The sequence below is a fragment of the Polaromonas sp. P3_B4 genome (assembly GCF_056402835.1).
This window is the reverse complement of record NZ_JBFUGQ010000004.1, coordinates 110039-167422: the sequence shown is the minus strand read 5'-3', so window position 1 is coordinate 167422 and position 57384 is coordinate 110039. Positions and strand designations below refer to the sequence as shown.

Here is a 57384-nt window from a genome sequence, read left to right as displayed (position 1 = left end):
CCACGAGTTATCGAAAAGCTCATTGAAAGTGCAGTGATGCTCGACTCTGATGATGTAGCTGTCGAGCATCTGGCGCGTTACAAGGCCGCTTTCCCGACGGAATACGCACAATGGACGCGGCAAAACAGCAAATTTGTACCGGGGCAGGCGCCACCGACGGGAGCGGCGGCCGCCAGATGAGGACGGTACTACAAGGGCTCGTGGACGAAACTGCCTGATTTACCGCCGTGTTTCTCAAGCACATGCACGTCGGTGATGGTCATGCTTCGATCTACGGCCTTGCACATGTCATAGATCGTCAAGAGAGAAATTTGCACCGCAGTCAGTGCTTCCATTTCGACGCCCGTTGGACCAACGGTCTCTACTGTTGCGGAACAGGCGATGCAGGAGACTTTCTCATCCGGGGTGAATTTGATGGTTACCCGTGTCAGAGCCAAAGGATGACATAGCGGTATCAGGTCGCTGGTTCTTTTGGCCGCCATGATCCCGGCGACGCGAGCAATGCCCAGCACATCCCCTTTTTTTGCGCTACCGGCAAGGATGATGGACAGCGTCGCTGAATTCATTACTATACGGCCCTGCGCGATGGCCACACGGTGCGTGGCAGTTTTGCCGGATACATCCACCATATGGGCCTGGCCCTGAGCGTCAAAATGAGTGAGTGTTGGGTCGGACATCTTGCGGCAAGAACCTTTACATGTATCCATCATCATAAGACCATGTTCAAAAATCCAAAGTTTTGGAGGAGCCGGCTTAAGGCTTCCGGTATTCATCTAGGTGTTAGCCTGGCAATAGCCTTGTGCGCGGCTTTGCTGGTTTTTATCATTTGGTATCCCTATCCCTATCGCGAGATATCCGGGGGGCGCGAGCTCTTCCTGTTGGTCATTGTGGTGGATGTGATCATGGGCCCGCTGATGACCCTTGCCGTGTTCAACACCGCCAAGCCGCGTAAGGAGTTGTGTCTGGATTTGTGTGTGATCGGGCTGTTGCAGTTGGCCGCGCTTGCTTACGGTCTCTGGACGGTTGCAGTGGCCCGTCCTGTGCATCTGGTTTTTGAATTCGACCGTTTTCGGTTGGTTCATGCCATTGAAGTTGACCCGGGGCTTCTTTCTCTTGCGCCTGAAGGGCTGCGGCAACTGCCGTTGACCGGGCCGACACTGTTGTCAGTGCGGGAGTTCAAGGACGCCAAGGAAAGTTTCGACGCAACCATGGCGGCGCTGGACGGCGCGCCTCTGGGTGCTCGTCCCGATCTATGGCAAAACTATGAAATGGCCAAGCCCCAGATCCTGAGACAGGCCAAGCCTCTTGCAGAACTCAAAACCCGTTTTCCTGCGGACATTGTTGGTATCGATAACGCATTGGCATCAGCGTTGGCATCGGGTCGCAAGATTAGCGATATTGGCTATATTCCAATGATCGGGCGCAAGACTTTTTGGACTGTCCTCATCGATACCAAAACCGCAGAGGTAATTGCATTTGTACCCATTGACTCCTTCTAGGCGAACTGTGTCCGTGAAGCCGCGTCCGGCCCTGAACCGCCTTGCTCTGGCCTGCATTGTTTTCATGGCTTTGGGCGGTTCCTCGCTGGCTCAGGCGCCCGTCGGTACGACCGGAGGCTCAACGGGTTCATTGCCATCGCTGGGTGAAACTTCCGACCTCGCAGCGGCAGCAGAGCGCCGTATTGGAGACCGCATCGCCGTCAGCATCTACCGCGACCCTGACTACATTGATGATCCGGTGCTCGGCGATTACCTCCAGAGTATCTGGTTGCCGCTGGTAGCCGCCGCAAGGACCCGGGGCGAGCTCAATGCCGAACTTGAAGAGCGTTTTGCCTGGCAGGTTTTTCTGATCCGGGACCGCAGCATCAATGCCTTTGCATTGCCCGGGGGCTACTTTGGCGTACACTTGGGCCTGCTGGCCGCGGTGAGCAGTTCCGATGAGGTGGCCGCAGTGATGGGCCATGAACTCAGCCATGTGACCCAGCGGCACATTGCGCGCATGCTGACGCAACAGTCGCGCCAGACCCCCTGGATGATTGCCGCCATGATTCTTGGCGTGCTGGCTGCCGGGAAGAGCAGCAATGCCGGCAGCGCCGCCGTGGTCGGCGGGCAGGCGGTCGCGATGCAGAACCAGCTCAACTTTTCCAGGGACATGGAGCGGGAGGCCGACCGCGTGGGTTTCGGGGTCATGACCGATGCGGGTTTTGAAAGCCGCGGTGTTTCGGCCATGTTCGAAAAGCTGCAGCAGGCCTCGCGCCTGAACGACAACGGCTCCTTTCCCTATTTGAGATCCCATCCGTTGACGACCGAGCGAATTGCCGAAGCGCGGGCGCGCGTGCAACTGTCTTCAACGGACGCGGCAAAACCCTCGCGCGAAAAAGAAACCGAGGCCGGCAGAGCCCGCGTGTTACACGCCATGATGGCATCGCGGGCGCGTATCCTGGCAGCCCCGGGGGTTGATGTTCTGCGCTCCATGGTGGCGGAGGCCCAGCGCCAGACAGGCCCTGTTGCCGCACTGCAACCGCTTCCCACGGCCGACAATGTGCGTGATGCTGGAGTTGTGTATGGTGGCGCTTTTGCGGCGGCCCGGCTGCGCGATTTCACCACGGCGAAAAGCTTGCTGGAACGGTTGAAACCGCTTGCTGTGGGTGCGCCGCATGCCGCCAATGCGGTGGATCTGCTGGCCGTTGAAATTGACTTGATGGCCGGCTTGGTTCCCCCGACAGCGGCATCTGCCGACATTTCCAGGGCGACATCTCGCGCTGAGGTACTGCTGCAGTCCCAGTCGTTGATGGCCGCGAACCGTGCGCAGGACGTTTCGGGCCGGCTACAAAGCTGGGTGACGCTGCATCCCAAGGACGCGATGGCCTGGCAGCTGCTTGCGGTCGCGTACGGCAAGCAAAACAAGCAGGTTCAGGCGATTCGCGCTGATGCGGAAAGCCGCGCCGCCCAGCTGGACTACCCGGCGGCGCTGGACCGCTTCAAGGCGGCGCAGGGCTTGATGCGCAGCAACCCCGGCAACGCAGATTACGTGGAGGGTTCGATCATCGACACACGAACCCGTCAGACCGAACTACTTGTTAAAGAGCAGGCGCTCCAGGACAAAGTCGATCGCTAGCTGCAGCACCGAATAAATCAGTGAGCCTATCAGCGCTGCGGCAAAACCCGTGACGTTCAGACTGCTGATCAGGCTGGCCGCGGCCCAGAACATCAGCGCGTTGATGACAAACAGGAACAAGCCCAGCGTCACCAGCGTGACGGGCAGCGTCAGCAGAACCAGGATCGGGCGCACCACCATGTTGAGCGCACCGAGCACCGCCGCGGCAATCAGCGCGCCGGTGAAGCTGGTCACCACGACCCCGGGGTAGAGATAGGCAACGGCCAGCAAGGCCGCTGCGCTTAAAAGCCATTTGAGGATAAGTTTCATGGGCAAAGAATACCACCGGCCTGCCCGATTCGGCCCCCATCCCTCTGGCAAGCAGAAGCCGCGTGCCCGGGGTTGTACACGGTCTTTTGTGTCCGTGTGCAACCCGATTCAGCGGATCAAGCCGGGGAGGTGGCCCTCCCGACTTCAGCACGAAGTGAAAGCCGTCAGTCGCTTGCGACCAGCAGCCCGGCACCTGCCAGTGCCGTGGCATAACCCAGGATGCCGTGGCTTTCCTGGGCCTGCGTTGCCGTGACCGGTTGCATGTCCTGGCCGAATTTCGGCCGCCGGGCATCCAGCACGCGTGCAACGCCATACTGCTTGATGAGGCCCTCGGTCTGGGTGATCAGGGTGGCCTGCGCCAGCTGGGTCAACACGGTGTTGCCTTCTTTTTGAAGAAGAGGCGTCAACTGTGCGAACACCTTTTCGGCCCACTTGCCGCGCCAGCTTTCCCGCGCACTGTGTGTTACCCATTTGCTGACGCGGTGCGTCACGCGGGGTGCGCAGCCGACCACGATCCAGCGAGTAGGGCTGTGGGCCTCGCCGGCCGGCAGCATGGGTTGCAGCATCTGCAGGGCATATGCGGCATCGTCAATGTACACAATGATGTTGTCCATAAAGTTCTCCTTGAGTTGTCGTCGTTTTAGAAGCTTGCTGGCTGAAAGAGGGGCATACGCCCCCCACGGGTTGCTGGTTTCAATGTGGAATCAGGTCGGCATCCTGCGCGGACCGTGAGCGTCGTGTGGCCCACCACCCTGCGCCCAGCACGCCCGCCACCGCAAGGGCGTAGGTTGCCCACTGCGCTGCAAGGTGCAGGGTTTCAGCCGAAGGCATGGTGCCCGGGCCGCCGTAGATCGGGTCGAGCAGCTGCTCGCTCACAATCATCTTCGCGGCGGTAAAGGCCAGAACGGCGGCGCCGATATTGATGATGATGGGGAAACGCTCCACCAGCTTGAGCACCATGGTGCTGCCAAACACCACGATCGGGATGCTGACCAGCAGGCCGATGACCACCAGGTCAAACGAGCCGTGCGCAGCACCGGCCACGCCCAGCACGTTGTCGATGCCCATCAGGGCGTCGGCCACCACGATGGTTTTCATGGCGCCCCAGAAGGTGTGGGCAACCGGGCCGTCGTGCTCCTTGTCGCCCTGGTCGGCCAGCAGCTTGTAGGCAATCCACAGCAGCCCCAGGCCGCCCACCAGCATCAGGCCGGGAATTTTCAGCAGCCACACTACGCCAACCGTCATGGCAGAGCGGACCACAATGGCGCCGACCGTACCCCAGACGATGGCTTTTTTCTGCAGGTGGGATGGCAGGTTGCGCGCGGCCAGTGCGATCACGATGGCGTTGTCGCCGGCGAGCACCAGGTCAATGAGGATGATCGCCAGCAGGGCGGACCACCAGGGGGTAGTAAATAGTTCCACGTCACACTCCATGTCAAGTTTCGACTTGGAAATCCGCGCGACGGCGCACGACGGATTCCCGGCTTCGTGAAACCGGAACGGGTGTGATGGGTGGCTGGGGTCGGCGCCAATGGACGCCGCAGATACCTCGATCAAACCTGTTCAGGTTTCAATCGAAGGTCTGGCTCGACATGCAGTGTCGCTGCATGCCCAACAAGCCGGAAGTGTCAACTTCGTAATGACGACTTGTTGTTAGCGATTTTGCTGTGGTGTCTGTTTTCGTATATTGCAGCAAAACGAGGGAGTTACTCCCCTTCGTCTGGGTATTTGACAATAAAAAAAGATTTTTTGCAACCCGGTCTTTGCCGCGCAGCGGCGCGATGCGGGGACATGCCCCAATTTCCCCCATAGGCGGCTGGCCCGCCCGTCTGGCCGATAATGAACGGCCCGGCGCTGCCTCTTTGCTTCCTCGCCTTTCTTCGCCTCCTTGCGCTCGCTCCATCCGCTCAGCGGCAGCCCCTTAGACCCACCGTTCCATGCCCGGCATCCACATCACCGATATTGAAGCCGCCATCAATTACTGGCGTGACAAAAAACCTTCGCCCGACGGGGTGACGCTGGCGCCCGAGTTGCGTGCGCTCGCCGAGGTCTACGCGCTCCTGGTTTTTTACCATGAGGACGAGGCCGACGAAAAAAGCTTTCCGCCCAAGGCACTGGCGGCGTGGCGGACCTGGTATGACACAACCGCCGACACGCCCTGCATTGCCATTTGTTCAACCAGCCAGGGAGATGCCCTGTGCAAGGGTTGCGGCCGCACGTTTGACGAAGTACAGCACTGGCCCGAGATGACGCCCGCCGAGAAACGCGGTACCTGGCGGCGCATCACGCAGGAAGCAACTGCCTGGCGGTTTGGCCGCTACGCTGACCGCGCCCTTGAAAACAAGGACAAGGACGCACAGAAAGATGCCACCGCGGAGGCGCCGGCAGTCGCGCCAAAAAAATAAGCCTTTTTGGCTCCTGGCCCATACACAGCAAGCGCAAGCAGCTATGAATTTGATAGTGATCCCGCTACACTGACGGCATGCTCCGACTGACGCGCGCCCCTAATATCGCCATCGCCGCGCTGTGGGTCGACGTGTTGCAACAGGCCGGTATTGCCGCCAGCGTGCAGCGCTATTTTTTGGGCAGCGTCGCCGGGGAGCTTCCACCCGACCAATGCCAGCCCGAAGTCTGGCTCACCCACCACGAAGAAGAACCCCGCGCGCGCGAGTTGCTCGACCACCTGCAAAATATGCCGCAGCGGCGCTGGCTGTGCGTCTGCGGTGAAGTCGTTGAAGGTGGCTTTGAGCAGTGCTGGAATTGTGGATTAGCCCCCACGGTGGGGTAAGCACCCCCACGCTCCCCCACTTCGTGTGGGTCGCTGCCCCCGGAGGGGGCCGCCCGCCTGTGGCCCGGCAAAGCCGAACAATGGGCACACCCCTATCGGGCTCACTGCGTGTAGCCCTTTTCCCCTTGCAGGGGACGGTGCCTGCGGCCCGGCAAAGCCGGTTCCGCGGCCCCTGCTTGCTCGAAGAGTTCTGTGGGCACAACCAGTGGTGCCGCGGGACTGGCTTTGCCAGACCGCAGGCGCCGCCCCCTTGCAAGGGGGGAACAGGCTACACGCAGTGAGCCTGGACGGGGGTTAGACCCTCTTGGCCAGTTCGGCAGCCATGCCGACATAGCTGCCGGGCGTCATCTTCAGCAGGCGTTCCTTCTCCGCTGCAGGAATTTCCAGCGAACGGATCAACGCGTGCAGGTCTTCGGCCTTCACGGTTTTGCCGCGCGTGACTTCCTTCAACTTCTCGTAAGCGCCCTGCACGCCGTAACGGCGCATCACCGTCTGGATCGGTTCGGCCAGCACTTCCCAGGAGGCGTTCAGGTCGTCGCCCAGCGCTTCGCGGTTGAGTTCGAGCTTGTTCAGCCCCACACCCATTGAGTTGTAGGCCAGCACGGCGTAGCCCAGCGCCACGCCCATGTTGCGCAGCACGGTCGAGTCGGTCAGGTCGCGCTGCCAGCGGGAAATCGGCAGCTTTTCGCTCAGGTGGCGCAGCAGCGCATTGGCCAGGCCCAGGTTGCCTTCGGCGTTTTCGAAGTCAATCGGGTTGACCTTGTGCGGCATGGTCGAGGAACCGATCTCGCCGTCTTTCAGGCGCTGCTTGAAGTAGCCCACGCTCACGTAGCCCCAGATGTCGCGGGCCAGGTCGATCAGGATGGTGTTGGTGCGGGCTACCGCGTCAAACAGCTCGGCCATGTAGTCGTGCGGCTCGATCTGGATGCTGTAGGGCTGGAAGGTCAGGCCCAGGCCCAGTGGTTCCGGCGTTTCGATCACGTTGCGGCTGAAGGCCTCCCAGTCGAAGTCGGGCCAGGCCGAGAGATGCGCGTTGTAGTTGCCCACCGCGCCGTTCATCTTGGCCATCAGCTTGATGCCGGCGATCTTGTCGCGTGCATTGGCCAGGCGCACCACCACGTTGGCGATTTCCTTGCCGACCGTGGTCGGGCTGGCCGTCTGGCCGTGCGTGCGGCTCAGCATGGGTTCTTTGGCATAGATGTGGGCCATTTCGCGCAGCTGCGCAATGACCTTGTCCAGCGCCGGCAACACCACCAGGTCGCGGCTGCTTTTAAGCTGCAGCGCGTGGCTGGTGTTGTTGATGTCTTCGCTGGTGCAGGCAAAGTGCACAAATTCGCTGGCGCCCTGCAGCTCCGGCCGGGCTTCGAATTTCGACTTGATCCAGTACTCGACGGCTTTCACGTCATGGTTGGTGGTTTTTTCGATTTCCTTGATGGCCGACGCATCGGCCTCCGAGAAGTTTTTGACCAGACCCAGCAAATAAGTGCGGGCGCCCGGGCTCAGCGGCTTGAATTCGGCGAATTTGGCATCGGAAAGCGCGATGAACCACGCCACTTCGACCTGAACGCGGCGGTGCATATAGCCCTGTTCGGACATCAGGGGACGTAACTGGTTCAGTTTGTTCGCATAGCGGCCGTCCAGCGGGGACAGGGCGTTGATCGTGGAAAAGGGGGGGGAAGAGCTCATGGCCCAATTGTAGGCCGGGTGCCTGCCGCGCCAGCCGTGCCGGGAGCCGCTGCCGCGAGCCCGAAAAGATGTGCATATTTGCGAATCTTCTTGCCCGGCGCGTTACACCCCCGTCAGCCCGGCTGCCGGCTTACTCGATAGAATGCTCTTCCCCCGGACCACGATCTCACACCATCATGAAACTCATCGGATCCGCTACCAGCCCCTATGTGCGCAAAGTGCGCATAGTGATGGCCGAGAAAAAGCTCGACTACCAGTTTGTCCTGGAAGATGTCTGGGCAGCCAACACCACCATCCAGGCCTCCAACCCGCTCGGCAAGGTGCCCTGCCTGGTCATGGAAGGCGGCGAAGCCGTATTTGATTCCCGCGTGATCGTCGAATACCTCGACACCCTGTCACCTGTCGGCAAGCTCATCCCCAGCCAGGGCCGCGAGCGCGCTGAAGTCAAAACCTGGGAAGCCCTGGCCGACGGCCTGATCGACGCCGCCATCCTGGCGCGCCTCGAAGCCACCTGGGCCGGCCGCAGCGTCAAGCAACGCAGCGACGCCTGGATCGACCGCCAGATGGGCAAGATCGAAGCCACCCTCAAGGCCATGAGCACCGGCCTGGGCGACAAGTCGTTCTGCAGCGGCATTCACTTCAGCCTGTCCGACGTCGCGGTCGGCTGCGCGCTCGGCTACCTCGACCTGCGGTTTGCGCAAATCAACTGGCGTGAGATGTATCCGAACCTGACCAAGCTGCAGGACAAGCTGATGCAACGGCCCAGCTTTGCGGAAAGCATTCCGCCGGGCTGATGCGGTGCTGAATGGTGGAGGCGACAACATTTCTCGCTGACGCCAAATCACCAAATCGCATACAAACTCCAGACGCCGCCGGATATTGCTATGTATTTAATAGCTGCTTGCGCCCATCTTTATTGGGCTCTGGCTACTATTGGCGTTTGAAAGCAGTTCAAAAACAGGCTCAAGGCCTCTTTCAACGCCTCTTTGGGCGGTCCTTTTCAGGTGTTTTGAGGTCGAGACAGCCTGATTTCAGGCATCAAAATGGCTCCTGACCCAATCAGAACAAGCGCAAGCAGCTATCAAAATAATAGCTCTTGCGGGGGCTTCACGGGTTTCACGCTCATCACGGTGAAAGTCCACCAGGCCATCGGCGGTGAACTTCAGGCGGGCGCAACGCATGCGTTGGCCCTGGCCCGGCAAGGGGGCCGGAATATAAAAATGCTGCGAAGCGCCCCGGCGCGAACGACGGAGGGAGGGAGGAGGAGGAGCGCCCCGGGATTGCAGCTGAACCTGGACGGCTCAGAAGGCTTCGCAACAATGAAACTGTTCTCTTGCCAGCGCTACCGGTGAAGGCAAATCGCGCTTGCAGAAGTATGAGAGCACAAGTGCGGGGTAGTTCCCGCAAATAAAAGATCCCTCAGGTAAATTTTTGTTAACGGGCCGCGGGCTTGATGGCCAGCTGTTTTTCGATTTCTTTGACCAGCGCGCCGCCGGCCGGGTCAGCCATGGAGTTGAAGCTGGTGACGCCGACACCATCGCGTGCAATGACGTATTTGTAAAAATTCCAGCGCGGTGTGGTGCCTGTTGTGGCCGCCAGCTTCTGGAACAGGGGGTTGGCGTCCTTCCCGGTCACGCTGGTCTTGGTGAACATGGGGAACTTCACGCCGAAGGTGTTTTCGCAGAAGTCCGCGATCTCCTTGTTGCTGCCCGTTTCCTGCGAAAAATCATTGGACGGAAAACCCAGCACCACCAGGCCCTGGTCCTTGTATTTGGCATAGAGCGCTTCAAGCCCCTGGTACTGCGGGGTAAAGCCGCAAAAGCTGGCGGTGTTGACCACGACCACCACTTTTCCACTGTATTGGCAAAGCGTCTGGGGCTTTTCATCCTGCAGCCGAAAAAACGTCTGCTGCAGCAGCGCGGGGCAGGTTGCCGGTGCGGAGCCGGCGGGCGCTACGGCAGGTGCCGGTGGCGCTGCCAGCGCGCCGCGGGAGGCCAGCAGCGCAGGGGCAGCCAGCATGATCAGCAAAAGGAACTGGGCCGCCTGACGAGGGGCGCAAAAAGAGGCAGTGGCAGTCATTGGCTAAACTCGCGGGCTGGTGATCGGGCCGATTCAGGTTTATTTGGCGCTGTCATACATGTTTCACAACATGCCCTGACGATACGCCCGTATCGCGGTGAATGGATTCAGCGGGAATTCAGCCCCGGACTATCCGGGGTCTGCATGGCTTTATTTGGCACAATGCAGTCCGAAAAAGAGCACTTGTGTGGTCCAACACGCCGGAATGGGGTCCGAATTACCCTGATTTGCCGGTAAATAGCGCATAAGTCGCCCGTTGTCACATTAGCCGCCTAAAATCGTTACAAGTACCCAGGATGCTCCCGCAGGACATCCGAGGCAGATATATCTGCATATCCCTTGCGAAGGAGTTCTCATGCTTTATCCCGAACTGTTCAAACAACTTGAATCCGTCCGCTGGGACATGGACAAGGACATTCCATGGGCAAGTTTTGACGCGTCCAAGCTGACCGACGAGCAGGCCCAGACCATCAAGATGAATGCCATCACGGAATGGTCTGCGCTGCCCGCCACGGAAATGTTCCTGCGCGACAACAAGGACGACAGCGATTTCTCGGCCTTCATGTCCATCTGGTTCTTTGAAGAGCAAAAACACTCGCTGGTGTTGATGGAATACCTCAAGCGCTTCCGCCCGGACCTCGCTCCCACGGAAAAAGAATTGCACGAAGTGCGTTTCGAGTTCGAACCCGCACCCGCGCTGGAAACGCTGATGCTGCATTTCTGCGGCGAGATCCGCCTGAACCACTGGTACCGCCGCGCCAGCGAATGGCATACCGAACCCGTCATCAAGCAGATCTATACCCAGCTGAGCCAGGACGAAGCCCGCCATGGTGGCGCTTACCTGCGCTACATGAAGCGCGCCATCAACAACTTCGGCAATGAAGCCAAGTCCGCCTTCACCAAGGTGGGCGTGCTGATGGCCAGCGCACGGCGTACCGCCCAGGCGCTGCACCCGACCAACCTGCATGTGAACAAAAGCCTTTTTCCGCGCGACACCATCCAGAGCCGCCTGCCCAACCCCGAGTGGCTGGAGCACTGGCTCGACACGCAGATCAAGTTTGACGCGGTGTGGGAGGGCAAGGTGGTCGAACGCATCCTGCACAACCTGAGCCTGCTGCTGAACCAGAGCTTCAAGACCGTGCAGGAACTGAACCGCTACCGCAAGGAAGTCGCCAAGGAACTGGCGGAGTCCATCGCCGCCAAGCCGGCACCTGCCGGCGCCTGATGCACGACGTCCGCTGGCCGGGTGCCTCGGGCGGCAGAAGCCGGGTGGTGGTCCAGGCCTTCCGTTAAAGTGGCGGGATGCCCAGCGAGCCCCCTACCCCCTCCTCTACCCACTTCCTGCAAAAAATAGTCCCCCGCGAAGAAGCGCGGCAGCGGCTTGCTTCAATGCCGCATCCCGTTGTCTTTACCAATGGGGTGTTTGATGTCTTGCACCGCGGGCATGTCACCTACCTGGCCGACGCACGCGCGCTGGGCGCAAGCCTGGTGGTGGCGCTGAACACCGATGCCTCGGCGCGGCGGCTGGGCAAGGGCCCTGACCGGCCGCTCAACAACGAACACGACCGCGCCGCCATGATGGCTGCGCTGGAGTCGGTGAGCCTGGTCACCTGGTTTGACGAAGACACGCCGCTTGAACTGATCCGTGAGCTCCAGCCGGATCTGCTGGTGAAGGGCGGAGACTACGACATGGACAAACTGGCAGAGACCGCGGTGGTCAAGGCGTATGGCGGCAGCGCCCGGGCGATCCCGTTTGTGGATGGCTATTCGACGACGGCCCTGGTGAAAAAAATCCGCGCCACGCGCTGATCCGCTGATATCAGCCGGTATCTGGGAGAGCCCGGCCGGCTCTTCTTCGGAGGGTGATGATCGCCCTCAGGCGGACTTCGCCACCAGCACGGCGTTGGAGCCGCCAAAGGCAAACGAGTTGGACATCACCGCGCGCAGGCCGTTCGCATCGCGCGCTTCCAGCGGTATGTAGTCCAGGTCACAACGCGGATCGGGGTTCACCAGGAATGCTGTTGGCGGCAGCTGCCCCGCGCGCAGTGCCATCACACTCGCAATGAATTCCATGGCGCCCGCAGCGCCCATGGCGTGGCCGTGCACCCCTTTGCTGGAGCTGATGGGCAGGCGCCCGGCCAGGTCCTTGAAGGCCAGCTTGATGGCGCTGGTTTCGATGACATCACCGACATCGGTGGCGGTTCCGTGGGCATTGAGGTAACCGATGTCGGCGGCCTGCAGTCCCGCGTCTTTCAGCGCCAGCGTCATGGCGAGTGATTGCCCCTGGGCGTCGGGCTGCGTCAGGTGATGGGCGTCGGTGGTGGATGCGTAGCCGCAAAGTTCGGCCAGGATATTGGCGCCGCGCCGTTTGGCGCTTTCCCATTCTTCCAGGACCAGCATGGCGGCGCCTTCGGCCAGCACCAGACCGGAGCGGTCAACCGAAAATGGACGGCACGAGGTTTCGGCGCCTTCGGCATGGGGCTTGGCCAGCGTGTGCATGGCTTGCCAGGCCTTGATGGTGCCGCGGTTCAGCAATGCCTCGGAACCTCCGGCCAGCATGGCGTCGGCATAACCGTGGCGGATCTGCCGGAAAGCTTCGCCAATGGAGGTGGCCGACGATGCGCAGGCATTGGAAACTGTGCTGCTGGGGCCCTTCAACCCGAACTCCATGGACACATGGGCGGCAATGGCGTTGTGCATGGCCAGCACGACCGTCATGGGGCGCAGCCGCGCCACTTTTTGCTCCAGCAATGCCGTGTAAGCCACATCCGTCGATCCTGCGCCGCCGCTGCCTGTGCCCAGCGAGACGCCGAAACGCTCGGGTGCGAAGCCGCCCTCAGGGCCCCATCCAGCCTGCGCCATGGCTTCGCGGCCAGCCACCACTGCGAGCTGGCTGACCCGGTCCATGGTCAGGAGACGGGCGCGAGGGAAATGCTGGTCCGGGTCGAACTGGACGGCGCCGGCCAGCACGCTTTCGCTGCCGGTGGGAAAGCCAATGTCAATGCCCCGGATGCCGGAGCGGGCGGAAAGCAGGGACCCGAAGAATGCGGGAGTGCCGGTTCCAACGGCGGAAACAACGCCAAGACCCGTGATGGCTACGCGACGCATGGGCGGTCTGGCGGGCCCGGCAGGGCTCAGGCGGCAGGCTTGCCTGATGGCAGCAGGGGCTCAATCAGCTGGACCATTTCGGCGAGGGTGCGCGGCGGGCTGGCCTGGTCCGGAATCTGGATGCCAAACTGGTCTTCAATCTGGAACAGAAATTCGATGACGGCGAGGGAGTCAAGACCCAGGCTCTCCAGCGTGGCATCCGGCAGCAGTTTTTCTTCGCTGATGCCAAATGTCTCGGCAAAAAGATTAATCAAATCAGAATTCATCACGAACCAGTAAATATGTAATGCGAACCGCCATTGTCCCACCATCGATATGACGGCCGGCCTCTTCGGGCCTGTAGGGGCATTTTACAAAAGCAGCCGCGTTGTTTTCGTACCTCAGGGCGTGTACATCTGCCTGACGGCGTCCGACAGGCTGAAGGTCCCCAACAATTCACCCAGATAACTAATGGGCGCAGGCGCGACAGCTGCCGCGCCAATTTCCGCCCGCAGGCGCGCATTGCTGAACACCGCATCTGCCGTAAGGAAAGGCAAATACGGCTGCAATGCTTCAAACATCCAGCGTTGGCGGGCAAACTTCGGCGTGGGCACGAAATCCCTGCCGCGCATCACCATCTTGCCGATGCCGGGCATGCTGGCTTTCAATTCTTCGGCCAGCGCTGCGAAGGTCATGGAGTCTTCGCCCGTGGACACGTGGTAGCAATCGTGCCGGAGCTCGTCCTTGAGCAGCATTTCGGCAAAGGCGCCCGCGATGAAATCCACCGGCGCGAAATCGAGTTTGCCCAGGGAATCCAGCGGCACATCACCGAGTTCGGCCATGACCGGGATGGACCACAACATGTTGCGGGCCAGTTTGGCGTCGTCAATCCCGCGCGACAGCACAATGCCCGGGCGCAAACTTACAAAAGGATGGCCTTTGCCGCGCAGCAGTGTTTCGGCATCGCGTTTGGAGCGGATGTAGTCGTTGGCATAGCCGGCAAACGGCATGTCTTCGGTAATGACGCCGCGCGGCTCGGTGGTCACTGCCGCCGTCCCGACAAAAAAACCGCGTTGTGAGGGCCGCAGGTCTTTCAGGATGCCGGAAAAATGCTCGGCGGCCCTGAGATTGATGGGATAAACCCCGGCACCGGGCTTGAACGAGGTACTGGCCGCCGAATGCAGGATGACATCGGCCGATTGGAGAACTGCCGCGCTGAGGCCAAAACCGGGCTCGACCACATCGCCGGCCTCGGCAGACACCATGTCGGCAAATTCGGGCTTCCAGAGGATGCTCTTTTTCAGGCGATCCAGCAGACGGTCACGGGCCTGGTTCGAATCGGCAGCGCGCACCACAGCAGTGCTGTAAACGCCGCGCGCAGCCAAAAGAAGCATTAATTCGCCGCCAATCAGGCCTGTTGCGCCCGAAAGCAGTACGCGTTTTGACATGTTAAGAAATGTAAAGCTGAACCTGCAAGTATAAGCGAGGGGTATTGGACGGTCAGCCCTAATTCACTCGGACGGACCTGTCCAAATCAGCAAAATTACACGTCTGATCCGCCTTTTACAAAGCGGTACGCGGCTGTATGTGCATTACTTTGCAGCTTATGGGGCGCCTGATTCAGCGGCGGGCTGGCCGTTTTCAGGCTTTTCACTGCCGTGGCCGCGCAATCTTGCCGCCATGCGCTTGATCAGCCGCTCCAGGTCGTCGATATAGGTAAACACGGCAGGCACCACCAGCAGGCTGAGCACGGTGGAGGTGATCAGGCCGCCGATCACCGCGATCGACATCGGTGAGCGAAAGCTGGAGTCGGCCGCGCCGAAGCCCAGGGCAATCGGCATCATGCCCGCCCCCATGGCCAGCGTGGTCATGATGATGGGCCGCGCCCGCTTGTGGCAGGCGTCCAGCAGGGCGTCCCAGCGCGACAGGTTGTGGTCGCGCCGCGCGACGATGGCGTATTCCACCAGCAGGATGGAATTCTTGGTCGCGATCCCCATCAGCATGATCAGCCCGATCAGCGAGGGCATGGAAAAACTCTTCTGCGCGATCAGCAGGCCGACAAAGGCGCCGCCCAGGGAAAGGGGTAGAGCGGCAAGAATGGTCACCGGGTGCAGGAAATCCTTGAACAGCAGCACCAGCACGATGTAAATGCAGAGCACGCCTGTCAGCATGGCCAGGCCGAAGCTGGCAAACAGCTCGCCCATGACCTCGGCATCGCCGACCTCCACCACCTTGACGCCGGCCGGCAGGTTCTTGACGGACGGCAGCAGTTTCACGGCTTCGGTGATGTCCCCCAGCGCCCGGCCCGACAGCTCGATCTCGAACTTGACATTTCGGGAACGGTCGTAGCGGTCAATCACGGCCGGGCCGGCTGTGATTTCCAGGCTCGCCACCTGACCCAGCATGACGGGCCCGACACCCGGCTTGACGCTTGGAACCGCGAGGCGCTCCAGCACGCTGAGGTCCTTGCGTGCTGCTTCGTCCAGCTTGACGACGATAGGCACCTGTCGCTGCGAAAGGTTGAGCTTGGGAAGCGACTCTTCGTAGTCGCCTACCGTGGCGATGCGCAGGGTTTCACCCATGGCTGAACTGGTGACACCCAGGTCTGCTGCCCGGGCGAAATCCGGCTTGATGGCAATCTCGGGGCGCACCAGGCTGGCGCTGGACGAGATATTGCCCAGGCCGGGAATGGTTCGCAGGTCTTTTTCAATCGCGAGCGCCGCAGTTTGCAGGGCATTGGAGTCTTCGGCGGTCAGCATGAGGATGTAGGCCTCTCCCGAGCCGCCCAGCCCCACCTTGCTGCGCACGCCCGGAAGGGTTTCCAGCGCTGTCCGCATCTTGCTTTCAATGCCCTGCTTGCGCGGCCGTTCGCTGCGCTCGTCCAGCAGCACCGTGAGCGTGGCTTTGCGGGTTTCTGCCGCCCCCTGCATGGCAAACGGGTCTGTACCAGCTGAGCCGCCACCGATGGTGGTGTACACGCTCTTGACGTGCTTTACCTTGCTGATCAGCAGGCGCGCATGTTCAGCCGAGGCCTTGGTCTGCGCCAGCGAAGCGCCCGGGGGAAGCTCGAGATAAACCTGGGTTTGCGAATTGTCATCGGGCGGGATGAAGCCGGTCGGCAGCAACGGGATCAGCATGACCGAACCGAAGAAAAAGACCGTAGCCGCCGCCATGGTCACTACCCGGTGTTTCATGCACCAGGCCGCTGCGCGCATATAGGTGTTCATCCACTTTGGGTCGGAATGGGCTCCTACCATGGGCTTGAGGATGTAGGCTGCCATCATGGGGGTCAGCACGCGTGCCACCACCAGTGAGGCAAACACCGCCAGCGAGGCCGTCCAGCCGAACTGCTTGAAGAATTTTCCCGCTACGCCGCTCATGAAGGCGGTGGGCAGGAACACGGCGATCAGCGTGAACGTGGTGGCCACCACGGCCAGGCCGATTTCGTCGGCCGCCTCCATGGCGGCTTCGTACGGCGACTTGCCCATGCGCAGGTGCCGCACGATGTTTTCGACCTCCACAATGGCATCGTCGACCAGGATACCGATCACCAGCGACAGCGCGAGCAGGGTGATGACGTTGATCGAAAAGCCGAGCAGGTGCATGCCGATGAAAGCCGGGATCACCGACAGCGGCAACGCAACGGCTGACACAAAGGTGGCGCGCCAGTCCCGCAGGAACAGCCACACCACCAGCACCGCCAGAATGCCGCCTTCGTACAGCAGGTGCATGGAGCCGTCATATTCCTCCTGCACTGGCGTGACGAAATTGAAGGCTTCGTGGACTTCCACTTCAGGGTACTGCTGCTTCAGTTCGGCCAGCGCCGCCTGCACGGCCGCGCCGACCGCCACTTCGCTTTCGCCCCGGCTGCGGGACACCTCAAAGCCAACGACAGGCTTGCCGTCGAGCAGCGCGGCGGCGCGCGGTTCGGCGGTCGTGTCGCTCACGGTGGCGACCTCGCTGAGGCGGATACGCCGTCCGTCGCTGAGCGCCAGCTCAAGCTGGGCCAGCTCCTGCGCGGACTTGACCGTCGCCAGCGTGCGCATGGGTTGTTCGCTGCCGCCCAGGTCGGCGCGCCCACCTGCGCTTTCGGTTTGCACCTGCCGCAACTGGCGGGAAATGTCGGAAGCTGTCGCGCCCAGGGCCTGCAGCTTGGAGGGGTCCAGCGCGATGCGGACTTCGCGTGAGACGCCGCCCACGCGGTTCACCGCACCGACGCCGCGCACCGCCAGCAGCTTGCGCGAGATGTCGTTGTCGACAAACCACGACAGCGCCTCCTCGTCCATGCGCGGTGAGCGGATGGTGAAAGCCAGCACCGGCTGGCTGGCCAGGTCCATCTTGCTGACCACCGGATCGCGCACGTCGCCGGGCAATTCGCTGCGCACTTTCGACACGGCCGCGCGCACATCGTCCACGGCTTCCTGTACCGGCTTTTCCAGCCGGAATTCGGCGGTCACGGTCACGCCGCCGTCCTGCACCTTGGTGTAGATGTGCTTGAGGCCCTGCACGGTGGCAATGGAATTTTCAAGCTTGCGGGCCACTTCCGTCTCGAGCTGGGCGGGGGCGGCGCCCGGCAGCGATGCCGCAACCGTCACGGTCGGCAGGTCGATGTCGGGAAAGTTCTGCACCTTCATCGCCTTGAACGACAGCATGCCGGCGAATGTCAGCAGCACAAACAGCATGACGGCGGGTATCGGGTTCTTGATTGACCAGGAGGAGACGTTCATCGAGTCGCTCCTTATTTGATAGCTGCTTGCGCACGACTGGCGGGCGCTACGGCTGGATTTACCGTAATTCCAGGGGTGGCGTCGCTGACCCGGACCAGGTCGCCGTCATTGAGGAACCCCGCCCCGCTGACGATCACCCGTGTATCGGCAGTGAGACCGGAGGTAATTTCGACCCGGTCGCCGGCGAGCCGGCCGGTCTGCACCTTGAGCTGGCTGATGCGGTTGTCCGGGTTGAGGCGAAAGACATAGTTGAACCCGTCGCGCACGACCAGCGCAGGTTGCGGGATGGTCAGCGCGGAGGTGCTGCCCAGATCGAATTCGCCGCGGGCAAACATGCCGGCCTTGGCCGGAGAGGCCATGCCTGCCGAAACCGGAAGGTCCACATAGACCAGCGCCGCGCGGGTCTGCGGGTCCACGCTCGGAGCGATCATGCGCACCCGGCCCTTGAGTTCGGCGCCGCTGGCCGCCACCACGCTGGCAACCGTGCCGGCCTTGATCCTGCCCAGCTCAGCCGAGGTGACTTCCGCGCGCCATTCGAGGCGGCCGCCCCGGATCAGGCGGAACAGCTCGGTGCCTGCCGGCACCACCGAGCCTACCGTTGCGGTGCGTGCGGAGATCACGCCGTTGTCGGGCGCCAGCACCTGCGTGTTTTTACCGCGTACCTGCTGCACCTCAAGGAGTGCCCTGGCTGCCTCGACACGTGCCTTGGCGGTTTGCTCGGCGGTGTTGTACTGGTTGATCTGCTGCTCGCTTAAAGCGCCCGAACTCGCCAGCGTGCGCGCACGCGCGGCGTTGTCCGCCGCATCGGCCGCGTTGGCCTGGGCCTCGATCAGGCTGGCTCTGGCTTGGGCCGTGTCCGCCTGCACGCTGTCGCCCGAGAACACCGCCAGCACTTGCCCGGCCTTGACCTGGTCGCCCACATTGGCCTGCACCTGCACCAGCCGCAAGCCGTTCGATTCGGAGCCGATCACGGCCTCCTGCCAGGCGGTGATATTGCCGTTGGCGCTGAGTTTCACCGGCAAGGTCACTTGAGACGGCAGCGCGGTGGCGACAGTCAGTGCCGGCTTTGCGGTGACTGCCTTGTCTTCTTTTGCGTTGGCCTTCAGAAGAAAAAAAGCTGCGGCCCCGGCAACGAGCACGGCACCGGCGATCACAGCGAGAGCGACGGGTTTTAGTTTGAAGTTTGGCATGGTGTTCAAAGGATCTGTCAATAGGTGTGGCAGGGTCGGCAAACCGCGCCTCAGGGGGCAGTGAGGGCAGCAGGGGTGAAAGGTGCCGGCACATCGGAGACCAGCGGCGGCACAGGGGGTTCGGCGGTGGTCCAGCCGCCGCCGAGCGCCCGGTACAGCGCAACCCAGGCGCTGCGCCGGTCACGTTGCAGCGTGACCAGGGCGCTTTGTGCGGCCAGCAGGGTGCGACGGGCGTCTTCAAGTTCGACCAGGCTCGCCAGCCCGCTCTTGTAACGGGCTTCGGTGCCGACGAATGACGCGCGGTAGCCTTGTGTGGCGACCAATGCATCCTGGCTGCGCTCGGCCGTGCTTTGCAGATTGACCAGCGCTTCCTCGACTTCCCGCACGGCCTTTCGCACGCTGCCGCGGTATTGGGCGGCGGCGTCCTCGTAGCGCGCCTTGGCGGCTTCTACATTGGCCTCACTGGCGCCGCCGTCAAAGATCGGGATGGTCAGCTGCAGTGGCCCGACGGTCCAGGTGTCAAAGCGTTGCGTGGTGCTGGCCGTGTATGACTTGTTGGCCGCAACCGAGCCGCTCAGGTTGAGCCTTGGAAAGCGCTGCGCGCGTGCACTGCCGACTTCCAGGTGGGCGGCGTCCACTTCGCGTGCCGCATTGAAGATATCGGGCCGCTGGGCCAGCACTTCCGCCGGCACGCTGATGACAGGCGCTACCGATTCCAGTGTCAGGTCGACCGGTGTGCTGGCCAGTTTTTGCCGCAGTGCGGGTTCATCGATGGCAGTCAGGGCCACCAGTGCCTTGACATCCAGGTCGCACAGTGCGCGCTGCTGGATGGCGTTGCTGTTGCCTTCGGCCGCGCTGGCCCTGGCCAATGCCGCGGTGGCGGGCGCCTGAAAACCTGCCTTGGTGCTGAGTTCCGCCAAACGCGCAGTTTCACCCCGGGATGTGGCATCGGAGCGCGCTACCTCGAGCAGCTTTTCGCAAGCGCGCAGGCTGTAGTACTGGGTGGCGACCTCGGCGGCGACCGATACGCGTGCCGAATGCCACAGCGCCTGGGAGCCTTCCAGCCGCTGCTGATCGGCATCCCGGCTCGCGGCGTACTGACCGAAGAGGTCGATTTCCCAGGAGGTCTGCAAACCCGCCTGGGCGGTTGTGGAAATAGGTGGCGCTGCACGGTTCACGGGCGCCGAGCGTCCGCGGCTGACGCTGGCGGTGCCATCGAGTGTGGGCAGCATGGCCGCGCCCGAGGCCACGCGTGAAGCCCGCGCCTGTTCGATGTTGGAGCGCGCGGTGGAAACAGTCGGACTGACCGATTCCGCCGCCATGATCAGTTCCACCAGCAAGGGATCATTTTGCTGCTGCCACCATTGCGACAGCCCTTTCAGGCTGCCGCCGTGGGGCAATGCGGCTGTGGTGCCCGCCGCCGGCAAGGGTGTTTGCCAATGCGCGGGAATCGAGACAGAAGGTGGCGTGTGCGGATTGTCGGAAGCGCAGCCGCCCAGCAACAGCGCGCATGCGCCGAACAGCGGCGCCGCTGTCAGCAAGCGCAAGCGTTCGCGTCCGGAGTCAGTTTTTTTCATGGTGTGCTGTTTTCAATCGCGGCGTGGCGGCCACGGGGTAATCGGAAAGGTGATTTCGGCGTGCCATTTCGACGCCCACCATGGCTTCGGCATACGCCACCAGGCTGACAGCCCACTGCTCCAGGGCTTCAGGTGTTCCGAACAGCTGGGGCCGGATCGCTTCCACGACCTCGCGGCTGAGGAACATCTGAAGTGCCAGACCGGTGATGGAAAACGCCAGCCTGTGCACCTCGTCGTCGGCTTTTGTGACGTCTAAATGGCGGCACAGCACAATAACCAGCGCGGTATGCGCCGGCTTGATGCCCTGGTCGATTTCTTCGGCCCACAGGCCTGTGGGTTCCAGCATCTCGCGAAAGTGGAGCTTCATGCACAACTGCACCAGTTCACCCTGGCGCAAAGGTTCGAGGAAGCTCGAAAAAAAGCCTTCAAGGGACTGCCGCAAGGTGAAATGGGGCTGGTTGTACAGCGCAATGTCATCGCGCGCGCTGCCCATCGGTTCGGTGAAAACGGCCCGGTACAAGCCGGCCTTGTCGCCAAAGTAATAGCTGATCGCCGCCACGTTGGCCCCTGCAGCATGGGCGATATCGCGAATCGAGGTTTTGGCAAATCCTTTTTCGGAAAACAGCCTGAGTGCCGCGAGCAACAGGTGCGCCCTGGCGTGCGCGCCGTCGGAGCGCTGTTTTCGGCTTTCGCCTTCAGGCTTGGCTGAGCGCGAAGGTGTTTGAGAGGGCAGGTCGGGTGTCATGTGCCCGGATTAGAGCACATTAATCAAACAGTCGATTGAATTAAATCAATTGTTTGATTTGAAGGTGGCGACCCACAGTTGCTGGATCGCGCCGCGCTCTGCCTCAAGCGCAGGCGGGTTGACCTGGGTGGGTTCTTCGTTGAGGCGTGCGCGGTGCTGCACACGCCGCAGTTCGCGGTAGGCGCTTGCCGCCCGCTGGCCGACGCCGGTCGGCAGCAGGCCGGCCGTTTCTGCGCGTTGCAGGAGCGAGATGTTGCCGACGTTGTCCCTCAGTTCCGGGTGCCGGGCTGATTGGGAAAGCACCAGGAACTGCACGGCGAACTCAGCGTCCACCATGCCGCCCGCACTGTGCTTGACGTCAAATTTTTCAGCCTTGAGCGGAGGCGGGCCTGAGACGGATCCGCCTGTGGGGCTTGGCGTTGCGTGGAGGCTTTTGACCGGATGGGCGTCGCGAACCTTTTCGCGCATGGCCACAATTTCGTTGCGCAGCGCAACGATGTCGCGCGGGGCGGTGATAACGGTCTGCCGGACTTCGTCAAACCGCAGGCGCAGCGACTCGTCACCCAACACGAAGCGCGCACGTGTCATGGCCTGGTGTTCCCAGGTCCAGGCGGTATTGCTGCCGCGCTGCTGCTGGTAGCGGGTATAGGCCTCAAAACTGGTGACCAGCAAGCCTGAATTGCCGTTGGGGCGCAAAGCGGTATCGATTTCAAACAGGTCGCCTTCGCCGGTCTTGATGGTCAACCAGTTGATCAGCTTGCGCACAAATGCCGCATAGACTTCGGGGGCCCGCTCGTCGTCGTCCTCATAGACGAACACGATGTCGAGATCGCTGCCGTAACCCAGTTCTTTGCCGCCCAGTTTGCCGTAGGCAATGATGGCGAACTGCGGTGTTTCACGGTGCCGGTTTTTGAGGCGTTGCCAGCACCAGTCGGTGGTGATGCTCAGCACCGCTTCGGCGAGAGCCGTCAGATCATCGGCCACCTGCTCGACCGTAAGTACGCCTTCCAGGTCGCGTGCCAGGGTGCGAAACACTTCCGCATGGTGGGCGCGGCGTAGCAGGTTCAGGCAGGTTTCCTCGTCGTCCTCGCCCGTGCTCCTGAGCGCGGCCAGCCGCTGTTGCAGGTCACGCGCGAAGGCTGTGCCGTCAAAGCGTTCCTTGAGCAGCTCGTCGCTGGCCAGTTCATCAATAACGCCGGGGTGCTGCAGCAGGTAGCGCGCGGGCCATTTGGCGGCCCCCAGCAGGCGCAGCAGGCGCTCATGCACCGCAGGGCGCTCCAGCAGCAGTGCCAGGTAGCTCTCCCGCCTCAGGAGCGGTTCTATCCAGTCGATGATGCGTACGGCTGCTTCTTCGGTGACTGCGCCTTCCGCCAGCCAGGCGGCTGTGCGTTGCACCAGCCGTGTCAACCTCGCCCGGGAGTCTTCGCGCAAGGCCAGCACCCGCGGGTGCTGGCGCCACAGTGTCAGGCGCGCGCGAAACTGTTCCGGCCACTGTTCCGACAATTGCTCCAGCAGGTCTTCGAGCTGCTGCGGCGCCGCCTTGGCCGTTTTGCCGCAGCCTTTGCAGTCGGGCTTGCCGCCCAGCAATTTGTCGAATTCCCCGGCCACCAGCTCCCGGTGGGTGTCCAGTTCGCTGAGGAAAAGGCAGCAATTGCTGTAGCCCAGCGTTTCCGCGATCCATGCCAGGTCGTCATCGCGTGTCGGCAGGACGTGGGTCTGCTGATCATCGAGGTACTGGATGCGATGCTCCACCCGGCGAAGAAAATCATAGGCCCGCGCCAGCGCATCGGCGGTTTCCTGCAACATCAGGCCCGCGCGTGCCACGCGCTGCAGGGCGTCGACCGTGGGGCGGGTGCGCAACTCGGGAAACTGTCCGCCGCGCACCACCTGGAGCAATTGCACGGTGAATTCAATTTCGCGAATGCCACCGCGCGACATCTTCACGTCGTTGGCCCGCTCCGGGTGGCCGGCGCAGCGCTTGGCGGCATGCTCGCGGATTTGCCGGTGCAAGGTGCGCAGCGCATCGAAGACGTTGTAGTCAAGGTAGCGCCTGAACACGAAGGGCAGCACGGAGCCCCGCAGGGCCTGCGCCGAGCCGTCCTGCACGCATTCAAGCGGCGCCACCACCCGGCTCTTGAGCCAGGCAAAGCGTTCCCATTCGCGACCCTGTGCCTGGAAATACTCCTCAAGCGCGCTCAGTGAAGTGGCCGCCGGCCCGGAGCTTCCGTTGGGCCGGAGCGCCAGGTCCACCCGAAACACAAAACCATGCTCCGTGGCATCACCAATCAGGCTGAAGACGGCTTTGACCTGGTGCGCGAAGTACTCGTGGTTGGATATCTGCCCGCGGCCATCGCTGCGCCCCCGGGTTTCGCCGTCGTGGTCGTAGACATAAATGAGGTCGATGTCGCTGGAAACGTTGAGTTCGCGCGCACCCAGCTTGCCCATGCCCACGACCCACATGCGCGCACGCTCCCCGTCCGGGCCTTGCGGTGCGCCATGCAGCCCGTCAAGTTCGGCGCCCGACTCGCGCATGGCGACATCCAGGGCCAGCTCGGCCAGCTCGGTCATGGCGCAGGTCACCACGGCAAGTGGGGCCTGGCTTTCGAGGGCACCGTCACAGTCGAGCACCACCAGTCTTTCCATGACCAGCTGGCGAAGCACCCGAAGCGCCGCGCCTGTCGCCATGCCCTGCGCCAGCAGCGCGTCCAGCGCGACCTGCATGGCGGCGCGCACGGGGGCGCCCGCAGGCAGGAGGAAGAGTTGATCGGCGTAGCGGCGGCGGATGCGCTGGACGAACCGTGAATAGTCCGACGCGGCCGGCCCGGCGGCGAGTAAGGTATCAGGGCAGGCGGTTTGGGCGACGGTCATCACACTACTTCACAAAACTTCATGGTTCACTGCCGGGCGAACGCTGGCCCCGGCGGTCATAATTCTCATGTCAATGGAGCCAACGATCCCCAGCCTGCCTACCCCGCCGCCGCAACGACTGCGATGGCTTGCTCTTACCCTGCGCGTGTTGCTGTGGCTTGTTGCCACGGCCTGGGTGCTCTTTGGCCTGACCTGGTTCGTGCTGCATGGCTGGATTGTGCCGCGAATCGGGGAGTTCCGTCCGCGCCTGGAAATAGAGGCCAGCAAGGCTTTGGGGGTGCCTGTTCGCATTGGCGGAATCACCGCACATTCCCAGGGGATGATTCCTTCGTTCGAGTTGCGCGACGTGACCCTGCTCGACGCCCAGGGGCGCGAGGCCCTGCGGCTGCCGGTGATTCTCGGCGCCCTGTCCGCTTCTTCGATCTGGGGGTTGGGCTTCGAGCAGCTTTATATCGACAAGCCCGAGCTGGACATACGGCGAACCGCTGACGGAAAGATCTATGTCGGCGGCCTCGATGTTTCGCAGGACCGGGCGGCCGGCGAGAGCGCCGCTGCGGACTGGTTCTTCTCGCAGACCGAGTTTGTCATGCGAGGCGGCACCGTGCGCTGGACAGATGAAATGAATCCGGCACCACCCTTGGCGTTGACGCAGGTCGACTGGGTGATGCGCAATACGCGGCGGCGCCACCTCATGCGCCTGGATGCCACACCCCCCGCAGAATGGGGTGACCGTTTCACTGTCCGGGGCATCTTCCGCCAAGCGCTGTTGTCAAGCAGCGCCGGTGATTTTGATGCCTGGACAGGCCAGCTATTTGCCGGGTTCGACCGGGTGGATGCGTCCCGCATCAAGCCGTACCTCAACCTGGACGCACTGGGCATTGAGCTGACACGCGGGAATGGCGCGCTTCGCGCATGGGCAGATATTTCCCAAGGCCGGGTGACCGGCGGCACGGCCGATGTGGCACTGCAGGATGTAGATGCCCGCCTGGGTGCCAAGCTGCAGCCTTTGGCCTTTGATTTTGTCGCCGGGCGTGTGGGTGGCGGCCAGCGTACCAATGGTTTTGATTTCAATACCGAAGGCCTGCGCTTTCGTACCCGCGACGGCCTGCAGTGGCCAGGTGGCAATGTGGCGCTGGTGCACACAGGGGACGAGGCCGGCGTTGCGCAGCACACCGAACTCAAGGCCGACAAGCTCGATCTTGCAGCGCTCGCGCAGATTGCCAATCGCCTGCCGCTTGATGCTCCCGTCCATGGGCTGATCGCTTCATTTGCCCCGAAGGGGCTGGTCGAAAGCGTTGAGGCCCGCTGGCAGGGACCGCTGGATGCCCCTGCCGCCTACGCCGCAAAAGGGCGCGTCGCCGGGCTGAGTATTGCTGCCCTGCCCGCGCCGCCCAGCCCAGCGTCAGTGCATCCCAAGCCTGGCAGGCCGGGAATCAGTGGCGCCACCATTGACTTTGACCTGACGCAAGCGGGTGGACGGGCCGGGGTCAAGATACTCAACGGCTCGCTCGACCTGCCGGGCGTGTTTGAGGATTCGCTGGTGCCGTTTGACCAGCTTTCCGCCGAGACGCAATGGAAGTTTGCGGGCCGGAAAATCGAAGCGCAGCTGAACAACCTGCGATTTGCCAATGCCGACGCGCAGGGAGAAGCGCAAGCCGCATGGCATACCGACGATGTGGTTTCCAGCAAGCCGCATGCTGCAGATGCAGCAGACCCCAGATTCCCGGGTGTGCTGGATCTGCAGGGCGTTTTGAGCCGCGGTGATGGCGAGCGGGTACACCGTTATTTGCCGCTGGTATTGCCGGACCGGGTGCGCCACTATGTGCGTGACGCGGTCGTGCAAGGCCAGGTCAGCGACGTGAAGTTCAAGGTCAAGGGGCCGCTGGCGCAATTGCCTTTCACCAACCCGGCACAAGGGGACTTCCGGGTGACCGCCAAGGTGCGGAACGGGCACTATGCCTATGTGCCCAAATCCATACAACCGGCCGGAGCGGCGGGGTGGCCGGCCTTGACGGAACTCAACGGCGAACTGGTGTTTAACCATGCGGCACTTGAGGTCAACGACGTCACCGGCAAGGTCAATGGCCTGCCGGGTTTGCAGCTGGTCAAGGGTAATGCGCGTATCCCTGACCTGACACATGACACCACTGTCGAGGTGAACACACACCTCAAGGGGCCGCTTGCTGATGCGCTGGGGTTCGTCAACCAGTCCCCGGTTGCCGGCATGACCAGCCATGTGCTGGCCAAAGCGGTTGCGGCCGGGTCGGGCGAATACCGGTTCCGGCTGGACTTGCCTATCCACACCATCGATAAATCCCGGGTGGACGGAACCGTCACGCTGCCCGGCAATGACGTGCAGTTTGGTGCGGATACTCCAGCGTTGACAAAACTCAAGGGTGTAGTGACCGTGAACGAGCGCGGCTTCACCGTGGCAGGTGCCCAGGCGCGGCTGCTCGGCGGTGACGTCCGTTTTGACGGTGGCACGCGGGTGCAGGCGCGATCATCCGGCAATGCTGAACAGGAAAGCCAGGTAGCGTTCAAAGCGCAAGGCGTCGTCACCGCTGAAGGGTTGCGCCAGGCCAGGGAGCTCGGCGCGCTTTCGCGCATGGCCCAAAATGCCACGGGCAGCACTGCCTACACCGCCTCATTGGGTTTTCGCCGTGGCGTGCCTGAGCTGGTTGTCGCCAGCAGCCTGCAAGGCATGGCGCTTAACCTGCCCGCGCCCCTGAGCAAGACAGCGGAAGCGGCATTGCCGCTGCGGTTTGAGAATTCGCTTTTGCCGACCTCCATGGGGCCAGGGCAAAAACTGGAGGACCAGTTATCGGTAACCATCGGCCGTGTAGCGTCCATCATGTATGTGCGCGACGTCAGCGGCAGCGAACCTCGTGTGATACGGGGCGGAATTGGCGTCGGACTTGAGCCGGGGGAGACAGTGCCTGTGCAGGAGGCCGGTGTGGCGGCCAATATCAACCTGGCCCACGTGGACCTCGATGCCTGGCAAAAAATACTGGCAGATTCTTCTTCCGGCAGCGCGCTCCAGACACCTCCGCCGGTGGCTGCCACTGCGGCGACCAATCGGGCCGCCGCGAACGCGTCCCTGACTTATCTGCCGACCTCGATGGCCATTCGCGCAAAGGAGCTGGTGGTTGAAGGGCGCAAGCTGAACAACGTGGTGGTGGGCGGCTCCCGTGAAGGCCTGACATGGCGTGCAAATATCGACGCGTCGGAGCTCAATGGATATGTCGAATTCCGGCAGCCTGGCGGCATAGGCGCCGGGCGGGTCTATGCGCGGCTTTCCCGTTTGAGCCTGGCGCCAGGTACGGCCAGTGACGTGGAAGCAATCCTGAACGAGCAGCCTGCCAGCATCCCTGCCCTGGACATCGTGGTGGAAGACCTGGAACTGCGCGGCAAAAAACTGGGGCGGGTCGAGATCGACGCCGTCAACCGCGGAGCGTCTGCCGCGGCCCGCGAGGGCGTGCGCGAATGGCGCCTGAACAAGTTCAATGTGATCCTTCCCGAGGCGGTGCTGACGGCAACGGGCAACTGGGTGGCGATCAATGCCCAGAGCGTTGCGGCAAATGCGCCGCGTGCCGCGCGTGCGGTTGCCGAGCGCCGCCGCACCGTGATGAATTTCAAGCTGGACATCGCCGATTCGGGTGAGCTGCTCAAGCGCTTTGGCATGGGTGAGGTCATTCGCCGCGGCAAGGGCAAGCTGGAGGGGCAGGTCGCGTGGATGGGGTCACCTCTCAGCCTGGACTATCCCAGCATGAGCGGACAGTTCAATGTCAATGTGGAGTCAGGGCAGTTTGTCAAGGCTGACCCGGGCATCACAAAACTGCTGGGCGTGTTGAGCCTGCAGTCTTTGCCCAGGCGGCTGACCCTGGATTTCCGGGACGTTTTTTCCGAAGGCTTTGCCTTCGACTTTGTCCGCGGCGACATCAATATCAACCAGGGCGTCGCCTATACCAACAACCTGCAGATGAAGGGCGTGAATGCGGCCGTGCTGATGGAGGGCAGTGCCGATATTGCCAAGGAGACGCAGAACATCAAGGCGGTCGTGGTGCCGGAAATCAATGCCGGTACGGCTTCCCTGATCGCCACAGTCATCAACCCGGCCATCGGCCTGGGCAGCTTCCTTGCCCAGATGTTCCTGCGCCGGCCTTTGATGCAGGCGGCGACCCAGGAATTCCACATAGAAGGAACCTGGTCTGACCCGAAAATCATCAAGGTGGATCGCAAGGCACAGGCTGCAGCAGAGCCTGTTCAGGAGGTTCGTTGACCATGAAGATAGCTGCCATCCAGATGGTCTCAGGTACGCGCGTGCAGGACAACCTTGCCGCGGCGCGCAGCCTGCTTGAGCAGGCTGCGGCCCAGGGCGCCGAGCTGGCGGTGCTGCCGGAGTATTTCTGCATCATGGGCTTCAAGGACACCGACAAGCTGAAAGTCCAGGAGAGCGCCGGGACGGGCTTGATACAGGACTTCCTGAGCCGGTCGGCGCGTGAGCTCGGCTTGTGGATCGTGGGCGGCACGCTGCCCATGGCAACGTCTGATCCGGCGCGCGCGCGCAACTGCTCGCTGGCCTATGCGCCGACGGGCCAATGCATCGCGCGGTATGACAAGATCCATCTTTTTCGCTTTGCGCAGGGAAAGGAAGACTATGACGAGACGCGTGTGCTGGAGCCTGGCGCGCAGCCCGTCCGGTTTGATCTGGCTTCCCGCGATGGCCATGTCTACGCTGTCGGCATGAGCATTTGTTATGACCTGCGCTTTCCGGAGCTTTACCGCGCGCTGAAGGCCGATGTGCTGCTGGTGCCCAGCGCGTTTACCTACATCACCGGGCAGGCGCATTGGGAAGTGCTGCTGCGTGCACGCGCCATTGAAAACCAGGCCTATGTCATTGCGGCGGCGCAGGGCGGCACGCATGAAAACGGCCGCCGTACCTGGGGCCACAGCATGCTGGTGGATCCCTGGGGTGAGGTGATGGCTCAGCAGGCTGAAGGCGCAGGCGTTGTTCTGGGTGAAATCTCCAGCACTCACACGGAAGGTGTGCGAAGCCGTTTGCCTGCATTGAACCATCGTTTCCTATGAGGCCGGCCGCGTGAGGCTTCCGTTTGCAAACGGCGTCAGCCGCGCCAGCAAGCGCTGGTCCCTGTGGGCGCTGCTGGTGGCGCTGCTGGTGGCGCTGCTGGGCATTCTGGTGTGGCTGGCGGGACGTTATGAGTCCAGCATGGTGCAAAGCCGGCTGGAGCATGACGCAGCGGAAGCCGTAACAGACATCCGCTCGGGGCTGACGCGCAATATCCAGACCTTGCAGGCGCTGCAGTCCAGCGACCGCACGCCGGAGCCGTGGCATTCATCCGCCGCTGAGCTGCTTCGCGAGCGCCGTGAAATCATGCGGCTTGAATGGCGCAACGAAGCGCTCGATGTGCTCGGGTTTGTGGAGACGCCCTATCGCACCTCGGTGTTCGAGCGGCTCGGGCGGGGCAGTTTGCAAACCGACGTGGGCCTGACCTGCACCACGGCCCGGCGCCTGAGCGGTGCGGCTTACTCCATCAGTTATTTCATGCCGCAGCGCGATGGCCTGGGCCTGGAAGTGCTCGACATGTGCCTGCCCGTCGTGGTGGCGGGGCGCCTCACGGGGTATAGCGTGGTCACCTATTCGCTGCAGGACATTCTGGGGGAACTGGTCGGCCGCCAGCTCGCCCGGGGCATCGGTCTGTCTTTTACCGAAGCGGACGGCACGCGTCTGGCCCTGCAAGGCGTGCCTTCGCGCGGCAGCCGTATCTATATTGCGCAACAGCTGCTGGACCTGCCCGGCAATACGCTGGTGGTCAGGATGGAAAGCCGGCTGGGCACGCCGGCCCTTTTCCCCAATGTGCTCACCGCGCTGGTAACCGCCATGTCACTGGCGCTGCTTGCCGTGCTGTACCTCCTCGCCAGGGATATGCGCCGCAGGCTGAAAGTCGAGCATGACCTCGGCGAGGCCCTGGCTTTTCGCAAGGCCATGGAGGACTCCGTGCTGACCGGCCTGCGCGCGCGCGACCTGCAAGGGCGCATCACTTACGTGAACCCGGCGTTTTGCAAGATGGTTGGCGTGGACGCCAAGGACCTGCTCAACCAGAGCTTTCCCTCACCCTACTGGCCACCCGAACTGGCCGGCGTGTACCAGCAGCGCCAGGAAATCCGGCTGGCAGGTAACAGCCTGCCCAGGGAGGGCCACGAGTCGGTGTTCATGCGGCGCGATGGCACGCGGTTCCCGGTGCTGATCATGGAGGCCCCGCTGATCAATGCCGTGGGCAAGCACACCGGCTGGATGAGCGCGATTCTGGACGTCAGTGAACAGCGCCGGGTGGAAGAGCTTTCCCGTGCCAGCCAGGACCGCCTGCAGGCCACCGCACGGCTGGCGATGGTTGGCGAGATGGCCTCGCTGCTCAGCCACGAACTCAACCAGCCGCTGGCCGCCATTTCAAGCTACGCCACCGGCTCACTCAACCTGCTGCAGGATGGCATGGACCATGACAAGCCGCTGGCAGCGAACGCCAGCTCAGCGGTGGCGCCGTTGTCGGAAGATTTGCAGCTGGCCATGCGCCGCATTGCGGAGCAGGCCGAACGCGCGGGAAAGGTCATCAAGAGCGTGCATGACTTCGTGAGGCGCCGCGATCAGGTGCGCGAAGCCGTGCAGCCTCGCGCCCTGCTGGACGCCATCATGCCGCTGGTGACCCTTCAGGCACGCAAGCTCGGCGTGCGCGTGGTGATCGAGGTCGACGAGACCTGCACGCCCGTGCTGTGTGACCGCACCATGGTTGAGCAAGTGCTTCTCAACCTCTCGCGCAACGGCATGCAGGCCATGCAGGCTGTGACCCATGAAGGCGGGGCGGCGGAGGCGGCCCCGCGGGAGAAAGTGCTGACGCTGCGTATCCGTCCAGCCGCATCGAACGCGCAGAGCCGCTGGGTGGAATTTTCGGTGACGGATTGCGGTGAAGGCATTCCCAGTGAAGTGGCCGAGCAGCTCTTCACGCCATTTTTCACCACCAAGGAAGAGGGCATGGGGCTGGGCCTGAGCCTGTGCCGCACGGTGATTGAGCAGCACGGCGGCTTCCTGGGGTTTGAGCCCGGCCAGCCGCGGGGTACGATTTTCAGTTTCACCTTGCCGGCGGCCCTGCCGCATGATGCAGGTGCGGATACAGCCTGAAGGACACAGCATGGAACCCATTCAAAATGCCACGGTATATATCGTCGACGACGATGCCAGCGTGCGCGACGCGCTGGCCTGGCTGCTGCGCTCGCGCCGCCTGTTGAGCGAAACCTTCGACAGTGCAGAGGCGTTCGATGCGCGCGTATCCCAGCAATTCGCGGTCAAGTCGCCTTCATGTGTGCTGCTGGATGTACGCATGGCGGGCCTGAGCGGTCTGGCCATGTTTGAGAAGCTGATTGCTTACGGCTTGCTGCCCACGCTGCCGGTGATCTTTTTGACGGGCCATGCGGACGTTCCAACGGCGGTCGACGCGGTCAAGCGCGGTGCTTTTGATTTTTGCGAAAAGCCCTTTTCAGACAACGCATTGGTAGACCGCATTGAACAGGCGCTGAACCATTCCGCCGGGGCCCTGGCGCAGCACAGCGAGTCGACGGGCCTGCAGGCCCGTCTCGACGGCCTGACAGACCGTGAGCGTGACGTGATGAAGCTGGTGGTGGGTGGGTTGCCCAACAAGCTGGTGGCGGACCAGCTTGACATCAGCGTGCGCACGGTGGAGGTCCACCGTGCCCGGGTTTTTGACAAAATGGGTGTCAAGTCGGCGGTGGAGCTGGCCAATCTGCTGCGTAACCTGTAATTGCAGCGCTGCGCCGGGCTTATTTTTTTTCGGGCTCTGCCGGGGTCTCTGAGTGGACCGATTCCTTCAATTCGCCATTTTTACGGCCCGAAAACATCGTCCACCACACAATGAACACCAGCAGCAGCAATGCCCCCAGGGCTTCGAGCAAAAGTAGGGCCATGACATTTCCTTGGATTTCAAAAGAGGCTTCGATGCTTGTGCTGCCGTCAATGCGTTCCATGCGGCTTGTCCCAATTATCGCCATTGCGGCGCTGCTTGCTTCCTGCGCAAGCCCGCCCCGGCCGCCTTCGACCGTCCCTGCGGGCGAGCCCACAGCCCCGGGCGTGCGCGCCGGCGATACCGGCCCATTGCCTGCGCCCATGGTGCAGGGGAAAAGCCGCTGGGTCGCGGTCCGCTGGGCCGAGTTGCCCGGCTTCGAGGAAGACGCGCTGTTTGAGGCCTGGAACGCCTGGCTCAAAAGCTGCGAGCGTCCCGGCCCGGGTTTTGCGCCGCTATGCGGCGATATCCGGCGCCTCAGCATTGCGTCTGCCGATGAGCAACGCAACTGGATGGTCAGGCGGCTGCAGCCCTACCGGGTGGAGAGCCTGCAAGGCGTAACCGAGGGGCTGTTGACCAGTTACTACGAGCCTGTGCTCAGGGCCAGCCGGCAGCCCGTTGCGGGTTACGAGGTGCCGCTGTACCGTCCTCCCGCATCGCTGGGCAGCCGCAAACCGTGGTTCTCCCGGCAGGAAATCGACACCCTTGCTGAAGCCAAAGCGGCGCTGCGCGGCCGCGAGATCGCCTGGCTGGCCGACCCGGTTGAGGCGATGTCGCTGCACATACAAGGCTCGGGCCGGCTGAACATCACCGAAGCCGACGGCTCGCAGCGTGTCGTGCGCGTGGCCTACGCAGGCACGAACGAGCAGCCGTTTCGCAGCGTGACCCAGTGGCTGCTGGAGCAGGGCGAAGGCCGCATGACGGCGCCCTGGGTGGAGTCCACCAAGGCATGGGTTGCGAAAAATCCGCAGCGCGCCCAGCAAATGCTCTGGAGCAACCCGCGCTACACTTTTTTCCAGGAGCAGCCGCTGAGTGAACTGGATACCGCCTTTGGACCCAAAGGTGCGCAGGGCGTGGCGCTGACACCGGGCCGTTCCATTGCAGTTGACCCGGGAAGCATTCCCTACGGCACGCCGGTGTGGCTGGCGTCCCGTGGCGGTGCGGCCAACCTGCAGAAGCTGGTGCTGGCGCAGGACACCGGCAGCGCCATTGTGGGTGCGGTCAGGGCCGATTATTTTGCCGGAACCGGCCCCGAAGCCGGCCTGCTGGCGGCACGTGTCAACCAGCCGCTGCGGCTCTGGGTGCTCTGGCCGAAGTGAGTGCTCAAAACGTTGGGCAAGCTGAAGGAGATTCCATGAAACAACTGTCGGCCCGAACCGGGATGGCCTTGGTGGGGGTGACCGGAGCGCTTGTGCTGGCAGCCTGCGCGGCGGGTGGCGGGCCTTCGCCTGCCGCGCAGTACCGCTGCGAACACGGCGCTGACTTCAAGGTGAAGTTTGTGGACGACACCGCCGTGCTGGATAGCGCCGGCGGCTCGGACCTGCTGTTTCGTGACGCAGGCGGCCAGGGTGCGCAGCAGACGGTGTACAGCAATCCGCGGATGCGCGCCGAGTTTGGCCTGGGCGCCAGCGGCCGCGAGGCGGTGCTGCGTTATCCGCTGCTGCCGCTGACGGCACACTGCGTGCGCGACTGATTCCCTGTAAAACCTCTTTGCGTTGTTGTGCGGACCTGCCGTGCCAAAACCGCTTCACCGCGATTTGTGGGCGGCTTCTTCTAGCGCACGGAGAGGCGGACTTCGACCCTCATACCGTCCCGACGGGTCGATTGCCGGCTGTCGGCGATGCCGCTGCTGCTGCCGGCGCTCGCATCGTCCGATTCGGCCACGGTGACCCATTCCCCGAGGCGAACGGTCAGCGAGGTGCTGGTGGACGATGAGGACAGGGGAGCCTGCGGCGACGAGCCTGTGCGGCTGGCCTGCCCCGCGGCCAGTTCCAGCTCCACGCTGTCGCCGCCGTACCAGGTGGGCCTGGCTGAAAAGCCGCTGTTGGCCTCGATGAACACGGTGCCGGCCTGGCGCGCCTGTACCAGCCGCAGCGGCTGGCTGTTGCCCAGGTTGATGTTGGCGTTGCGGCCATTGAGCACCAGCACGCGCTGCACCAGGTCGCGTGAATCGCTGCGCTGGCTGTCCTGGGCTGTGATCTGGGCATTGAGGCCCGAGCGGCCCGGTTGCAGCACAACACCGCCCTGCGCGCCCAAGGCACTCTGGGAGCGCAGGCTGCTGCCGGCCTGCCGCACTTCGATCTGCAGGTTGCGCATGGGTAGCGCCTCCGGACTTGCTCCTGAATTGATAGCGGGTTGCGCTTGCAGGGCGGGTGCCAGGGCCATAAAAAGCATAAAGACCAAAGAGGTGGGGCTGGAAGATGGTTTCATGCGGGGCTCCTTGAAGCGTTGTCTTGCAGGTGTTTCATGCGCTGGCTGTTGTGAACAGCGAGCGAATTTCGTGCTATTAAATCAATAGCTGGTTGCGCCCGTCAGTAAAGGGTTGCAAGCACTATTTACTTGAATTTTAGACTGTAACCCGCGTCAGGTGCCCGAGCGGCAGTGCGCTGCTCGCCTTGACCTCACCCAGCGAAAAACTGGTGTGCAGGTCTTTCACATTGGGCAGGTTGATCAGGTTTTGCAGCGCAAACTTGCTGAAAGCCTCCAGGTCTTGCGCTACCACCTGCAGCTCGAAAGTGCCGGTGCCGCTGATGTAGTGGCAAGAGACGATCTCCGGCAGCTTCTTGATGGCCTCTTCCAGCTGGCGCGTTGCGTCGCCACTGTTGCGGTCAGCGTCCAGCCGCACAAAGGCCAGAACGCCCAGCCCGATCTTGTGGCGGTTGATCTCGGCACGGTAGCCGGTGATGAAGCCCGATTCTTCCAGCGCCCGCACCCGCCGCCAGCAGGGCGCGGCCGACAGGCCCACACGGGAGGCCAATTCCGTGTTCGTCAACCGGGCGTCGAGTTGCAACTCATTCAGGATCGCGATGTCAAACTTGTCTAATGTTTCCATGTTTGCCACTTTACAGCAATATCCTTTCTGGAAGTGCCATAAATCGGGCAAACAAAGCAAAGACATATCACGGCTGGCGGCATACACTTTGCATGCAACTAGAGGGCGCCCCCTATCCGGGGGTGACCCTTCTGCCGGCCTGCCCACAAGGCGGTACTAAAAAACAGTCCTGGAGACCCACGAACATGAACGCGCCCCTACCTGAACACATCCGCAAAGCGCTAGAGACCGTCACGCTTGACGATAAATATTCTTTAGGCCACGGCCGCGCTTTCATGAGCGGTGTCCAGGCGCTGGTCCGCCTGCCCATGCTGCAGCGCACGCGCGATGCGATCGAGGGGTTGAACACGGCGGGTTTTATCAGTGGCTACCGCGGCTCGCCGCTGGGCGGCTATGACCAGGCCCTGTGGGCCGCCAAAAAGCACCTGGCTGCACAAAACATCGTGTTCCAGCCCGGTGTCAATGAAGAGCTGGGTGCCACGGCCGTCTGGGGCACGCAGCAACTCGACCTGTATCCGCAAAGCAAAAAATTCGACGGCGTATTCGGCATCTGGTACGGCAAGGGCCCAGGCGTGGACCGCTGCTCCGACGTCTTCAAGCATGCCAACATGGCGGGCACGGCCAAACACGGCGGCGTGATCGCCATTGCCGGCGACGACCATGTCTCCAAAAGTTCCACCGCCGCCCACCAGAGCGACCACATCTTCAAGGCCTGCGGCCTGCCGGTGTTCTTTCCTTCCAATGTGCAGGACATCCTCGACATGGGGCTGCATGCGTTTGCCATGAGCCGCTTTTCCGGCGTCTGGTCGGGCATGAAAACCATCCAGGAAGTTGTCGAGTCGTCCAGCTCCATCCTGGTCGATCCGGACCGCGTGAAGATCATCATTCCCGAAGATTTCGAGATGCCGGCCGGCGGCCTGCACATCCGCTGGCCCGACGCGCCGCTGGAGCAGGAAGCGCGGCTGATGGACTACAAGTGGTACGCGGCGCTCGCGTACATTCGCGCCAACAAGCTGAACTACAACGTCATCGCCGGCCCCAAAGACCGGTTCGGCCTGATCGCCAGCGGCAAGGCCTTCAACGACACGCGTCAGGCCCTGGCCGACCTGGGCCTGGACGAAGAGACCTGCCACCAGCTCGGCATTCGCCTGCACAAGGTCAACGTTGTCTGGCCGCTGGAGGCCACCATCACGCGCGACTTCGCCGAAGGCCTGCAGGAAATCCTGGTGGTCGAGGAAAAACGCCAGGTCATCGAATACCAGATCAAGGAAGAGCTCTACAACTGGCGTGCCGATGTGCGCCCCAATGTGCTGGGCAAGTTCGATGAACCTGAAGGCGACCAGTCGGGCGGCGAATGGGGCCGTTCCAACCCGAGCGACAACTGGCTGCTGCGCGCCAAGGCCGACCTGACGCCGGCCATCATCGCCAAGGCGATTGCCAAGCGGTTGAAGAAACTGGGCGTGCCCGCAGACATCATCTCCCGCATGGACGAGCGCCTGGCCGTCATCGAAGGGCGCGAGCGCGCCCTGGCCGCCGGCAAAGCCGACACCGGCGAGCGCGCGCCCTGGTTTTGCAGCGGCTGCCCGCACAACACCAGCACGCGCGTGCCCGAAGGCTCGCGCGCCGTGGCCGGCATCGGCTGCCACTACATGGCAACCTGGATGGACCGCTCCACCTCCACCTTCACCCAGATGGGCGGCGAGGGCGTGACATGGGTGGGCCAGGCGGCTTTTACGACCGACGAACACATCTTTGCCAACCTGGGCGACGGCACCTACTTCCACAGCGGGCTGCTGGCGATCCGCCAGGCCATCGCCTCGGGTGTGAACATCACTTACAAGATCCTCTACAACGACGCGGTCGCCATGACGGGCGGCCAGCAGGTCGGCGAGCGGCCCGAAGGCCATTCGGTGCTGCAGATCATGCAAAGCCTGCGTGCCGAAGGCGTGGCCAAACTGGTCATCGTGACCGATGAGCCGCAGAAATACGACGGCGCGCCGCTGCTCGAAGGCGTGACGGTGCACCACCGCGACGAGCTGGACCGCATCCAGCGCGAGTTCCGCGAGATCAAGGGCACGACCGCGATCATTTACGACCAGACCTGCGCGACCGAAAAGCGCCGCCGCCGCAAACGCGGCACCCTGGTGGACCCTGAAAAGCGCGTGGTGATCAACGAGCTTGTCTGCGAAGGCTGCGGCGATTGCTCAGTGCAGTCCAACTGCCTGTCAGTGGAGCCGCTGGAAACCGAGTTCGGCCGCAAACGCCGCATCAACCAGAACACCTGCAACAAGGATTACTCCTGCGTGAAGGGCTTTTGCCCCAGCTTTGTCACTGTCGAAGGCGGGCAGCTGAAGAAGCCAAAAAAAGACAAGAAAGGCGCACCCAGCAGCCTGTTTGTGGTTCCCGAGCCCGTGTTGCCGGTGGCGGAAAACGCCTGGGGTATCGTGGTAGGCGGCGTGGGAGGCACCGGCGTCATCACCATCGGCCAATTGCTGGGCATGGCAGCCCACATTGAGGGCAAGGGTGTGGTCACGCAGGATGCGGGCGGCCTGGCGCAAAAAGGCGGCGCCACCTGGAGCCACATCCAGATCGCCAACCGGCCGGAAGCCATTTACACGACCAAGGTCGACACCGCCAAGGCCGACCTGGTGATTGGCTGCGACCCGATCGTGGCGGCCAGCAAGTACACGCTCACCGTCATGCAGCCGGGCCGCACCTACGTAGCCATGAACTCGCACGGTACGCCGACGGCGGCCTTTGTGACCAACCCTGCCTGGCAGTTCCCTGGTGGCAATTGCGAGACGGCCGTGACTGCTGCAGTGGGCGCTGACTTGCTCGGTAGCTTCGATGCAGAGCAGGTGGCGGTGCAATTGGTCGGTGACTCGATCTATACCAACCCGCTCATGCTCGGCTTTGCCTGGCAAAAAGGCCGGGTGCCGCTGTCGCATGCTGCGTTGATGCGGGCCATTGAACTCAATGGCGTGCAAATCGACAACAACAAGGCAGCTTTTGAGTGGGGCCGGCGCTGCGCGCACGACCTGGCTGCTGTGCAGGCCTTGTTCAAGGCAGCCCAGGTGATCGAGTTCGTCAAACGGCCCGCACTGGCCGACATGCTGGCCAAGCGGATTGACTTCCTGACGGCCTACCAGAATGCGGCTTATGCGCAGACCTACCAGGCCTTCGTCGAGAAGGTGCGCGCCGCGGAAGCGCCGCTGGGCAAGACGCTGCTGACCGAGGCGGTGGCTCGCTACCTCTTCAAATTAATGGCTTACAAAGACGAGTATGAAGTGGCGCGCCTGCACACCGACACTGGTTTCCTGAACAAAGTCAACGGCATGTTTGAAGGCGACTTCAAGCTCAATTACCACCTGGCGCCGCCCATGATTGCGTCCAAAAACGACAAGGGCGAGCTGCAGAAGAAGCAGTTCGGCCCCTGGATGCTGGGCGCATTCAAGGTGTTGGCTCGCCTGAAAGGTCTGCGCGGCACGCCGCTGGATGTCTTTGGCCGCACGGAGGAGCGGCGCACCGAGCGGGCCCTGATTGAGGAATACAAGGCGAGCCTGCAGGACGTGATGGCAGGCCTGACGGCCGAAAACCACGCCACGGCGCTGGAAATTGCCCGGATTCCGGAAATGATCAAGGGTTATGGCCATGTCAAGGCACGCCACCTGGCCGCAGCGCGGCCCCAGTGGGCCGCGTTGATGGAGTCCTTTCGTACCCCCGGATCTACCGTTCAGCGGGAAGCGGCTTAAAGCCTGGACCGGCGCCGGCCTCGCCGCCGGTCCGGTGTTTCCTTCATGGGACGGCTTTGCTGCGGAGCTTGCAGCGGCCCTTTGCGCGCAACCCGGCTTGAAAAGCCCCTGGCGCGCGCCAGTTACCCCCTTCTGCGGATGCCCCGCCGCATACAATCGTGAACTCTGTGCGCTGTCCGTGCCGGATGGCGCGCGCCAGTGTGTCTTTTAAATCGTTGTGGAGTTAGCCGTGTTCATTTCTTCTGCCTTTGCCCAAACCGCTCCCGCTGCTGCCGCCGGCGGCGACATGATGTCCTCGCTGACGGGCATGCTGCCTCTGGTGCTGATGTTCGTAGTCCTGTACTTCGTCATGATCCGCCCGCAGATGAAAAAGCAGAAAGAGCATCGCGCCATGATTGAGGCGCTGGCCAAGGGCGATGAAGTCGCCACCGCTGGCGGCCTGCTGGGCAAGGTGACCAAGCTGGGCGACGTGTACCTGACCCTCGAACTGGCGCCAGGCGTCGAAGTCCAGCTGCAGCGCAGCGCGATCATTCAGGTGCTGCCCAAAGGCGCTATCACCCCAGCCAAATAAGGCTTTCGCCGGCCGCACCGGCCGGCAGGCCTGACTTTGTTCATCCGTCCATCAGGAACAGCCCTCTCATGAATCGTTATCCGGCCTGGAAGTACGCCATCATTGTGATCGCGCTCATCGTCGCAGCCCTGTACACGCTGCCCAACTTTTTCGGCGAAGCGCCTGCGGTCCAGGTTTCCAGCGCCAAGTCCACCGTCAAGATCGACAGTACGACGATGGCGAAAGTGGAGCAAATATTGAAGGAAGCCGGCGTTACGGCGGATGTCATCGCCCTGGACGGCAATTCCGTCAAGGCGCGGTTTGGCGATACCGACACGCAACTCAAGGCCAAGGACGCGATTCAGAAAGCGCTGGCCCCTGATGCGGGGGACTCCGGTTATGTGGTGGCGCTTAACCTGTTGTCCCGATCGCCTGCATGGCTGACATCGTTGCATGCAAACCCCATGTATCTGGGGCTGGATTTGCGTGGAGGCGTGCACTTCATGCTGCAGGTAGACATGCAGGCCGCGCTGGCCAAGCGTGCCGAGTCCCTGGCCGGAGATGTCCGGATGTCGTTGCGCGAAAAAAATATCCGGCACGGTGGCATCGCCCGCAACGGCCAGGCTATTGACATCAAGGTGCGTGACTCGGCCACGCTGGCATCTGCAAAAGGCCTGATTCAGGACCAGTTTCCAGACCTGCAGACGGTGGAGGTGCCGGAAGGAACCGAGTACAAACTGACGGCCACGATCAAGCCCGAGGCTGCGCGCCGCATCCAGGACCAGGCCCTCAAGCAGAACATGGTGACGCTGCACAACCGGATCAACGAGCTTGGGGTGGCTGAGCCGGTGATCCAGCAACAGGGCGCAGACCGTATCGTGGTACAGCTGCCGGGCGTGCAGGACACGGCAAAGGCCAAGGATATTCTGGGGCGCACGGCGACCCTGGAAATGCGTCTGGTGGATGACAGCGCTGAGGCCCGTGCAGCCATGACCGGGGGAGGCATGGTTCCCTTCGGCTCGGAAAAATTCCCTGATATCAGCGGCAATCCGGTGATTGTGAAGAAGCAGGTCCTTGTCACCGGCGAGAGCCTGACGGATGCCCAGGCCGGCTTCGATTCGCAAAAGCAGGAACCCAATGTATCCCTGACGCTGGATGCCAAGGGTGGACGGGTGATGCGCGAAACAAGCCGCGAGAACATGGACAAGCCGATGGCCATCCTGCTGTTCGAAAAGGGCAAAGGGCAGGCTATTTCGGTGGCAACCATTCGCGGGGAATTGGGTACACGGTTCAGCATCTCGGGTGCCATGAATATCAACGCAGCCAACGATCTCGCCCTGTTGCTGCGTGCGGGCTCGCTGGCCGCTCCCATGGAAATCATTGAAGAGCGCACCATTGGCCCGACGCTGGGCGCCGATAACATTGCCAAGGGCTTTCACAGCGTGTCGTGGGGCTTTGTCGTGATCGTGGCGTTTATGGCGATCTACTACATGCTTTTTGGCCTGTTTTCCGGCCTGGCGCTTGCCGTCAACCTGCTGTTGCTGGTCGCGGTGCTGTCCATGCTGCAGGCTACCTTGACCTTGCCTGGCATGGCGGCGATGGCGCTTGCGCTGGGCATGGCCATCGACTCCAATGTGCTGATCAATGAGCGTGTGCGCGAAGAATTGCGAAACGGTGCCTCCGCGCAAGCGGCGATTCATGCAGGCTATGAGCGGGCCTGGGCAACCATTCTGGATTCCAACACCTCGACATTGATTGTGGGTCTTGCGTTGCTGGCTTTTGGGTCCGGCCCGGTCCGCGGCTTCGCCGTGGTGCATTGCATCGGTATCCTGACCAGCATGTTCTCGGCGGTGTTTTTCTCGCGCGGCCTGGTCAACCTCTGGTATGGCCGCCAGAAGAAGCTCAAGACGGTTTCCATTGGCACTGTGTGGCGGCCCACCACTTCGGGTGCGGTGGCGAAGTAAGCCCACGCCCGGCCCTTTTCCTGAATTTCCCAAGGACTCCAGATGGAATTTTTCAAAATCCAGCGTGACATTCCGTTTATGCGGCACGCCCTGATCTTCAATGCCATCAGCTTTGCCACGTTCGCTTTGGCCGTATTCTTCCTGTTCTCGCGCGGCTTGCACCTGTCCGTCGAATTCACCGGCGGCACCCTGATGGAGGTGAACTACACCCAGGCTGCCGACGTCGGGAAAATCCGCGATACGGTGGCAGGGCTGGGCTTCGCCGATGTGCAGGTCCAGAATTTCGGCACCTCACGCGACGTGATGATTCGCTTGCCGGCACAAAAGGGCGTAAGCACTGCGCAGCAAAGCGACAAGGTGCTTGCGGCCCTGAAGGCTGCCAGCCCGGATGTGACGCTGCGGCGCACTGAATTCGTCGGCCCACAGGTGGGCGAGGAGCTTGCCCACGACGGGCTGAAGGCGCTCGCCATGGTGGTCTTCGGCATCATGGTCTATCTGGCTTTCCGCTTCGAATGGAAATATGCCGTGGCGGCCATCATCGCCAATTTGCACGACGTCGTGATCATTTTGGGGTTCTTCGCTTTCTTCCAGTGGGAGTTTTCACTGGCTGTGCTGGCTGCTGTGCTGGCGGTGCTGGGCTACTCCGTCAATGAGTCGGTAGTGATCTTTGACCGGATTCGCGAGAACTTTCGACGCTATCGCAAGATGAATACCACCGAGATCATCGACAACGCGATCACGTCCACCATCAGCCGTACCATCATTACCCACGGTTCCACCCAGATCATGGTGCTGTCCATGCTTCTCTTTGGCGGGCCGACCCTGTTTTACTTTGCCCTGGCGTTGACCATCGGCATCCTGTTCGGGATCTATTCGTCGGTGTTTGTTGCCGCTGCAATCGCCATGTGGCTTGGCATTCGGCGTGAGGACCTGATGAAAGGGCCGGCCAAAAAAGACGAGGATCCCAACGACCCCAACGCCGGGGCCACGGTGTAAGCTATGACTTAATCATCCTAGGGCGGCTGTGGCTCCAAGTAACAAAAATAGCAGGGTTCTGGTCGAGCAGGCACGTGCGCTGTTTGCGGAGCGTGCTGTACGCGTACTGCCTGCACTGGCGAAAACCATTCAAGACAGGCTCACTGCCGCAGTTGATCAGCCCGGCGGTGTCCGGGAAATGCAGGACCGGCGTGATGCCTGGATGGCTTTCCAGAAAAGTGGTGCCACCTGGGTTCGTGGCACAACCGCCGCATGGACCACTGCCCAGACGATTCCTGCGCCAAACTCGCCCTCGAGGTTTGCCGACAGCGGCAAATTTGAATTGATGGGTAACGACGTGATGGAGGACAAAATCCTTGCTTCGCGGCTCGCGCTTCGGTTGCTGGACTTCGCAAGCTGGGAGTTGAACGACCTCCGGTTGCGCATCCAAAACCTGGAGGCCGTCACGGAATTGCACAAGCAGGACATTCTTCGCCCCGAGGTGCTTGCCCAGCACATGGTTGAGCAATGGAGTCTTGCATCGCTGCCACGGGATGTCTGGCTCGTTGTCCAGGATGTCATCCAGAAGGACATGGGCACACACCTGCTGGAGACTTACCATGCCACCAACGAGTTTTTGGTGCAGCAGGGGGTGATGGCGGAAATCGACTTACGACCGCTGGTCAAACGCACACCCTCCGCTGCGGATGCCGGAGCGTCTGCCAGGAAAGCCTCCACTTCCGAGAAGGAACGCGGCAAATTCGGCGGCGAAACCGGCTCCAGGACCGGCGGGTCTGAAGGCGGTGGCGCACGTGGTTTTGGCGGAGGCCAGGGCGATGGGCCTGATAGCCGGGTTCAGGGTGTGGGTGGCGGGCGATCTTCAGCTTCTGCCGGCCGTCAGGGTGCAGCTTCTCGAGGTGCGGCGTCCGAAGGGGCAGGGTCGCAGCCAGGCGTATCCAGGCAAGGCGGCGCAGTCTACGATGAAACCCGCATGCAAACGGCGACGACGCCGCTCGCCAGGGCACGCATGAGGGCCCAGGGTGTGATGGGGCACCTCAAGCGTTTGCTGTCGAACCAGGTCGCAGGCTTCGACGATACCCACCCCACACAGGCGTCGCCTCAGCTCGCGCAGGCCATGGTGAGTGTGCAGAAGCAGGAAGAAACCGGTGCAGAGCGTACCTTGCTCGCAGATGCGCAAGGGCAGATCTATGGCCAGGTGCATGTCGACAATGCTGCTACTGCCTTGCGGGAACGAACCAATACGCTCAAGCAGGCGGCGTCCACCTCATCCGAGAAGGCGACGATTGAAATCGTCGCCCTGATGTTCCAGAGCATTCTTGCCGAAGACCGCATTCCGCCTGTGATCCGGGTCTGGTTTGCCCGTTTGCAGATGCCGGTATTGCGTGTGGCGATTTCCGAGCCAGAGTTCTTTGAGTCGCTGCAGCATCCTGCACGCCGGTTGATCGACCGCATGGGCTCCTGCGTATTGGGCTTTGACGTCACGGTGGCCGGCGGCGCCATGGAATCTGAAGTCAAGCGCATTGTGCAAGTGATAGAGCAGTATCCCGAAACAGGGCGCCGGGTGTTTCAGCTGGTTTATGACGAGTTCGAAAAGTTTTTATCCAAATTCCTTTCCGAGCATGGCAGCGCCGCCCGTGTTGTGAGCGTCGCGCAACAGGTCGAACAAAAAGAGACCATGACGATCCAGTACACCATTGAGATGCGGAACATGCTCAATGACATGCCGGTTCGTGACGAGATCCGCGAATTCCTCTTCAAGGTATGGGCCGAAGTACTGGCCATCGCCGCGATGAAGAACGGGCCGCAGCACGAGGAAACCATCACGCTCAAGCGGGCTGCCGCTGATCTGGTGTGGGCCGCGAGCGCCAAACCGAACCGCAATGATCGCGCCCGTGTGATTGCAGACCTGCCGAAATTGCTGCAGCTGCTGCGCCTGGGCATGTCCATGCTGGGCTTGGGTGTGTCTGACCAGGACGGGCACCTGAAGACCATCAGCGATACGCTGGCCGATGCATTCATGTCCAAAACCGACACCATTTCCCAGGAGCGGGTGGAGATCATGGCCAAACGGCTGATGAACCTGGAAGACTATCTTTCCGATGAGGACGTCGGCGACCTGCCGCTAGATACTGACAGCCTGGTCACCATGATCGGGATCGATGCTACCGACATTGAAGTGATCGCCGATGGTGGCAGCCAGCCCACGGAAGCCATGCGCGCATGGGCCCGGGAGCTCCAGGTAGGTACATGGTTCAGCCTGGACCACAACGGCAAGATCAGTCATGTGCAGTTTGCCTGGTGCAGTGATCGCAAGCAGTTGCACCTGTTTGCTTCTGCCGATGGCCGGAACTTCCTGATCCAGGCTCGTCGGCTCGCGGCCTACCTGCAGTCGGGTTTGCTGGTGCCTACGGAAGAGGAAGCGCTCACGGTACGTGCCACGCGCGACGCGCTTGCCAAGCTGGATGCAAATCCCGAGCGGTTGCTCGGCTAAGGGCCTCGTTGTCCGGCGTGCCCGGGCAACCGGTTCAAAAATGTCGTTTTTGTGCCGCAGTGCTATTCAGTGAGCAAGGCGACCTTCCGCGTCGTCGCACAATTCGTCCAGAACCAGCGCATCGGGTTCTTCGCCGAAGCTCCAATAGACCATCAATACGATGATTTTCAGGTCATCCAGCGTGACGGGGTCGCCCGGTGCCGCCATGGCACGGTCAATCACAATCTCGCGCATGTGCGGAGGCAATACGCCGGACGACTCAAGGAAGCTCACAAATCCCAGGCTCTGTGCGCCGAGTTGTGTTTGCTCGGCAACCGAATAAACGCGAAGGCTGTCGGGGGATTGGGGCTGAATGACCGGATGCGCACCGGGCTCGGTGAGCTCTGACGGGGCACTGGCCGGCAGACTGATTTGCGTGCCTTGGGCGGCGATATTCAAGCCGTCGAGCCAGACGAGGGCCGCCTGGATTTCTTCCGCCTCAAAACCCGCTGCTGTCAGTTTGCGGCCGAGCCGCTGAAGTTCGGGGCAAGCGTCACCTTGCCAGTAATTTTCGTAGACGTACACGAGTACTTCGAACATGCGTCCAATATAACGCAGTTGGCGGCAGCATTGTCAAGCCGGTGAAAAGAGTGCGGTGTTTATGCGTCAGCGCGTCGCTGGAACAGGCCGCCGGGAAGCCTGAACACCTGTCCGTCGAGTTCCAGCTCAAGTAGCTGTGCCTGCAGCATGGCTGTTTCGATCCCGGTTCGCGCCTGTAGTGTGTCCAGGCTCACCACGTCGAATCCCAGTGCGGCGATCAGGGCGGTAGATGAGGGGGACTCGACCAGGAGACCGGTTTCTTTCTCTGTTGACGTATATGCCGCTGCACCCGGCGCCACACCCCGCGCAGGGAGATTTAATTCCTCCAATATGTCCTGCGCAGTTTCCACCAGCTTGGCTCCCTGCTTGATCAGTGCGTGGCAGCCGCGTGACTGGGGCGAATGGATGGAGCCGGGTATGGCAAACACCTCTTTGCCCTGTTCGGCCGCCAGCCGCGCGGTGATCAGCGAGCCGGATTGCAGAGCCGCCTCGATGACCAGAGTGCCCAGCGACAGGCCGGAAATGATGCGGTTGCGTCTCGGGAAGTTCGCGGTCAGCGGTGGCGTGCCGAGCGGGAATTCGCTGATGATCATGCCTTGCTGCGCAATACGGTGCGCCAGCTCGAGATGTTTTTTGGGATAGACACGGTCTAGTCCGGTACCCACCACGGCAATGGTATCTCCGCCGGCTTGCATGGCGCCGTCGTGCGCCGCACCGTCGATACCCAAGGCCAGGCCTGACACAACGCAGAGTTTGGCACCGGCCAGGGCCTTGGCGAATTGGCGCGCATTAGCTTCGCCCTGCGGCGTCGGGTTGCGGCTGCCTACGATGGCTATATGGGCCACGGGGGATGGCGATAACGCCTGCGGCTGGGGTGCATGCTTGCCGAGCATGTAGAGCATCAGCGGGGGATCGGCGATGTCGAGCAAGGCCGCGGGGTAGGCCGCGTCTCCAATCGCGACCACCCGCCGGTGCTCGCCGGCCTGCAACCAGTCCAGCGTCATTTGCAGCTGGGCTGCCAGATTTGGAGGCTCTGCCCTGAGTGCGCGGGCCAATTTCTCCGAACCCAACTGTTCCAGCGCGGCTGAACTCTGGTCAAAAATCGCCTGCACTGATCCAAAAGCGGCTAGCAGCTTGCGGGAATTCTCATTTCCTACGCCCGTTGAGAGGGTCAGGCGCAACCAGGCCTGGAGCTCATGTTTTTCCACGTGATAGCCAGAGCTGAAAGGAAGAAAGGGTCAACGACTTCGAGAACTTGCCCCGAATGTAGGTGGGCTCGGATTACCGACGCCGGTGCGTTGCTTGTCCGCCGGTTAATTGGGGTTGGCGAAACGGTCCCCTACCTTCACGCCGTCAGTCACCTGAAGGACGAGAGCATAGGAAACGGCATCAAAAGTGCGAAACACCATCAACAGGCCATTTCGTTCGTTGGGCAACTTGATCTGCGTGCGGTTACTGTCGGTTTTGTCTTTCAGTCGTTCCCCGTCCTTGAGAATGGCCATGACATGGCCACGTTCCAGGCCATCCCTGGCGCCACGATTGATGACCACGACCTGGTTCTCCGCAGCATTGGTCACGGCACTTCCATAGATAGACACAATCTGTCCGGCAACGGCAGAAGAAGGCGCGTGCGGTATGTAATTCAGCAACTCGCGTGGCGGTTCAACCAACAGCCGGTCACCCACACGCATCTCTTCTTTGGTAGCAACGATGTCGATCGTCGCCGGCACGATTTCGGATTGCAGCTTGCCGTCTTTACCGGCTATTTCCGCAACCGATTCGCCGCGTGCTATTTCCGCCTTGCCGACGTATTGCGCCTCGTAGCCCAGAATCGCCTGGGTCGTCGGATCTTTCAGCGGCGTTGCGTTGCGAAACACCCGGTAATTGACCGGTTCGCCTTTTTCAATGCTCAGGGGTTTGCCGGTGGTGCTGCCGGTGCCGTATTGGCTACGCGCATAGGCGCGATCTCCGCGGCTAAGCAGAACGCGGCCTTCCTGGGCCGCCACAATGCGGGGCGCATTGGAAAGCATGGCCTCGTCGACGATCAAGGCCTCATTCAGGAAGGGCTCGATCAGGTTGGGCGCGATCGTGGGAATGGAGGTGTCTGCCAGGGTTTCAAAGCGGGTGCGCGGAGAAACTCGTACGGTGTCTGTCGGCGGGCCATCGGTTTGGGCCTGGCGGGTTCGCAAAACGGCACGCCCATCGGATTTCTCCAGATAGAGCTGTTGCCCCGGGTAAATGCGGTGAGGGTTGCGGATGTCCTGGAGGTTCATGCCCCATAGCTCGGGCCAGCGCCAGGCGTTTTTCAGAAATAAACCGGAAATTGCCCACAAGGTGTCGCCGCGCTTCACGGTGTAGGTATCGGGCGCATTGGGAGCCAGATCGCCCAGGGGAACGCCTGTCTGGGCCACTTGGGCTGCCGTGGCTTTTTGGTCGGCCGTGATGGGGAAGTTCTGAGCATGCAAGCCGACCGAAATGCCCAAAAGAGCTGCAGCGGCTATTGAAATTTGACTGAAACGACCAGAAATTGTTTGCATCTTGTAGGCCTTCGGCGCTTTTATGGGGCTAGGACGGCGTTTTCGGGGTGCAACCCCGCGAAAAAAACCGTGTTTATATCTTGATAAATCACTAACGATTTTGTACCTAAGCCCTTGATTAAGCAACGAATACACGATTCTGGGAATATCAGGATGCCGAAAAACAGAGAAAAGTGGCGAAAATAGCGACATCTCACCCATTGCCCAGCCTTCCTCCATGAGCCAGTTAACCATTCTTCGTTACCCCGACCCCCGCCTCCACACCGTTGCCAAGCCTGTGGCGGCCGTTGATGCGCGCCTGCGCAAGCTGGTCGACGACATGCTCGAAACCATGCACGAAGCGGCGGGCATCGGCCTGGCGGCAACCCAGGTGGATGTGCATGAGCGCCTGGTCGTGATTGATGTCAGCGAAGACCGGACCCAGCCCCTGGTGCTGATCAATCCCGAGATTGTCTGGGCCAGCGAAGAAACACGCGTGGGCGACGAAGGCTGCCTGTCGGTGCCTGGTATTTATGACGGCGTGGAACGCTCTACCGCCATCAAGGTACAGGCGCTGGATCTAGACGGGAAGCTGCAGGTGCACGCAGCCGAAGGCATGCTGGCGGTTTGCATCCAGCATGAAATGGATCATCTGATGGGCAAGGTGTTTGTGGAGTACCTGTCCCCGCTGAAACGCAACCGCATCAAAACCAAGATGATCAAGCAGAAAAAGGACGAGGAGCGCGACTCGCCCCGTTAACCTGTCCGTACGTACGGACGTCGGCCGTCAGTACCGCGTGCCGGAACCACGGGATTTCCCTAGGAGTCTTTAGAATCGGACTCCATGCGTGTCATTTTTGCCGGTACCCCTGAGTTCGCCCGTGTGGCCCTTGAAAAGCTGCATGCAGCCGGTTTTGAGATTCCCCTCGTACTGAGCCAGCCTGACCGCCCCGCAGGCCGCGGCATGAAACTGCAGGCTTCGCCCGTCAAGCAATGGGCCGAAACCTCACACACGCCCATCGCCCAACCCAGAAGCTTGCGGCTGGACGGCAAATTCCCTGACGATGCCGCCGCGGCGCGCGAAGCCATCACCGCAGCACGCGCGGACGTCATGGTGGTGGCGGCCTACGGACTCATTCTTCCGCTGTGGGTTCTGGATGTACCGCGGTTGGGCTGCCTCAATATCCACGCGTCGCTGTTGCCGAGATGGCGCGGTGCCGCGCCGATTCACCGGGCCATCGAAGCCGGTGATCCGGAAACCGGCGTCACCATCATGCAAATGGATGCCGGGCTGGACACGGGCGACATGCTCCTGACGGAAAAGCTGCGCATCGCACCCGGCGACACCACGGCTTCGCTGCACGACAGGCTGGCCAATCTGGGCGGGCGGCTCATCGTGGAGGCCCTCGAGATCGCTGCGTGCGGAGGCCTGCAGGCGGTCTCTCAGCCCGCAGAGGGCATCACTTACGCACACAAAATTGAAAAACATGAAGCATTGCTGGATTGGTCGCAAAGCGCTGCCGTACTCGAGCGGCGCATCCGGGCGTTCAACCCGTTTCCCGGCGCGGCCGGTGTTGTAGACGGGCAAACCCTCAAGTTCTGGCGTGCCGAAGTTCTGGCGGATGTGCGCCGGCCGGGTGGGGCCGAGGCCGGTGAAGTCCTTGCCGCAGGGCCACAAGGTGTGGACATTTGTGCCGCCGATGGCGTTCTGCGCATGAGCCGGCTTCAAAAAGCCGGCGGCAAGGCGCTGGATGCATCCGAATTTTTGCGGGGATTTGAGATCCGTCCCGGCATGGTCTTCATTCAACCGGATATCGCCAGACAGGGGTGAAAAAAATGACGGGACAGAAAAGGGTGGGGTTTTTGTGAAGACATTCTTCAAGCATCCGGACTTCCGGCTCGGGGTGAGTGAGCTCGCCACCGTCGCGCCGGGTATCGCCGCCTGGGGCCTGATGACAGGCGTGGCGATGGTCAAGTCGGGCATGAGTCTTATCGAGGTGCTGCTGATGGCGGTGCTGGTTTTTGCCGGCAGTTCCCAACTGGCAGCCTTGCCACTTATCGTGGCTGGCGCACCCATGTGGGTGATTCTGGCCACCTCGTTTTGCGTCAACCTGCGCTTCATGGTCTTCAGCGCCCACCTGCGCCCCTATGTGATGCACCAGAGCTTGTGGCGCCGCATGGCTTTTGGCTACGGCATGGCCGACCTGAACTATGTGCTTTTTACCAAACGCTTCCCGCACCCGGCCGCCGATGCTGCCGGCATTGAAGCCCAGGACGCCTACTGGGTAGGCAGCTGCGGCATGAGCTGGGTCAGCTGGGTGGGCGCCACGCTGGTGGGAATCGCGCTGGCCAATTCCATTCCGCTGTCCTGGGGCCTGGGCTTTGCCGGCATCCTGGCGCTGCTGGGCATCATGTGGTCGCTGGCCACCACCCGACTGCGCGCGGTGTCTGCAGCCATCGCGGGTGCCGCCGCTGTCGCCACCTTCGCCTTGCCGCTCAAGTTCAATATCCTGGTGGGCATTGCCGTGGCCGTCATCGTCTGCCTGGTGCTGGAAAAATCAGCGCCGGCCAAGCCTGCGGTATCCACTCCCGGAACCGGAGACGCAGCATGAACCAGACGGATCTCTGGACGGTGGTGACCATCATCGGCATGACGCTGATGACCGTCCTCACGCGCTCCTTCTTTTTTCTCTCCAGCAAGCCCTGGACGCTGCCCGGCTGGGCGCAGCGCGGCCTGCATTACGCGCCCATTGCTGCGCTGGCCGCAGTGATCGTGCCGGAAATGGTGATGACGCAGGGCCACTTCATCGCAACCTGGAAAGACGCGCGGCTCTTTGCAGTAGTCGCCGGCACCGCCTGGTATTACTGGCGTCACGGCGTGCTGGGCACCATCCTGGCCGGCATGGCGGTGTATTTGCCGTTGCATATGGGGTTGAATTGGTAGCCCCCACGGTCGCTCACTTCGTGTAGCTCCCGAGGCCTTGCAGGCCGCGGCTCGCGAGACGCTGCGCCTCTGTCGCCCGTCCAAGCCTGCGCAGGCAGGCTTGGAGCCGCGGGCTCCAGCCCCTCGGGGGCCGCCCGCCCTTCGGCCCGGCAAAGCCGGTTCCGGGGCTCATGCTGGCCTGGTACGGCTCGCTTCGCATCGCGGTTGATGGTGGGCGCTATCAAATCAGTAGCTGCTTGCGCACGTTTTGCATGGGCGGGAGGCATCATTTGATGCTTCAATTTACGCTTTTCCGGCTTTGTCTGACGGGCCCAGGCACATACAGGCACCTACAATTTAGGGCTTTGGGCGCTGTGGCCCAAAGCATTTTTTATTTTGCGAGACATCCATGAACTTCATCCGTTTCTCCGACCTGTGTGCCAGCGGCAAAGTTGCCGGCAAGCGCGTGTTCATCCGTGCCGACCTCAACGTGCCGCAGGATGACAGCGGCAACATCACCGAAGACACGCGCATCCGCGCCTCGATTCCCTGCATCCAGATGGCGCTGGATGCCGGCGCCGCCGTGATGGTGACTTCCCATCTCGGTCGGCCGGTGGAGGGTGAATTCAAGCCTTCGGATTCGCTGGCGCCTGTGGCCAAACGGTTGGGCGAGCTGATGAAACGCGATGTTCCGCTGGCGTCGGGTTGGGTGGACGGTGTGGATGTCAAACCCGGCCAGCTGGTAATGCTGGAGAACTGCCGGCTGAACAAGGGCGAGAAGAAAAACAGCGAAGAGCTGGCGCGCAAGATGGCTGCGCTCTGCGATATTTTTGTGCACGATGCGTTCGGCACGGCGCACCGCGCTGAAGCCTCCACCTATGGCATTGCGCAGTACGCGCCCGTCGCCAGCGCCGGCCCGCTGCTGGCCGCCGAGATGGACGCCATCTCCAAAGCCCTTTCCAGCCCGCGCAGGCCGCTGGTTGCCATCGTGGCCGGCAGCAAGGTCTCGACCAAACTCACCATCCTCAAGTCGCTCGCCGCCAATGTTGACCAGCTCATCGTGGGCGGCGGTATTGCCAACACCTTCATGCTGGCCGCCGGTTTGAAAATCGGCAAAAGCCTGGCCGAAGCCGATCTGCTGGCCGAAGCCAAAGCCGTGATTGACGCCATGAAGGCGCGCGGCGCCGAGGTGCCCATTCCGACGGACGTTGTCACCGCCAAAACCTTTGCCGCTGACGCGCCGGCCACCGTCAAGGCGGCCACTGATGTCGCCGATGACGACCTGATTCTTGATATCGGCCCGCAAACCACCGCGAGACTTGCGGCGCAGCTCAAGGCGGCCGGCACCATCGTGTGGAACGGCCCGGTCGGCGTGTTTGAGTTTGACGCGTTCGCCAAAGGCACCGAAGGCATTGCGCGCGCCGTTGCGGACAGCAGCGGGTTCTCTATCGCCGGAGGCGGGGACACGCTGGCCGCCATTGCCAAATACGGCATTGAAAAGCAGGTCGACTACATCTCGACCGGCGGCGGCGCTTTTCTGGAGGTGCTGGAAGGCAAGACGCTTCCGGCCTTTGAAATCCTGCAAAAGCGCGCGGGCCATTGAGGCGCTACTTGCAAAATACGGCAAACCGCGGTTTGCAGGTTCAGGGCGCGACACGTTGCATGCAGCGGGCCACCCTCCGGCTTCTGGCCAATACCCCGGCTGCGGCGATGGCTTGGTAACCGCTACGTAACTCATTCGTGTAAAAATAAGAAACTAAATTACAGGAGACAGACATGAAGATGCAGCGCCGCGGCACCAAAATCGTTGCCACCCTTGGCCCCGCCTCCAGCGATCCGGCCTTGCTGGAGCAGATGATTCGCGCTGGCGTCAACTGCGTGCGGCTGAATTTCAGCCACGGCACGGCGCAAGACCACATCGACCGTGCCAGGCTGGTGCGGGAGGCCGCCACCCGCGCCGGGCGCGAGGTCGCCATCATGGCCGACCTGCAGGGCCCGAAAATCCGTGTCGGTAAATTTGCCGAGGGCAAGGTGCAGCTTGAGCAAGGCATGAAGTTCGTGCTCGACGCGTCCCGCACCGAGCTGGGTGACATCAATGGCGTGGGCCTGGACTACAAGGAACTGCCGCGCGACGTCAAGGCCGGCGACACCCTGCTGCTCAACGACGGCCTGATCGTCATGACCGTGGACAAAGTAAAGGGCGAGCAGGTCCATGCGACGGTCAAGATTGGCGGCGTGTTGTCCAACAACAAGGGCATCAACAAGCAGGGCGGCGGCCTGACGGCGCCGGCGCTGACGGCCAAAGACATGGAAGACATTCGCACTGCGATGAGTTTCCAGGCCGACTATGTCGCAGTGAGCTTTCCGCAGAACGCCAGTGACATGGAAATGGCGCGCCAGCTGTGCAATGTGGCCGGCGCCGAGCACCGCCACAAGCCGGGGTTGATCGCCAAGATCGAGCGTGCTGAGGCGATCCCCAATCTGGAAGCCATCTGCAGGGCCAGCGACGGCATCATGGTCGCGCGCGGCGACCTGGCCATCGAGGTCGGCAATGCCGCTGTGCCGGCGCTGCAAAAACGCATGATCCGCATGGCCCGTGAGCTGGACAAGGTGGTCATCACCGCGACCCACATGATGGAATCCATGATCACCAACCCGGTGCCCACGCGCGCCGAGGTCAGCGACGTGGCCAACGCGGTGCTCGACGGCACCGACGCCGTCATGACCTCGGCCGAGACCGCCGCCGGCCGTTATCCGCTGGAGACCATTGTCGAGATGGCCAATATCTGCGCCGAAGCCGAAAAAGCCGAGGACGTGAAACTGGATGCCGACTTCACCGGCATGACCTTTGACCGCATTGACCAGTCCATCGCCATGGGCGCCCTGTTCACGGCCCACCACCTGGGTTGCAAGGCCATTGTGGCGCTGACCGACTCGGGCTCTACGGCGCTGTGGATGAGCCGCCACCGTATCCATATCCCCATCTACGCACTGACGCCCAAACTGGCGACCCAGCGCAAGATGGCGCTGTACCGCAATGTCAGGCCGCTGCTGATGGACCAGAGTGTCGAGCGCGACACTGCGCTCGGCGATGCCGAGGCCCACCTGAAAAAACGCGGCATCGTCGAAAGCGGTGACATTTATGCCATCACCTGCGGCGAACCCATGGGCGCGCCAGGCGGCACCAATATGCTGAAGATTTGCAGGGTAGCTTGAGCCCCCACGCTTTTCACTTCGTGTAATGCGCTGCCCCCCGAGGGGGCCGCCCGCCCTACGGCCCGGCAAAGCCGAAAAATTGGCACACCCCTATCGGGCTCACTGCGTGTAGCCCTTTTCCCCTTGCAGGGGACCGCGCCTGCGGCCCGGCAAAGCCGGTTCCGCGGCCCATGCTGGCATGAAGAATCAGTAGCGTAACCAGCGGGGGTTTTCACCAGTGGGGGCCAAGGGTCCGGCTTCGCCGGCCCAAGGCGCCGCCCCCTCGAGGGGGGAACAGGCTACACGCAGTGAGCCTGGACGGGGGTGGACGATGTTTACACGCAGTTACGGCATGCATTCAGACACAAGTTCGGTTATCCCACCCTATTCGGGTAAACGTTAGAATCAAGGCTTCGGTTACTTCGTGGTTACGGGCGTTTCCAGGCGGCTTTTACGCCGCACGGCCCTCGCGAGGAACCCGCCTTTTGGCAGTGTTTTTCTAACTTCTGGGGATATCACACATGGCACTCGTTTCTATGCGCGAGCTGCTGGACCATGCGGCAGTCAACGGCTACGGCATTCCGGCTTTTAACGTCAACAACCTTGAGCAGGTGCAAGCCGTGATGGAAGCGGCCAAAGAGACCGGCGCGCCCGTCATCCTGCAGGCCAGCGCAGGCGCCCGCAAGTACGCCGGTGAACCCTTCATCAAACACCTGATCGAGGCGGCTATCGAGATGTATCCCAACATCCCGCTGGTCATGCATCAGGACCACGGCCAGAACCCTGCCGTTTGCCAGGGCGCCATCGACCTTGGTTTTTCGTCCGTGATGATGGACGGCTCGCTCGAAGCCGACGGCAAGACCATCGCCAGCTATGAATACAACGTCGAGGTGACGAAGAAGGTCTCGCAGCTGGCCCACAAATACGGAGTTACCGTCGAAGGTGAGCTCGGCTGCCTGGGTTCGCTGGAGACCATGAAGGGCGACAAGGAAGACGGCCACGGCACCGACGCCACCATGACGCGCGAGCAGCTGTTGACCGACCCCGAGCAGGCCGCCGACTTCGTCAAGCGCACGCAAATTGACGCGCTGGCGATTGCCATCGGCACCAGCCACGGCGCCTATAAATTCACCCGCAAGCCCACCGGCGACATCCTGGCGATTGACCGCATCAAGGAAATCCACAAGCGCATCCCGAGCACCCACCTGGTGATGCACGGCTCGTCCTCGGTGCCGCAGGAAATGCTGGCTGTCATTCGCCAGTACGGCGGCCAGATGAAGGAAACCTACGGCGTGCCCGTCGAGGAAATCCAGGAAGCCATCAAGCACGGCGTGCGCAAGATCAACATCGATACCGACATCCGCCTGGCCATGACCGGCGCGGTGCGCAAGTTCCTGGCTGAAAACCCCGAGAAATTCGACGCCCGCGAATGGCTCAAGCCCGCCCGTGAAGCCGCCAAGGCTCTGTGCAAGCAGCGCTACATCGAATTTGGCTGTGAAGGCCAGGGCGCCAAGATCAAGGGCGACGCCCTGCAGGTCGTGGCCGCCAAGTACGCCAAGGGCGAGCTCGCCCAGGTCGTGCATTAAAAAGCACCGAAAATTCCCGCCGCCCGCCCGCGCGGATTGGCGATAATTCAAAGCCCGTGGACTCTTCCTGAGTCGCGCGGGCTTTTTACTTTGACTCACCTTCGTTACGCTTCGCCCCCACCATGACCCAAGCACTCCATACCTCCGCCCTGACCTCCCTGCCCCTGCTGGCGCGCGGCAAAGTGCGCGACAACTACGCTGTGGGCAAGAACAGGCTGCTGATGGTGGCCAGCGACCGGCTGAGTGCATTCGATGTCATCCTGGGTGAGCCAATCCCCGGCAAGGGCGCGCTGCTCACGCAGATGGCGCTGTTCTGGTTTGGCAAGCTCGGCCACATTTGCCCCAACCACCTGACCGGCGAGACACCCGAAAGCGTGGTCACCCCGGCCGAGGTGCCGCAGGTCGTCAACCGCTCCATGCTGGTCAAGCGCCTCAAGCCCATCCCGGTCGAGGCCGTGGTGCGCGGTTACCTGGCCGGCAGCGGCTGGAAAGAATACCAGGAGAGCCAGGCCGTCTGCGGCGTACCGCTACCCGCGGGCCTGAAGAACGCAGGCAAACTGCCGGAGCCCATCTTCACACCGGCCGCCAAAGCCGAAGCCGGCGAGCACGACGAAAACATCAGCTACGAGCAGGTGGTGAAAGTAGTTGGCGCCGACATGGCCGCGCAGATCAAAAAGATCAGCATCGAGATCTATAGCACCGCCGCCGCCTTCGCCCTGACCAAGGGCATCATCATTGCCGACACCAAATTCGAATTCGGCCTTGATGAGAATGGCGTGCTTACGCTGATGGACGAGGTGCTGACGCCCGACTCCTCACGCTATTGGCCGATCGAAGGCTATGAAGCGGCGTATGCCGCCGGCCAGAACCCGCCCAGTTACGACAAGCAGTTTGTGCGCGACTGGCTTGAAAGCGTGCGCATCAACGGCAAGCCCTGGGACAAAACCCCGCCTGCGCCGCACCTGCCGGCCGATGTGGTTGCCAAGACTGCTGCCAAGTACCAGGAAGCCTTGGCCCGCCTGACGGCCTGAGGCACGGCAGCAGTCGCCGGCGCCCTCCATGGAGTTCCTGCTCGAGTTGCTGTTCGAATTTTTCGGTGAACTGTTTTTGCAGCTCTTCGGTGAGTTTTTTGGCGGTGTTTTCAAGGCGGCCTGGTACAAGCTGCACGGACGCGACCATGAGCTCACTCCCGTGCAGGAAGCTGCCTGGTCTGTGGCTACAGGTGTTGGCGCCGGCCTCCTCACCGTGCTGGTGGTGCCTCATCTGGCGATTCGCCTGCACTGGCTGCAAATTCTCAATCTGCTGCTTGCCCCTTTGCTGGCGGGGCTGCTGGTCGAAAGGGCTCGTGCGTGGCGCGAATCGCGCCGTGAATTCAGCGTTGAGGTGGCAGGCTATGCTGCGCTGTTCGGGTTTGCTTTTGCCTTGACGCGCTGGCTGTTTGGCCAATAAGCCCTAGCTCAAGACGACGCTGCTGAGGCGCCGACGATACGTCGCCACGGTCGCATCTTCCGGCGGGATTTGCCCATCAGCCACCTTGGGCTTGGGCGCTTCCATGACGTCGAGCACGGCGATGTAGGTCTTGCGTGCCAGGTCTTCGTTCCAGGCCTTGTCGCGCATCAGGATTTCCAGCAACTCGTCCAGCGCCTCAGTCCAGCGCTGCTGCGCCATGAGCCAGCGGGCTTTGTCAAAACGTGCTTCGAAATCGCGTTTGTTGGCCGTAATCCTTGCATCAAAACCGG

Annotated in this window: 49 protein-coding genes (2 of these 49 only partly in view); 28 read left to right on the top strand and 21 right to left on the bottom strand. The window is 62.0% G+C overall.

The features are described from left to right. Positions 1-180, top strand: partial view of a PglL family O-oligosaccharyltransferase gene (locus tag AC1DVV_RS22110; protein WP_477707252.1) — the 3' end only. It extends 1320 nt beyond the left edge of the window; only the last 180 of its 1500 coding nucleotides appear in the window; its start codon lies beyond the left edge, outside the window; the stop codon is at positions 178-180. 8 nt (positions 181-188) lie between these two features. On the opposite strand, the gene moaC is transcribed toward AC1DVV_RS22110, so the two are convergent. Then, entirely contained in the window at positions 189-713 is a 525-nt protein-coding gene (gene moaC, locus AC1DVV_RS22105; RefSeq protein WP_477666966.1) for a cyclic pyranopterin monophosphate synthase MoaC, read from the bottom strand. 6 nt (positions 714-719) lie between these two features. Here moaC and tfpZ point away from each other — a divergent pair, with 6 nt between their 5' ends. Together tfpZ and AC1DVV_RS22095 are read left to right on the top strand one after the other, a co-directional pair. Beyond that, a complete protein-coding gene (gene tfpZ, locus AC1DVV_RS22100) occupies positions 720-1499 on the top strand; it encodes a TfpX/TfpZ family type IV pilin accessory protein (RefSeq protein ID WP_477707251.1) in 780 nt (259 codons plus the stop codon). 13 nt (positions 1500-1512) lie between these two features. Then, a complete protein-coding gene (locus AC1DVV_RS22095; protein ID WP_477666965.1) occupies positions 1513-3117 on the top strand; it encodes a M48 family metalloprotease in 1605 nt (534 codons plus the stop codon). Here the strand turns inward: AC1DVV_RS22095 and AC1DVV_RS22090 are convergent. From AC1DVV_RS22090 to AC1DVV_RS22080, 3 genes are all read right to left on the bottom strand, one after another. Beyond that, positions 3073-3426: a phage holin family protein gene (locus AC1DVV_RS22090; protein WP_457282444.1), complete on the bottom strand. Its 354-nt coding sequence runs from the start codon at positions 3424-3426 to the stop codon at positions 3073-3075. The two genes, AC1DVV_RS22095 and AC1DVV_RS22090, sit on opposite strands and share 45 nt — an antisense overlap. Positions 3427-3590: 164 nt before the next feature. After that, positions 3591-4040: a hypothetical protein gene (locus AC1DVV_RS22085; RefSeq protein WP_457282443.1), complete on the bottom strand. Its 450-nt coding sequence runs from the start codon at positions 4038-4040 to the stop codon at positions 3591-3593. A gap of 79 nt (positions 4041-4119) precedes the next feature. Next, the gene (locus AC1DVV_RS22080) at positions 4120-4848 is read right to left on the bottom strand and encodes a TerC family protein (RefSeq protein ID WP_457282442.1); all 729 of its coding nucleotides are present in this window, start codon (positions 4846-4848) and stop codon (positions 4120-4122) included. Between the two features lie 515 nt (positions 4849-5363). Between AC1DVV_RS22080 and AC1DVV_RS22075 the strand changes: the two genes are divergently transcribed. After that, entirely contained in the window at positions 5364-5831 is a 468-nt protein-coding gene (locus AC1DVV_RS22075) for a DUF3717 domain-containing protein (protein ID WP_477666964.1), read from the top strand. A 77-nt stretch (positions 5832-5908) separates the two neighbouring features. Then, a complete protein-coding gene (locus tag AC1DVV_RS22070; RefSeq protein ID WP_457282440.1) occupies positions 5909-6214 on the top strand; it encodes a DUF2007 domain-containing protein in 306 nt (101 codons plus the stop codon). A gap of 294 nt (positions 6215-6508) precedes the next feature. Here the strand turns inward: AC1DVV_RS22070 and purB are convergent, their stop codons facing one another. Beyond that, positions 6509-7900 carry an adenylosuccinate lyase gene (gene purB / locus AC1DVV_RS22065; protein ID WP_477701612.1) on the bottom strand — a complete coding sequence of 464 codons (1392 nt, stop codon included), beginning with the start codon at positions 7898-7900 and terminating at the stop codon, positions 6509-6511. Between the two features lie 176 nt (positions 7901-8076). Here purB and AC1DVV_RS22060 point away from each other — a divergent pair, with 176 nt between their 5' ends. Beyond that, positions 8077-8694, top strand: a complete 618-nt coding sequence (locus tag AC1DVV_RS22060) for a glutathione S-transferase family protein (protein WP_457282438.1) — start codon at positions 8077-8079, stop codon at positions 8692-8694. A gap of 640 nt (positions 8695-9334) precedes the next feature. Here AC1DVV_RS22060 and AC1DVV_RS22055 read toward each other — a convergent pair. Next, entirely contained in the window at positions 9335-9919 is a 585-nt protein-coding gene (locus tag AC1DVV_RS22055) for a glutathione peroxidase (RefSeq protein ID WP_477666977.1), read from the bottom strand. Positions 9920-10334: 415 nt separating this feature from the next. Between AC1DVV_RS22055 and AC1DVV_RS22050 the strand changes: the two genes are divergently transcribed. Both AC1DVV_RS22050 and rfaE2 read left to right on the top strand, forming a co-directional pair. Next, a complete protein-coding gene (locus tag AC1DVV_RS22050) occupies positions 10335-11204 on the top strand; it encodes a ferritin family protein (protein ID WP_457282437.1) in 870 nt (289 codons plus the stop codon). Between the two features lie 77 nt (positions 11205-11281). Next, positions 11282-11788 (top strand): D-glycero-beta-D-manno-heptose 1-phosphate adenylyltransferase, encoded by a 507-nt coding sequence (rfaE2, locus tag AC1DVV_RS22045; protein ID WP_457282436.1) that lies wholly within the window; start codon positions 11282-11284, stop codon positions 11786-11788. Between the two features lie 66 nt (positions 11789-11854). Here rfaE2 and AC1DVV_RS22040 read toward each other — a convergent pair whose 3' ends face one another. The 8 genes from AC1DVV_RS22040 to glnE all read right to left on the bottom strand — a co-directional run bounded on the left by AC1DVV_RS22040 (position 11855) and on the right by glnE (position 24173). Then, on the bottom strand, positions 11855-13087 hold the full coding sequence (locus tag AC1DVV_RS22040; protein ID WP_457282435.1) for a beta-ketoacyl-[acyl-carrier-protein] synthase family protein: 1233 nt from the start codon (positions 13085-13087) through the stop codon (positions 11855-11857). Positions 13088-13113: 26 nt separating this feature from the next. Next, positions 13114-13353 carry an acyl carrier protein gene (locus AC1DVV_RS22035; RefSeq protein ID WP_457282434.1) on the bottom strand — a complete coding sequence of 80 codons (240 nt, stop codon included), beginning with the start codon at positions 13351-13353 and terminating at the stop codon, positions 13114-13116. 114 nt (positions 13354-13467) lie between these two features. Further along, a complete protein-coding gene (locus AC1DVV_RS22030; RefSeq protein ID WP_457282433.1) occupies positions 13468-14514 on the bottom strand; it encodes an SDR family oxidoreductase in 1047 nt (348 codons plus the stop codon). Positions 14515-14670: 156 nt separating this feature from the next. After that, positions 14671-17793, bottom strand: coding sequence for an efflux RND transporter permease subunit (locus AC1DVV_RS22025; RefSeq protein ID WP_457282432.1), 3123 nt, complete (start codon positions 17791-17793; stop codon positions 14671-14673). Positions 17794-17804: 11 nt separating this feature from the next. Beyond that, entirely contained in the window at positions 17805-18983 is a 1179-nt protein-coding gene (locus AC1DVV_RS22020; RefSeq protein WP_457282431.1) for an efflux RND transporter periplasmic adaptor subunit, read from the bottom strand. 50 nt (positions 18984-19033) lie between these two features. Further along, on the bottom strand, positions 19034-20560 hold the full coding sequence (locus AC1DVV_RS22015) for an efflux transporter outer membrane subunit (protein ID WP_457282430.1): 1527 nt from the start codon (positions 20558-20560) through the stop codon (positions 19034-19036). Beyond that, a complete protein-coding gene (locus AC1DVV_RS22010) occupies positions 20547-21305 on the bottom strand; it encodes a CerR family C-terminal domain-containing protein (RefSeq protein WP_457282429.1) in 759 nt (252 codons plus the stop codon). Before AC1DVV_RS22010 ends, AC1DVV_RS22015 begins: the two co-directional genes overlap by 14 nt. Before the next feature lie 45 nt (positions 21306-21350). Next, positions 21351-24173 carry a bifunctional [glutamate--ammonia ligase]-adenylyl-L-tyrosine phosphorylase/[glutamate--ammonia-ligase] adenylyltransferase gene (glnE, locus tag AC1DVV_RS22005; RefSeq protein ID WP_477701611.1) on the bottom strand — a complete coding sequence of 941 codons (2823 nt, stop codon included), beginning with the start codon at positions 24171-24173 and terminating at the stop codon, positions 21351-21353. 73 nt (positions 24174-24246) lie between these two features. Here glnE and AC1DVV_RS22000 point away from each other — a divergent pair, with 73 nt between their 5' ends. Genes AC1DVV_RS22000 through AC1DVV_RS21985 form a run of 4 tightly spaced genes read left to right on the top strand, consistent with a single transcriptional unit; the run spans position 24247 to position 32002 of the window. Further along, on the top strand, positions 24247-28452 hold the full coding sequence (locus AC1DVV_RS22000; protein WP_477701610.1) for a YhdP family protein: 4206 nt from the start codon (positions 24247-24249) through the stop codon (positions 28450-28452). A gap of 2 nt (positions 28453-28454) precedes the next feature. Continuing rightward, positions 28455-29261, top strand: a complete 807-nt coding sequence (locus AC1DVV_RS21995; RefSeq protein ID WP_477701609.1) for a carbon-nitrogen hydrolase family protein — start codon at positions 28455-28457, stop codon at positions 29259-29261. A 10-nt stretch (positions 29262-29271) separates the two neighbouring features. Continuing rightward, the gene (locus tag AC1DVV_RS21990) at positions 29272-31365 is read left to right on the top strand and encodes a two-component system sensor histidine kinase NtrB (protein WP_457282425.1); all 2094 of its coding nucleotides are present in this window, start codon (positions 29272-29274) and stop codon (positions 31363-31365) included. Between the two features lie 10 nt (positions 31366-31375). Then, positions 31376-32002: a response regulator transcription factor gene (locus tag AC1DVV_RS21985; RefSeq protein WP_457282424.1), complete on the top strand. Its 627-nt coding sequence runs from the start codon at positions 31376-31378 to the stop codon at positions 32000-32002. Positions 32003-32021: 19 nt separating this feature from the next. Here the strand turns inward: AC1DVV_RS21985 and AC1DVV_RS21980 are convergent, their stop codons facing one another. Continuing rightward, positions 32022-32225, bottom strand: a complete 204-nt coding sequence (locus AC1DVV_RS21980; protein WP_457282423.1) for a hypothetical protein — start codon at positions 32223-32225, stop codon at positions 32022-32024. On the opposite strand from AC1DVV_RS21980, the gene mltA reads away from it, so the two are divergent. Together mltA and AC1DVV_RS21970 are read left to right on the top strand one after the other, a co-directional pair. Then, positions 32215-33360 (top strand): murein transglycosylase A, encoded by a 1146-nt coding sequence (gene mltA, locus AC1DVV_RS21975; RefSeq protein WP_457282422.1) that lies wholly within the window; start codon positions 32215-32217, stop codon positions 33358-33360. The two genes, AC1DVV_RS21980 and mltA, sit on opposite strands and share 11 nt — an antisense overlap. Before the next feature lie 35 nt (positions 33361-33395). Then, positions 33396-33734, top strand: coding sequence for a hypothetical protein (locus tag AC1DVV_RS21970; RefSeq protein ID WP_457282421.1), 339 nt, complete (start codon positions 33396-33398; stop codon positions 33732-33734). A gap of 80 nt (positions 33735-33814) precedes the next feature. Here AC1DVV_RS21970 and AC1DVV_RS21965 read toward each other — a convergent pair whose 3' ends face one another. Beyond that, on the bottom strand, positions 33815-34471 hold the full coding sequence (locus AC1DVV_RS21965) for a hypothetical protein (RefSeq protein ID WP_457282420.1): 657 nt from the start codon (positions 34469-34471) through the stop codon (positions 33815-33817). Between the two features lie 136 nt (positions 34472-34607). Further along, a complete protein-coding gene (locus AC1DVV_RS21960; RefSeq protein WP_457282419.1) occupies positions 34608-35093 on the bottom strand; it encodes an Lrp/AsnC family transcriptional regulator in 486 nt (161 codons plus the stop codon). Positions 35094-35278: 185 nt separating this feature from the next. Here AC1DVV_RS21960 and AC1DVV_RS21955 point away from each other — a divergent pair, with 185 nt between their 5' ends. The 5 genes from AC1DVV_RS21955 (at position 35279) to AC1DVV_RS21935 (ending at position 44846) form a co-directional block, all read left to right on the top strand. Continuing rightward, positions 35279-38845, top strand: a complete 3567-nt coding sequence (locus tag AC1DVV_RS21955) for an indolepyruvate ferredoxin oxidoreductase family protein (RefSeq protein WP_457282418.1) — start codon at positions 35279-35281, stop codon at positions 38843-38845. Positions 38846-39074: 229 nt separating this feature from the next. Continuing rightward, positions 39075-39416, top strand: coding sequence for a preprotein translocase subunit YajC (gene yajC / locus AC1DVV_RS21950; protein WP_457282417.1), 342 nt, complete (start codon positions 39075-39077; stop codon positions 39414-39416). 68 nt (positions 39417-39484) lie between these two features. Continuing rightward, complete coding sequence (gene secD, locus AC1DVV_RS21945) at positions 39485-41359, top strand: protein translocase subunit SecD (RefSeq protein ID WP_477666953.1); 1875 nt, start codon at positions 39485-39487, stop codon at positions 41357-41359. A 42-nt stretch (positions 41360-41401) separates the two neighbouring features. After that, complete coding sequence (gene secF, locus AC1DVV_RS21940) at positions 41402-42355, top strand: protein translocase subunit SecF (protein ID WP_477666952.1); 954 nt, start codon at positions 41402-41404, stop codon at positions 42353-42355. Positions 42356-42383: 28 nt separating this feature from the next. After that, positions 42384-44846, top strand: a complete 2463-nt coding sequence (locus tag AC1DVV_RS21935) for a DUF1631 family protein (RefSeq protein ID WP_457282414.1) — start codon at positions 42384-42386, stop codon at positions 44844-44846. A gap of 66 nt (positions 44847-44912) precedes the next feature. Here AC1DVV_RS21935 and AC1DVV_RS21930 read toward each other — a convergent pair whose 3' ends face one another. From AC1DVV_RS21930 to AC1DVV_RS21920, 3 genes are all read right to left on the bottom strand, one after another. After that, on the bottom strand, positions 44913-45425 hold the full coding sequence (locus tag AC1DVV_RS21930; protein WP_457282413.1) for a Smg family protein: 513 nt from the start codon (positions 45423-45425) through the stop codon (positions 44913-44915). A gap of 59 nt (positions 45426-45484) precedes the next feature. Beyond that, positions 45485-46633 carry a DNA-processing protein DprA gene (dprA, locus tag AC1DVV_RS21925; protein WP_457282412.1) on the bottom strand — a complete coding sequence of 383 codons (1149 nt, stop codon included), beginning with the start codon at positions 46631-46633 and terminating at the stop codon, positions 45485-45487. A gap of 105 nt (positions 46634-46738) precedes the next feature. Beyond that, the gene (locus tag AC1DVV_RS21920; RefSeq protein WP_457282459.1) at positions 46739-47962 is read right to left on the bottom strand and encodes a LysM peptidoglycan-binding domain-containing protein; all 1224 of its coding nucleotides are present in this window, start codon (positions 47960-47962) and stop codon (positions 46739-46741) included. A gap of 217 nt (positions 47963-48179) precedes the next feature. Between AC1DVV_RS21920 and def the strand changes: the two genes are divergently transcribed. The 9 genes from def to AC1DVV_RS21875 all read left to right on the top strand — a co-directional run bounded on the left by def (position 48180) and on the right by AC1DVV_RS21875 (position 57094). Then, positions 48180-48701: a peptide deformylase gene (def, locus tag AC1DVV_RS21915; protein ID WP_477666950.1), complete on the top strand. Its 522-nt coding sequence runs from the start codon at positions 48180-48182 to the stop codon at positions 48699-48701. A gap of 84 nt (positions 48702-48785) precedes the next feature. Further along, entirely contained in the window at positions 48786-49772 is a 987-nt protein-coding gene (gene fmt, locus AC1DVV_RS21910; protein WP_477666949.1) for a methionyl-tRNA formyltransferase, read from the top strand. 34 nt (positions 49773-49806) lie between these two features. After that, positions 49807-50553: an AzlC family ABC transporter permease gene (locus tag AC1DVV_RS21905; protein WP_457282409.1), complete on the top strand. Its 747-nt coding sequence runs from the start codon at positions 49807-49809 to the stop codon at positions 50551-50553. Continuing rightward, positions 50550-50885, top strand: a complete 336-nt coding sequence (locus AC1DVV_RS21900; RefSeq protein WP_457282408.1) for an AzlD domain-containing protein — start codon at positions 50550-50552, stop codon at positions 50883-50885. The genes AC1DVV_RS21905 and AC1DVV_RS21900 overlap by 4 nt, the downstream gene beginning before the upstream one ends. Positions 50886-51273: 388 nt before the next feature. Next, on the top strand, positions 51274-52467 hold the full coding sequence (locus AC1DVV_RS21895; RefSeq protein ID WP_457282407.1) for a phosphoglycerate kinase: 1194 nt from the start codon (positions 51274-51276) through the stop codon (positions 52465-52467). Positions 52468-52646: 179 nt separating this feature from the next. After that, positions 52647-54080 carry a pyruvate kinase gene (gene pyk, locus AC1DVV_RS21890; protein WP_457282458.1) on the top strand — a complete coding sequence of 478 codons (1434 nt, stop codon included), beginning with the start codon at positions 52647-52649 and terminating at the stop codon, positions 54078-54080. A gap of 500 nt (positions 54081-54580) precedes the next feature. Then, positions 54581-55645 carry a class II fructose-bisphosphate aldolase gene (gene fba / locus AC1DVV_RS21885; protein ID WP_477666946.1) on the top strand — a complete coding sequence of 355 codons (1065 nt, stop codon included), beginning with the start codon at positions 54581-54583 and terminating at the stop codon, positions 55643-55645. Positions 55646-55767: 122 nt separating this feature from the next. Then, positions 55768-56676 carry a phosphoribosylaminoimidazolesuccinocarboxamide synthase gene (locus tag AC1DVV_RS21880; RefSeq protein ID WP_457282405.1) on the top strand — a complete coding sequence of 303 codons (909 nt, stop codon included), beginning with the start codon at positions 55768-55770 and terminating at the stop codon, positions 56674-56676. A gap of 28 nt (positions 56677-56704) precedes the next feature. Then, entirely contained in the window at positions 56705-57094 is a 390-nt protein-coding gene (locus AC1DVV_RS21875; protein WP_457282404.1) for a hypothetical protein, read from the top strand. A 3-nt stretch (positions 57095-57097) separates the two neighbouring features. On the opposite strand, the gene trxA is transcribed toward AC1DVV_RS21875, so the two are convergent. Further along, on the bottom strand, positions 57098-57384 hold the final stretch of the coding sequence (gene trxA / locus AC1DVV_RS21870) for a thioredoxin (protein WP_457282403.1). It continues 613 nt past the right edge of the window; 287 of the gene's 900 nt are visible here — the last part of the coding sequence; the start codon falls outside the window, past its right edge; it ends in the stop codon at positions 57098-57100.

Excerpts from the sequence above, each read along its gene's own strand:
- moaC (WP_477666966.1), bottom strand. The coding sequence starts at position 713 with ATGATGATGGATACATGTAAAGGTTCTTGCCGCAAGATGTCCGACCCA.
- tfpZ (WP_477707251.1), top strand. The coding sequence starts at position 720 with ATGTTCAAAAATCCAAAGTTTTGGAGGAGCCGGCTTAAGGCTTCCGGT.
- AC1DVV_RS22090 (WP_457282444.1), bottom strand. The coding sequence starts at position 3,426 with ATGAAACTTATCCTCAAATGGCTTTTAAGCGCAGCGGCCTTGCTGGCC.
- AC1DVV_RS22085 (WP_457282443.1), bottom strand. The coding sequence starts at position 4,040 with ATGGACAACATCATTGTGTACATTGACGATGCCGCATATGCCCTGCAG.
- AC1DVV_RS22075 (WP_477666964.1), top strand. The coding sequence starts at position 5,364 with ATGCCCGGCATCCACATCACCGATATTGAAGCCGCCATCAATTACTGG.
- AC1DVV_RS22070 (WP_457282440.1), top strand. The coding sequence starts at position 5,909 with ATGCTCCGACTGACGCGCGCCCCTAATATCGCCATCGCCGCGCTGTGG.
- purB (WP_477701612.1), bottom strand. The coding sequence starts at position 7,900 with ATGAGCTCTTCCCCCCCCTTTTCCACGATCAACGCCCTGTCCCCGCTG.
- AC1DVV_RS22060 (WP_457282438.1), top strand. The coding sequence starts at position 8,077 with ATGAAACTCATCGGATCCGCTACCAGCCCCTATGTGCGCAAAGTGCGC.
- AC1DVV_RS22055 (WP_477666977.1), bottom strand. The coding sequence starts at position 9,919 with ATGCTGGCTGCCCCTGCGCTGCTGGCCTCCCGCGGCGCGCTGGCAGCG.
- AC1DVV_RS22050 (WP_457282437.1), top strand. The coding sequence starts at position 10,335 with ATGCTTTATCCCGAACTGTTCAAACAACTTGAATCCGTCCGCTGGGAC.
- rfaE2 (WP_457282436.1), top strand. The coding sequence starts at position 11,282 with ATGCCCAGCGAGCCCCCTACCCCCTCCTCTACCCACTTCCTGCAAAAA.
- AC1DVV_RS22040 (WP_457282435.1), bottom strand. The coding sequence starts at position 13,087 with ATGCGTCGCGTAGCCATCACGGGTCTTGGCGTTGTTTCCGCCGTTGGA.
- AC1DVV_RS22035 (WP_457282434.1), bottom strand. The coding sequence starts at position 13,353 with ATGAATTCTGATTTGATTAATCTTTTTGCCGAGACATTTGGCATCAGC.
- AC1DVV_RS22030 (WP_457282433.1), bottom strand. The coding sequence starts at position 14,514 with ATGTCAAAACGCGTACTGCTTTCGGGCGCAACAGGCCTGATTGGCGGC.
- AC1DVV_RS22025 (WP_457282432.1), bottom strand. The coding sequence starts at position 17,793 with ATGAACGTCTCCTCCTGGTCAATCAAGAACCCGATACCCGCCGTCATG.
- AC1DVV_RS22020 (WP_457282431.1), bottom strand. The coding sequence starts at position 18,983 with ATGCCAAACTTCAAACTAAAACCCGTCGCTCTCGCTGTGATCGCCGGT.
- AC1DVV_RS22015 (WP_457282430.1), bottom strand. The coding sequence starts at position 20,560 with ATGAAAAAAACTGACTCCGGACGCGAACGCTTGCGCTTGCTGACAGCG.
- AC1DVV_RS22010 (WP_457282429.1), bottom strand. The coding sequence starts at position 21,305 with ATGACACCCGACCTGCCCTCTCAAACACCTTCGCGCTCAGCCAAGCCT.
- glnE (WP_477701611.1), bottom strand. The coding sequence starts at position 24,173 with ATGACCGTCGCCCAAACCGCCTGCCCTGATACCTTACTCGCCGCCGGG.
- AC1DVV_RS22000 (WP_477701610.1), top strand. The coding sequence starts at position 24,247 with ATGGAGCCAACGATCCCCAGCCTGCCTACCCCGCCGCCGCAACGACTG.
- AC1DVV_RS21995 (WP_477701609.1), top strand. The coding sequence starts at position 28,455 with ATGAAGATAGCTGCCATCCAGATGGTCTCAGGTACGCGCGTGCAGGAC.
- AC1DVV_RS21985 (WP_457282424.1), top strand. The coding sequence starts at position 31,376 with ATGGAACCCATTCAAAATGCCACGGTATATATCGTCGACGACGATGCC.
- mltA (WP_457282422.1), top strand. The coding sequence starts at position 32,215 with ATGCGTTCCATGCGGCTTGTCCCAATTATCGCCATTGCGGCGCTGCTT.
- AC1DVV_RS21980 (WP_457282423.1), bottom strand. The coding sequence starts at position 32,225 with ATGGAACGCATTGACGGCAGCACAAGCATCGAAGCCTCTTTTGAAATC.
- AC1DVV_RS21970 (WP_457282421.1), top strand. The coding sequence starts at position 33,396 with ATGAAACAACTGTCGGCCCGAACCGGGATGGCCTTGGTGGGGGTGACC.
- AC1DVV_RS21965 (WP_457282420.1), bottom strand. The coding sequence starts at position 34,471 with ATGAAACCATCTTCCAGCCCCACCTCTTTGGTCTTTATGCTTTTTATG.
- AC1DVV_RS21960 (WP_457282419.1), bottom strand. The coding sequence starts at position 35,093 with ATGGAAACATTAGACAAGTTTGACATCGCGATCCTGAATGAGTTGCAA.
- AC1DVV_RS21955 (WP_457282418.1), top strand. The coding sequence starts at position 35,279 with ATGAACGCGCCCCTACCTGAACACATCCGCAAAGCGCTAGAGACCGTC.
- secD (WP_477666953.1), top strand. The coding sequence starts at position 39,485 with ATGAATCGTTATCCGGCCTGGAAGTACGCCATCATTGTGATCGCGCTC.
- secF (WP_477666952.1), top strand. The coding sequence starts at position 41,402 with ATGGAATTTTTCAAAATCCAGCGTGACATTCCGTTTATGCGGCACGCC.
- AC1DVV_RS21930 (WP_457282413.1), bottom strand. The coding sequence starts at position 45,425 with ATGTTCGAAGTACTCGTGTACGTCTACGAAAATTACTGGCAAGGTGAC.
- AC1DVV_RS21920 (WP_457282459.1), bottom strand. The coding sequence starts at position 47,962 with ATGCAAACAATTTCTGGTCGTTTCAGTCAAATTTCAATAGCCGCTGCA.
- def (WP_477666950.1), top strand. The coding sequence starts at position 48,180 with ATGAGCCAGTTAACCATTCTTCGTTACCCCGACCCCCGCCTCCACACC.
- fmt (WP_477666949.1), top strand. The coding sequence starts at position 48,786 with ATGCGTGTCATTTTTGCCGGTACCCCTGAGTTCGCCCGTGTGGCCCTT.
- AC1DVV_RS21900 (WP_457282408.1), top strand. The coding sequence starts at position 50,550 with ATGAACCAGACGGATCTCTGGACGGTGGTGACCATCATCGGCATGACG.
- AC1DVV_RS21895 (WP_457282407.1), top strand. The coding sequence starts at position 51,274 with ATGAACTTCATCCGTTTCTCCGACCTGTGTGCCAGCGGCAAAGTTGCC.
- pyk (WP_457282458.1), top strand. The coding sequence starts at position 52,647 with ATGCAGCGCCGCGGCACCAAAATCGTTGCCACCCTTGGCCCCGCCTCC.
- fba (WP_477666946.1), top strand. The coding sequence starts at position 54,581 with ATGGCACTCGTTTCTATGCGCGAGCTGCTGGACCATGCGGCAGTCAAC.
- AC1DVV_RS21880 (WP_457282405.1), top strand. The coding sequence starts at position 55,768 with ATGACCCAAGCACTCCATACCTCCGCCCTGACCTCCCTGCCCCTGCTG.
- AC1DVV_RS21875 (WP_457282404.1), top strand. The coding sequence starts at position 56,705 with ATGGAGTTCCTGCTCGAGTTGCTGTTCGAATTTTTCGGTGAACTGTTT.